At 72.5% G+C, this 56,471-nt stretch carries 49 protein-coding genes and 6 pseudogenes (1 of these 55 only partly in view); 22 read left to right on the forward strand and 33 right to left on the reverse strand.

The features are described from left to right. Nucleotides 1-564, forward strand: the end of a protein-coding gene (locus tag BN1555_RS31980; RefSeq protein WP_093802649.1) for a family 1 glycosylhydrolase. Its footprint begins 585 nt before the window's first position; the window shows 564 of its 1,149 coding nt (coding positions 586-1,149); its start codon lies beyond the left edge, outside the window; it ends in the stop codon at nt 562-564. Between the two features lie 81 nt (nt 565-645). On the opposite strand, the gene BN1555_RS39255 is transcribed toward BN1555_RS31980, so the two are convergent. From BN1555_RS39255 to BN1555_RS31995, 4 genes are all read right to left on the reverse strand, one after another. Then, on the reverse strand, nt 646-822 hold the full coding sequence (locus BN1555_RS39255) for a hypothetical protein (protein ID WP_176710197.1): 177 nt from the start codon (nt 820-822) through the stop codon (nt 646-648). A 119-nt stretch (nt 823-941) separates the two neighbouring features. After that, on the reverse strand, nt 942-3,047 hold the full coding sequence (locus BN1555_RS31985; RefSeq protein WP_093802650.1) for a xanthine dehydrogenase family protein molybdopterin-binding subunit: 2,106 nt from the start codon (nt 3,045-3,047) through the stop codon (nt 942-944). 17 nt (nt 3,048-3,064) lie between these two features. Beyond that, complete coding sequence (locus BN1555_RS31990; RefSeq protein ID WP_093802652.1) at nt 3,065-4,051, reverse strand: FAD binding domain-containing protein; 987 nt, start codon at nt 4,049-4,051, stop codon at nt 3,065-3,067. Continuing rightward, nucleotides 4,048-4,590, reverse strand: coding sequence for a 2Fe-2S iron-sulfur cluster-binding protein (locus BN1555_RS31995; RefSeq protein ID WP_093802653.1), 543 nt, complete (start codon nt 4,588-4,590; stop codon nt 4,048-4,050). Before BN1555_RS31995 ends, BN1555_RS31990 begins: the two co-directional genes overlap by 4 nt. A 132-nt stretch (nt 4,591-4,722) precedes the next feature. On the opposite strand from BN1555_RS31995, the gene BN1555_RS32000 reads away from it, so the two are divergent. The 6 genes and pseudogenes from BN1555_RS32000 to BN1555_RS40860 form a co-directional block, all read left to right on the forward strand. Beyond that, nucleotides 4,723-5,094: a VOC family protein gene (locus BN1555_RS32000; RefSeq protein WP_093802654.1), complete on the forward strand. Its 372-nt coding sequence runs from the start codon at nt 4,723-4,725 to the stop codon at nt 5,092-5,094. Nucleotides 5,095-5,136: 42 nt separating this feature from the next. Then, on the forward strand, nt 5,137-5,313 hold the full coding sequence (locus BN1555_RS39260) for a hypothetical protein (RefSeq protein ID WP_176710198.1): 177 nt from the start codon (nt 5,137-5,139) through the stop codon (nt 5,311-5,313). Nucleotides 5,314-5,425: 112 nt separating this feature from the next. Beyond that, nucleotides 5,426-5,602, forward strand: a complete 177-nt coding sequence (locus BN1555_RS32005) for a CsbD family protein (protein ID WP_093802655.1) — start codon at nt 5,426-5,428, stop codon at nt 5,600-5,602. A 126-nt stretch (nt 5,603-5,728) separates the two neighbouring features. Next, nucleotides 5,729-6,436, forward strand: a complete 708-nt coding sequence (locus BN1555_RS32010) for an HAD family hydrolase (protein ID WP_093802656.1) — start codon at nt 5,729-5,731, stop codon at nt 6,434-6,436. A gap of 21 nt (nt 6,437-6,457) precedes the next feature. Further along, a complete protein-coding gene (locus BN1555_RS32015) occupies nt 6,458-7,660 on the forward strand; it encodes an FUSC family protein (protein WP_255306289.1) in 1,203 nt (400 codons plus the stop codon). A gap of 265 nt (nt 7,661-7,925) precedes the next feature. Further along, nucleotides 7,926-8,084: pseudogene (locus BN1555_RS40860) on the forward strand (ATP-binding protein); the annotation flags it as partial. Here the strand turns inward: BN1555_RS40860 and BN1555_RS32025 are convergent. From BN1555_RS32025 to BN1555_RS39265, 4 genes are all read right to left on the reverse strand, one after another. Then, nucleotides 8,008-9,066: a SigB/SigF/SigG family RNA polymerase sigma factor gene (locus tag BN1555_RS32025; RefSeq protein WP_093802657.1), complete on the reverse strand. Its 1,059-nt coding sequence runs from the start codon at nt 9,064-9,066 to the stop codon at nt 8,008-8,010. The pseudogene BN1555_RS40860 and the gene BN1555_RS32025 overlap by 77 nt on opposite strands. A gap of 150 nt (nt 9,067-9,216) precedes the next feature. Further along, the gene (locus BN1555_RS32030) at nt 9,217-10,254 is read right to left on the reverse strand and encodes an NAD-dependent epimerase/dehydratase family protein (protein ID WP_093802658.1); all 1,038 of its coding nucleotides are present in this window, start codon (nt 10,252-10,254) and stop codon (nt 9,217-9,219) included. A 136-nt stretch (nt 10,255-10,390) separates the two neighbouring features. Then, nucleotides 10,391-10,732 carry a hypothetical protein gene (locus tag BN1555_RS32035; protein ID WP_093802659.1) on the reverse strand — a complete coding sequence of 114 codons (342 nt, stop codon included), beginning with the start codon at nt 10,730-10,732 and terminating at the stop codon, nt 10,391-10,393. Between the two features lie 165 nt (nt 10,733-10,897). Continuing rightward, nucleotides 10,898-11,878, reverse strand: coding sequence for a DUF6777 domain-containing protein (locus BN1555_RS39265; RefSeq protein WP_176710199.1), 981 nt, complete (start codon nt 11,876-11,878; stop codon nt 10,898-10,900). A gap of 403 nt (nt 11,879-12,281) precedes the next feature. Between BN1555_RS39265 and BN1555_RS32055 the strand changes: the two genes are divergently transcribed. Next, the gene (locus tag BN1555_RS32055) at nt 12,282-13,541 is read left to right on the forward strand and encodes a streptophobe family protein (RefSeq protein WP_093803799.1); all 1,260 of its coding nucleotides are present in this window, start codon (nt 12,282-12,284) and stop codon (nt 13,539-13,541) included. A gap of 280 nt (nt 13,542-13,821) precedes the next feature. Here the strand turns inward: BN1555_RS32055 and BN1555_RS32060 are convergent, their stop codons facing one another. Further along, complete coding sequence (locus BN1555_RS32060) at nt 13,822-14,265, reverse strand: SPW repeat protein (RefSeq protein ID WP_093802663.1); 444 nt, start codon at nt 14,263-14,265, stop codon at nt 13,822-13,824. Between the two features lie 133 nt (nt 14,266-14,398). On the opposite strand from BN1555_RS32060, the gene BN1555_RS32065 reads away from it, so the two are divergent. After that, nucleotides 14,399-15,124, forward strand: coding sequence for a class I SAM-dependent methyltransferase (locus BN1555_RS32065; protein ID WP_093802664.1), 726 nt, complete (start codon nt 14,399-14,401; stop codon nt 15,122-15,124). A gap of 46 nt (nt 15,125-15,170) precedes the next feature. Here the strand turns inward: BN1555_RS32065 and BN1555_RS32070 are convergent, their stop codons facing one another. Beyond that, complete coding sequence (locus BN1555_RS32070; protein WP_093802665.1) at nt 15,171-15,656, reverse strand: lysozyme family protein; 486 nt, start codon at nt 15,654-15,656, stop codon at nt 15,171-15,173. Between the two features lie 494 nt (nt 15,657-16,150). Here BN1555_RS32070 and BN1555_RS32075 point away from each other — a divergent pair, with 494 nt between their 5' ends. From BN1555_RS32075 to BN1555_RS32090, 4 genes are all read left to right on the forward strand, one after another. After that, the gene (locus BN1555_RS32075; protein WP_093802666.1) at nt 16,151-16,378 is read left to right on the forward strand and encodes a type A2 lantipeptide; all 228 of its coding nucleotides are present in this window, start codon (nt 16,151-16,153) and stop codon (nt 16,376-16,378) included. A gap of 202 nt (nt 16,379-16,580) precedes the next feature. Continuing rightward, nucleotides 16,581-17,387: an HlyD family efflux transporter periplasmic adaptor subunit gene (locus tag BN1555_RS32080; protein WP_093802667.1), complete on the forward strand. Its 807-nt coding sequence runs from the start codon at nt 16,581-16,583 to the stop codon at nt 17,385-17,387. Then, a complete protein-coding gene (locus tag BN1555_RS32085) occupies nt 17,384-19,663 on the forward strand; it encodes an NHLP family bacteriocin export ABC transporter peptidase/permease/ATPase subunit (protein WP_093802668.1) in 2,280 nt (759 codons plus the stop codon). Before BN1555_RS32080 ends, BN1555_RS32085 begins: the two co-directional genes overlap by 4 nt. Nucleotide 19,664: 1 nt before the next feature. After that, on the forward strand, nt 19,665-22,520 hold the full coding sequence (locus tag BN1555_RS32090; RefSeq protein ID WP_093802669.1) for an NHLP bacteriocin export ABC transporter permease/ATPase subunit: 2,856 nt from the start codon (nt 19,665-19,667) through the stop codon (nt 22,518-22,520). Nucleotides 22,521-22,601: 81 nt separating this feature from the next. Here BN1555_RS32090 and BN1555_RS32095 read toward each other — a convergent pair whose 3' ends face one another. The 3 genes from BN1555_RS32095 to BN1555_RS32105 form a co-directional block, all read right to left on the reverse strand. After that, complete coding sequence (locus BN1555_RS32095) at nt 22,602-23,297, reverse strand: type 1 glutamine amidotransferase domain-containing protein (protein WP_093803800.1); 696 nt, start codon at nt 23,295-23,297, stop codon at nt 22,602-22,604. Between the two features lie 15 nt (nt 23,298-23,312). Continuing rightward, a complete protein-coding gene (locus tag BN1555_RS32100; protein ID WP_093802670.1) occupies nt 23,313-23,636 on the reverse strand; it encodes a putative quinol monooxygenase in 324 nt (107 codons plus the stop codon). A gap of 299 nt (nt 23,637-23,935) precedes the next feature. After that, on the reverse strand, nt 23,936-24,310 hold the full coding sequence (locus BN1555_RS32105; RefSeq protein ID WP_218058218.1) for a cupin domain-containing protein: 375 nt from the start codon (nt 24,308-24,310) through the stop codon (nt 23,936-23,938). Nucleotides 24,311-25,026: 716 nt separating this feature from the next. Here BN1555_RS32105 and BN1555_RS32110 point away from each other — a divergent pair. From BN1555_RS32110 to BN1555_RS40865, 3 genes are all read left to right on the forward strand, one after another. Continuing rightward, nucleotides 25,027-26,469, forward strand: coding sequence for an MFS transporter (locus BN1555_RS32110; RefSeq protein WP_093802672.1), 1,443 nt, complete (start codon nt 25,027-25,029; stop codon nt 26,467-26,469). Nucleotides 26,470-26,648: 179 nt separating this feature from the next. Next, nucleotides 26,649-28,196 carry an MFS transporter gene (locus BN1555_RS32115; protein WP_093802673.1) on the forward strand — a complete coding sequence of 516 codons (1,548 nt, stop codon included), beginning with the start codon at nt 26,649-26,651 and terminating at the stop codon, nt 28,194-28,196. Between the two features lie 146 nt (nt 28,197-28,342). After that, nucleotides 28,343-29,101, forward strand: coding sequence for an amidohydrolase family protein (locus tag BN1555_RS40865; RefSeq protein ID WP_255306290.1), 759 nt, complete (start codon nt 28,343-28,345; stop codon nt 29,099-29,101). Here BN1555_RS40865 and BN1555_RS32130 read toward each other — a convergent pair. Then, nucleotides 29,096-30,187: a magnesium and cobalt transport protein CorA gene (locus tag BN1555_RS32130; protein WP_176710200.1), complete on the reverse strand. Its 1,092-nt coding sequence runs from the start codon at nt 30,185-30,187 to the stop codon at nt 29,096-29,098. The genes BN1555_RS40865 and BN1555_RS32130 overlap by 6 nt on opposite strands. A gap of 375 nt (nt 30,188-30,562) precedes the next feature. Between BN1555_RS32130 and BN1555_RS32135 the strand changes: the two genes are divergently transcribed. Next, nucleotides 30,563-32,059, forward strand: a complete 1,497-nt coding sequence (locus BN1555_RS32135; RefSeq protein WP_093802674.1) for a UDP-N-acetylmuramoyl-L-alanyl-D-glutamate--2,6-diaminopimelate ligase — start codon at nt 30,563-30,565, stop codon at nt 32,057-32,059. A gap of 33 nt (nt 32,060-32,092) precedes the next feature. Here BN1555_RS32135 and BN1555_RS32140 read toward each other — a convergent pair whose 3' ends face one another. Continuing rightward, on the reverse strand, nt 32,093-33,052 hold the full coding sequence (locus BN1555_RS32140) for a glycoside hydrolase family 16 protein (protein ID WP_176710201.1): 960 nt from the start codon (nt 33,050-33,052) through the stop codon (nt 32,093-32,095). Between the two features lie 135 nt (nt 33,053-33,187). On the opposite strand from BN1555_RS32140, the gene BN1555_RS32145 reads away from it, so the two are divergent. Then, nucleotides 33,188-34,162 carry a DUF4331 family protein gene (locus BN1555_RS32145; protein WP_093802675.1) on the forward strand — a complete coding sequence of 325 codons (975 nt, stop codon included), beginning with the start codon at nt 33,188-33,190 and terminating at the stop codon, nt 34,160-34,162. 27 nt (nt 34,163-34,189) lie between these two features. Here the strand turns inward: BN1555_RS32145 and BN1555_RS39270 are convergent, their stop codons facing one another. The 4 genes and pseudogenes from BN1555_RS39270 to BN1555_RS41725 all read right to left on the reverse strand — a co-directional run. Further along, complete coding sequence (locus BN1555_RS39270) at nt 34,190-34,498, reverse strand: hypothetical protein (RefSeq protein WP_255306469.1); 309 nt, start codon at nt 34,496-34,498, stop codon at nt 34,190-34,192. Further along, nucleotides 34,392-36,392, reverse strand: coding sequence for a bifunctional sugar phosphate isomerase/epimerase/4-hydroxyphenylpyruvate dioxygenase family protein (locus BN1555_RS32150; RefSeq protein WP_093802676.1), 2,001 nt, complete (start codon nt 36,390-36,392; stop codon nt 34,392-34,394). Before BN1555_RS32150 ends, BN1555_RS39270 begins: the two co-directional genes overlap by 107 nt. 61 nt (nt 36,393-36,453) lie before the next feature. Next, a pseudogene (locus BN1555_RS40870) lies at nt 36,454-36,664 on the reverse strand (shikimate dehydrogenase); the annotation flags it as partial. 45 nt (nt 36,665-36,709) lie between these two features. Next, nucleotides 36,710-36,940: pseudogene (locus BN1555_RS41725) on the reverse strand (type II 3-dehydroquinate dehydratase); the annotation flags it as partial. 181 nt (nt 36,941-37,121) lie between these two features. On the opposite strand from BN1555_RS41725, the pseudogene BN1555_RS32160 reads away from it, so the two are divergent. Next, nucleotides 37,122-40,611, forward strand: a pseudogene (locus BN1555_RS32160) (phosphodiester glycosidase family protein). Nucleotides 40,612-40,690: 79 nt separating this feature from the next. Here the strand turns inward: BN1555_RS32160 and BN1555_RS32165 are convergent. The 3 genes and pseudogenes from BN1555_RS32165 to dhaK all read right to left on the reverse strand — a co-directional run bounded on the left by BN1555_RS32165 (nt 40,691) and on the right by dhaK (nt 42,784). Continuing rightward, the gene (locus BN1555_RS32165) at nt 40,691-41,119 is read right to left on the reverse strand and encodes a PTS-dependent dihydroxyacetone kinase phosphotransferase subunit DhaM (protein WP_093802677.1); all 429 of its coding nucleotides are present in this window, start codon (nt 41,117-41,119) and stop codon (nt 40,691-40,693) included. 19 nt (nt 41,120-41,138) lie between these two features. Next, nucleotides 41,139-41,734 (reverse strand): annotated as a pseudogene (gene dhaL, locus BN1555_RS32170) (dihydroxyacetone kinase subunit DhaL); the annotation flags it as partial. A gap of 57 nt (nt 41,735-41,791) precedes the next feature. Continuing rightward, on the reverse strand, nt 41,792-42,784 hold the full coding sequence (gene dhaK, locus BN1555_RS32175) for a dihydroxyacetone kinase subunit DhaK (protein WP_093802678.1): 993 nt from the start codon (nt 42,782-42,784) through the stop codon (nt 41,792-41,794). 165 nt (nt 42,785-42,949) lie between these two features. Between dhaK and BN1555_RS32180 the strand changes: the two are divergent. Beyond that, nucleotides 42,950-43,617: pseudogene (locus tag BN1555_RS32180) on the forward strand (HAD-IA family hydrolase). 462 nt (nt 43,618-44,079) lie between these two features. On the opposite strand, the gene BN1555_RS32185 reads toward BN1555_RS32180, so the two are convergent. The 11 genes from BN1555_RS32185 to BN1555_RS32235 form a co-directional block, all read right to left on the reverse strand. Beyond that, the gene (locus BN1555_RS32185; protein ID WP_093802680.1) at nt 44,080-45,084 is read right to left on the reverse strand and encodes an aromatic ring-hydroxylating oxygenase subunit alpha; all 1,005 of its coding nucleotides are present in this window, start codon (nt 45,082-45,084) and stop codon (nt 44,080-44,082) included. Between the two features lie 2 nt (nt 45,085-45,086). Then, nucleotides 45,087-45,311, reverse strand: a complete 225-nt coding sequence (locus tag BN1555_RS32190; protein ID WP_093802682.1) for a recombinase-like helix-turn-helix domain-containing protein — start codon at nt 45,309-45,311, stop codon at nt 45,087-45,089. A gap of 45 nt (nt 45,312-45,356) precedes the next feature. Next, complete coding sequence (locus BN1555_RS32195; protein WP_093802683.1) at nt 45,357-46,292, reverse strand: PDR/VanB family oxidoreductase; 936 nt, start codon at nt 46,290-46,292, stop codon at nt 45,357-45,359. A gap of 74 nt (nt 46,293-46,366) precedes the next feature. Continuing rightward, the gene (locus BN1555_RS32200) at nt 46,367-47,992 is read right to left on the reverse strand and encodes a thiamine pyrophosphate-binding protein (RefSeq protein ID WP_093802685.1); all 1,626 of its coding nucleotides are present in this window, start codon (nt 47,990-47,992) and stop codon (nt 46,367-46,369) included. A 9-nt stretch (nt 47,993-48,001) separates the two neighbouring features. Then, the gene (locus BN1555_RS32205; protein WP_093802687.1) at nt 48,002-48,790 is read right to left on the reverse strand and encodes an SDR family oxidoreductase; all 789 of its coding nucleotides are present in this window, start codon (nt 48,788-48,790) and stop codon (nt 48,002-48,004) included. Nucleotides 48,791-48,809: 19 nt separating this feature from the next. Beyond that, nucleotides 48,810-49,580, reverse strand: a complete 771-nt coding sequence (locus BN1555_RS32210) for an SDR family oxidoreductase (RefSeq protein WP_093802689.1) — start codon at nt 49,578-49,580, stop codon at nt 48,810-48,812. Then, nucleotides 49,573-50,094, reverse strand: coding sequence for a cupin domain-containing protein (locus tag BN1555_RS32215; RefSeq protein WP_093802690.1), 522 nt, complete (start codon nt 50,092-50,094; stop codon nt 49,573-49,575). Before BN1555_RS32215 ends, BN1555_RS32210 begins: the two co-directional genes overlap by 8 nt. Nucleotides 50,095-50,201: 107 nt before the next feature. Then, nucleotides 50,202-50,990, reverse strand: coding sequence for an alpha/beta fold hydrolase (locus BN1555_RS32220; protein WP_093802691.1), 789 nt, complete (start codon nt 50,988-50,990; stop codon nt 50,202-50,204). Beyond that, entirely contained in the window at nt 50,987-51,784 is a 798-nt protein-coding gene (locus BN1555_RS32225) for an aspartate dehydrogenase domain-containing protein (RefSeq protein WP_093802693.1), read from the reverse strand. Before BN1555_RS32225 ends, BN1555_RS32220 begins: the two co-directional genes overlap by 4 nt. After that, entirely contained in the window at nt 51,781-52,755 is a 975-nt protein-coding gene (locus BN1555_RS32230) for a VOC family protein (protein WP_093802694.1), read from the reverse strand. Before BN1555_RS32230 ends, BN1555_RS32225 begins: the two co-directional genes overlap by 4 nt. 30 nt (nt 52,756-52,785) lie before the next feature. Continuing rightward, nucleotides 52,786-54,270, reverse strand: a complete 1,485-nt coding sequence (locus BN1555_RS32235) for an aldehyde dehydrogenase family protein (protein WP_093802695.1) — start codon at nt 54,268-54,270, stop codon at nt 52,786-52,788. A gap of 287 nt (nt 54,271-54,557) precedes the next feature. Here BN1555_RS32235 and BN1555_RS32240 point away from each other — a divergent pair, with 287 nt between their 5' ends. Both BN1555_RS32240 and BN1555_RS32245 read left to right on the forward strand, forming a co-directional pair. Then, nucleotides 54,558-55,097, forward strand: coding sequence for a MarR family winged helix-turn-helix transcriptional regulator (locus BN1555_RS32240; RefSeq protein ID WP_093803803.1), 540 nt, complete (start codon nt 54,558-54,560; stop codon nt 55,095-55,097). Nucleotides 55,098-55,364: 267 nt separating this feature from the next. Beyond that, the gene (locus BN1555_RS32245) at nt 55,365-56,135 is read left to right on the forward strand and encodes an NPP1 family protein (RefSeq protein WP_093802696.1); all 771 of its coding nucleotides are present in this window, start codon (nt 55,365-55,367) and stop codon (nt 56,133-56,135) included. Nucleotides 56,136-56,471 lie beyond the last annotated feature (336 nt).

A 56,471-nucleotide genomic window follows, 5' to 3' on the forward strand; every position in this document is an offset into this window, starting at 1 on the left:
ACCGAGGTGTACGGCGTGGACCTCCCCGAGCGCGCCGGCGACCTCGCCACCATCGCGCAGCCACTGGACTGGCTGGGGCTGAACCACTACTTCCCGGCCGTGGTGACCGACGACCCGCACGGCCCCTACCCCTTCGCGCGCCGGATCCGCCGGCCCGGCGTACCGCGCACGGGCATGGACTGGGAGATCGACGCGGGCGGCATCGAGACCCTGCTGATGCGCCTCACCGAGGAGTACGGCGCACGCCGGGTCCGCGTGACCGAGAACGGCTCCGCCCACCCCGACGCGGTCCTCGCCGACGGCACGATCGACGAATGTGAGCGCGCCCAGTACCTCCGGGAACACCTGGCGGCCTGTGCCCGCGCCGCGCAGCGGGGCGCGCCGCTGGCCGGCTACTACGCCTGGTCGCTGCTGGACAACTTCGAGTGGGCGTACGGCTACGACAAGCGCTTCGGCCTCGTCCACGTCGACTACGGGACCCAGCGCCGCACCATCAAGGGCAGCGGTCGCCATTACGCCGGCATCATCCGCGGCCACCGCACGCGCGGCGCCCGCGCGGCCTGACGGACCGGGAACCGCCCGGGGCGGGGCCGCGGCCCCGCCCCGGGCGGTCGTGAACCGGCCCGTTCCCTGTCAGCTTCCCTGTCAGCGCCGAACGCCCCGGGCGGACCACCCGGAGCCCACACCGGCCACGTGCAGGGCGAGGAGGGCGAGCCCGAGGAGCATGAGACTCGTCGGACCGAAGACCGCGGCTGTCGACGCCTCGGTCGCGTGAATGATGAAGGCGATGACGAACACCACCGCCGCCGCGAATGCCAGCATGTTCTTCTCCCACCACTGGACGGCGAACCACGCGTCATCCCGGTGGCTGCGCCGCTACCCGCCGTATTCCCTGCCGCAGACCGGTCATTCCTTGCCGGCGCCGCGCCGCCGGCCGGCGGTCACCTCACCGGGTTCACATACGGCAGCACCTTGTCCGGCGTCAGGGGCAACTCCCGCAGCCGTGTCCCCACGGCGTGGTGGACGGCGTTGGCGACGGCCGCCGCCGTGCCGACCACACCGATCTCGCCGATGCCCTTGCCGCCCGTCGGGTTGAGGTGCGGATCGTCCTCGTCGATCCAGTGCGCCTCGATCGCCGGCACGTCCGCGCAGGCGGGCACGTGGTAGGAGGCCAGGTCCTTCTCCGTGTACTCCCCGAAGGCGGCGTCCATGGTGCTTCCCTCCGTCAGCGCCATGCCCAGGCCCATGGTCATGCCGCCGATGAACTGGGAGCGCGCGGTACGGGGATTGAGGATGCGGCCGGCGGCGTAGACGCCCAGGAGGCGGCGTACGCGGATCTCTCCCGTCACGGTGTCGACCTGCACCTCGGCGAAGTGGGCGCCGAACGCGTGCTGCGCGTACGGCGATTCCCTCCCCACTTCCTCCCCGGTGTCCGCGGCGGCGCTCACGCCCTCGGCCGGCAGCCCGCCGGAGTGATCGCCGAGGCGCTCGGCCAGGGCCGTGCAGGCCTTGTGCACGGACCAGCCCCACGACGCGGTGCCCGACGAGCCTCCCGCGAGCGGCGCCGCCGGCAGATCGGTGCTGCCGATGTCGACGCGCACCGATTCCAGGGGCGCGGCCAGCACGTCGGCGGCGATCTGCGCGAGCACGGTGCGGGCCCCGGTGCCGATGTCGGTGGCGTTGACCCGGATCAGGTACGTGCCGTCGGGGGCGGCGTGCGCGGTGGCGGAGGACGGACTGACCATGACGGGGTAGGTGCTGGCGGCCACCCCGGTGCCCAGCAGCAGGTCCCCTTCGCGGCGGACGCCCGTACGCGGATCGCGCCGCTCCCAGCCGAAGCGCCGGGCCCCCTCCCGCAGGCACTCGGTCAGATGCCGGCTGCTGAAGGGCCTGCCGCTGTCGGGTTCGGTGCCCGGTTCGTTGCGCAGCCGCAGTTCCACCGGGTCCATCCCGGCGGCGACGGCGAGTTCGTCCATCGCCGACTCCAGGGCGTACATCCCGGACGCCTCGCCCGGAGCGCGCATCCACGAGGGGGTCGGCACGTCCAGTTCGGCGACCCGGTGGCCGGTGCGGCTGTGGGGCGAGGTGTACATGGTGCGGGCCGGGACAGCCGCCTGCTCCACGAACTCGTTGACCGTGGAGGTGTGCGTGATCACCTCGTGGGCGAGCGCGGTGATCACGCCGTCGGGGCCGGCGCCCAGCCGGACGCGCTGCACGGTCGGCGCGCGATGGCCGACGACCGCGGCGAGCTGGCGGCGGGGGAGTGCCAGCTTGACGGGGCGCCCGGTGTGGAGCGCGGCCATGGCGGCCAGCACCGGCTGGGGGCGGGGGGTGCCCTTGGAGCCGAACCCGCCGCCGACGTGCTCGGAAACGACCGTGACCCGGCTCCTGTCCTGTCCGAAGATCCGGGCGAGAACGTCCTGGACCGCTCTGGAGCCCTGGGCCGAGTCGTACACGGTCAGATGCCCGTCGTCCCACCAGGCGGTGGCCGCGTGCGGTTCCATGGGATGGTTGTGCAGCGCGGTCATGGTGTAGGTGGCGTCGATCCGCACCGCCGCGGCGGCGAACGCCGTGTCGAAGTCGCCGCGTTCCCGGACGGCCGGGTGGCCGCCGTTCGCCTGCTCCGGTGTGTAGAGGCCCGGGTGGTGGGCGGTCAGCCGTACGTCGTGCTCCTCGCGTGCGTACTCGATCCGCAGCGCGTCGGCGGCGGCCCCGGCGTTCTCCAGGGTGTCGGCGACCACCAGGGCGACGTACCAGCCGCGGTGCGGGACGCGGGCGTTTTGCAGGAGCGCGAGTGTGGGGTCGTCCGGTTCTTCGAGGCGGGGCGCGTTCTCGTGGGTGAGGACGGCGAGCACTCCGGGCAGGGCCAGTGCCTCGTCGGCGTGCACGGCGGTGACCCGGCCGCGGGCGACGGTGGCGGGCACCGGCCAGGCGTAGGCGCACCCGGGCGGGGTGTGCTCGGCCGCGTAGCGGGCGGCGCCGGTGACCTTGTCGCGGGCCTCCCGGCGGACGGCGGGGGTGCCCAGGGGGGACGGTGCGTGCGTCATGACGGGTTCTCACGTCCTCAGGTACGGGAAGCGAGCTCGGCCAGCACGCTGATGGTGAGGTTGCGGGCGAGCGGCACTTTGAAGCCGTTGTCGCGCAGCGGCTCGGCCGCGGCGAGTTCGGCGTCGGCCGCCCGGGCGTAGGTGTCCTCGGTGGCGGGCGCTCCCCGCAGCACCTCTTCGGCCGCGCGGGCCCGCCAGGGCCGGTGCGCGAGTCCGCCGAAGGCCAGGGCGGCGTCGCGGACGATGCCGCCCTCGACCCGCAGTACGGCGGCGACGGAGGCGAGGGCGAAGGCGTAGGAGGCGCGGTCACGGGCCTTGCGGTAGCCGCAGCGGGCCCCGGCCAGGCCCGGCGGCAGGGTCACGCCGGTGATCAGTTCGCCCGTACGGAGGACGGTGTCCTGATCGGGGCGGTCGCCCGGCAGGCGGTGGAGGTCCACGACGGCCAGGGCGCGTACGCCCTGCGGGCCGCGCAGGTGGACGGTGGCGTCGAGGGCGGCCAGCGCGACCGCCATGTCCGAGGGGTGCGTGGCGATGCAGTGCTCGGAGTGGCCGAGGACCGCGAGGTCGCGGTGGAGCCCTTCGCGGGCCGAGCACCCGGTGCCCGGAGCGCGCTTGTTACAGGGGGTCGAGGTGTCCTGGAAGTACGGGCAGCGGGTGCGCTGGAGCAGGTTTCCGCCGGTGGTCGCGGCGTTGCGCAGCTGTCCCGAGGCACCGGAGAGCAGGGCCTGCGACAGGACGGGGTAGCGCGTACGCACGGTGGGATGGGCGGCCAGGTCGCTGTTGCGTACGGTCGCGCCGATGTGCAGGGAGCCGTCGGGCGTCTCGTCGATCCCGTCCAGTGGCAGACGGCTGATGTCGATGAGGAGTTCCGGGGTCGCGACCCCGAGTTTCATCAGGTCGACGAGGTTCGTGCCGCCGCCGAGGTACTGCGCCTCGGGATGGGCGGCGAAGGCCTCGACCGCGTCGTCGGCGGTCTCGGCGCGGAAGTACGCGAACGGCCTCACGGCGCCACCTCCCCGATCGCTTCCACGATGTTCGGGTAGGCGCCGCAGCGGCAGATGTTGCCGCTCATGCGTTCCCGGATCTCGTGCGGGGTGAGGGCGGCGGGGCCGTCCGGAGCGTGCCCGGGCGGTGTGACGTACGAGGGGGCGCCCTCGGCGGCCTCGGCCAGGACCCCGACGGCCGAACAGATCTGGCCCGGGGTGCAGTAACCGCACTGCAGGGCGTCCCGCGCGACGAACGCCTCCTGGACCGGATGGAGCCGGTCGCCGTCGGCGAGACCTTCCACGGTGGTGATGTGCGCGCCGTTGTGGGCGGCGGCGAGCAGCAGGCAGCTGTTGGCGCGCCGGCCGTCGACGAGCACGGTGCACGCACCGCACTGGCCGTGGTCGCACCCTTTCTTCGCCCCGGTGAGGTCCAGGTGCTCGCGGAGGGCGTCCAGGACGGTGGTCCTGTGGTCGAGCGACAGGGTGTGCGGGGTCCCGTTGACGTGAAGGGTGAGGACAGAGCTGTGCGCGTTCTCCTGCTGGCTGGTGGGCTCCACTCCGTCGCGCCTCTCAGGTCCGAAGGTGTCACTTCTCCCCTTCCTATCAAAATATGAGGATGTGCGCGGTTCGGTTCGCTCGGCCCAGGACGGGTACCGGGGTGGGACGCGAACCCGAGGAAGGAGGTCGGTATGGCCGTTGCGAAGTTCTCTCTCGTGGCCGTGGACTGCCCCGATCCCGAGGCGCTCGCAGGCTTCTACGCCGCGGTGCTCGGTGGTGACGTGAAGCAGAACGACGAGGACTGGTACGACCTGCGCCTGCCCGGCGGAATGCGTATCGCCTTCCAGCGCGCGCCGGGTTTCCGGCCGCCGGACTGGCCGCGGGCCGACGACAACTCGCAGCAGATGCACCTCGACTTCGACGTACCGGACATCGAGGCGGCGCAGGAGCAGGTGCTCGCTCTCGGCGCGACCCCGCTCGACCTGGACGACGACGGCGGGCGACGGGGCTTTCGGGTGTACGCCGATCCGGCGGGCCACCCGTTCTGCCTCTGCCGCGAGTGAGGCATCCGGCGGCCGCGACGCCGCCCGACGTGAGGAGGATCCATGAGTGACCGGCGGACGCAGGACCAGGAAGAGGCAGGTACGCCCGTGCCGAGAGACCTGCCCGACCAGCAGGCGCAGGACAGTGAGGACCCGCTGGACGAAGTCGGAGACGGCGCGCGGGAGGAACGCACCCCCGACGCCGGTCAGGACTCCGCCCCGGACGAGCCGACGAGCTGAACGGGCGGGCGTACCCGAACATTCCGGGACGTCTCGGATTGCAGGTACGGGGTGACCGGCGCAAGGTGGGAGCCAGTTCGGTCACCTCTGATCTCTGTGGAAGGACACTGTCGTGAGCAAGGCGAAGGCGAAGGCGAAGCAGCTCAAGGGCAAGATGAAGGAAACCGCCGGCAGGACCGCCGACGACCGGCGGATGGAAGCGGAAGGCCGCGGCGAGCAGGTGAGGGGCAAGGCCCAGGAAACGGTCGAGAAGACCGGCGACCGGGTCAAGAGGTCGACCCAGAAGTAGTCCCGGTGCCGGAAACGGGCCGCGCGGTCTCGGCCGCGCGGCCCGTCGGTCTGCTCCGGGAAGTGCCGAGAAGCGCCGAGAAGTGCCGAGAAATTCCGGGAAGTACCGAGAAGGAGGAACGGCGACATGGAGTGCGCGGCCGTCTTCGACGTCGACGGGACGCTCGTCGACACCAACCATCTGCATGTGACGTCCTGGTGGGAGGCGTTCCGCCAGGCCGGGCACGACGTCGTGATGCACGACATCCACCGGGCCGTCGGCCTGGCGGGCCACGACCTCATCGCCCATCTGCTCGGAGACGGACGTGACACGAGCCAGGACGACGCGATCAGCGCCGCCCACAAGACGCTGTACGCGACGTACGCCGAGCGTCTGCCCGCCCTGCCGCAGGCCGGCCGGCTGCTGCGGACCCTCGCCGGGCAGGGCTGGAGCGTCATCCTCGCCACGTCGGCGAGCGGCGCGGAACTCGACGCCCTGCGCCGTGCCATCGACGCCGACGACGCCATCACCGCCACCGCGAGCGCCGACGACGTCGACGCGGGCAAGCCGGCACCCGACCCGGTCGAGCAGGCCCTGGAACTGGCCGGGGTACCGGCGGACCGTGCGGTGTTCGTCGGCGACACGGTGTGGGACATGGAGGCCGCCACCCGGGCGGGCGTGCTCGCTGTGGCGCTGCGGTGCGGGGGCATCCCGCAGGCGGACCTCGAGGACGCCGGTGCCGCGGCCGTCTACCAGGACCCCGCGGACCTGCTGGCCCGCCTCGGCGACAGTCCTGTCGCCCGGCTGAAGGAGGGGTTCGGTGACGCCCGCCCGGGAACGCGTGCCGTGACGTAGACGCGGATTCCGGAGGTGGCAGTGGCAGAGAGTGATCACCGATCGCACACCGGTGGTGTCGCGCTCGGCCATACGTGGCGATGGCTGTCCCGGGAGGCATCGGCGATCTGGCGTTCGGCCCGCCGGGCCCGGGCGGGCCCCGGCCCGGAGCGCGACGTGGTCACCCAGTCACTCAAGGCCGCGGGCGCCGCGGTCCTGGCCTGGGCGCTGACCGGCTGGTGGTGGAACGCGCCGATGGCCCTGATGGCGCCGTGGACGGCGGTCGTACTGGTGCAGAGCACCGTCTACCGTTCCCTGCGCTCCGGGGTGCAGCAGCTCGTCGTGATCGCCCTGGGCACCGTACTGGCGGCGGGAGCCGCCAACCTGACGGGGGACACCATGACCGCCATGGTCCTGGTGCTGCCGGTCGCCGTACTGCTCGGCAACTACGGGCGCTTCGGCGAGCAGGGCCTGTACGCGCCGACGACCGCGGTGTTCGTACTGGCCTACGGGTCCTACTCGGGCCTCGACATCCTGCACCGGCTCTTCGAGTCGGCCGTCGGCGCGGTCATCGGCATCGCGGTGAACGCGCTGATCCTTCCCCCCGTACACCTGCGCAGCGTCCGGGACTCCCTGGGCAGGCTGCCTTCGGAGAGTTCCGAGCTGCTGCACACCGTCGCCGACGGCCTGCGGGAGGGGTACGGCCGCCAGGAGGCCGAATCCTGGCACGACCGCGCCCGCCGCGTGACCGCGATCCTGACGGACCTGCACGACGCCCGCCTGTGGAACCGCGAGAGCTACCGCCTCAACCCGGCCGGCCGTCTGCGGCGCACCGGCCCGGCCCTGCCCCCGCCCGAGTGGGACTATGCCTGGGAACGGATCGCCGACCCGCTGGTGGCGCTCACGCGCAGCCTCGTCAGTACGGTCAGCGACGAGCCCATGCTGAGGCCGCCGCCCGGTTCCGTCCTGACGCACCTGTCGGATCTCCTGCGGGCGGCGGGCGACGTGTGCGCGGCCGACCGGGACGTGCTCGAGGGGCGGGGCCGGGCCGCGAAGGAGGAACGCGCGCTCGCGCTCGAGTCGGCCTGGGCCGCGCACGGGCGGCTGAAGCAGCAGCTGCTCGACCAGGACAGCGAGACGGCCACGTCGGTCGGGGGCCTTGTCGCGGAGTCCCAGCAATTGCTTTACGAGCTCGCTCCGCTGGAGCGGAACGAGCGCGCACAAGGCGGCCGGGACAGAGGGTAAAACGGCGCGTTCCGGGCACCCGATGGCCAAAGCCCTCAACCCGAGCCTTCAACCGAAACCACGAGACCAGGGGGTGCGTCGTGGTAATGAGTGACGTCCTCCAGTCGCGGGGCAGACCCGTCGGCTGACCCTGTGCGGCGCCGAGGACATCGTGGGTCGCTGTCGCGACTTCAGCCGGGAGGCCCTGACCGACTGGCAGTGGATTCCCGCCGGGGACGAAGAGGAGCAGGCGGTCGTCGACGACGTCCTTCTGCTCGTGTCCGAGGTGGTCACCAACGCCTGCCTGCACGCCGGCGGGCCCAGGGAGTTCGTACTGCACTGCACGGCCGACCGGCTGCGCATCGAGGTCACCGACGGCAGCCCCGTCCATCCGAGGCCCCGGCCGCCGGGTGTGGCCGCGCCCGGCGGGCACGGTCTGGTCGTGCTGCGGCGCCTCGCCCGGAGCTGGGGCTCTCTTCCGCGGGGAAGCGGCAAGACGGTGTGGGCGGAGGTGGTGGCGCCGGGTGGTGCCCGGCGACCGGGACCTTAGCGGGCCGCCCGTCGTCCTCCGCGAGGAGAGCCTCGCGCAGGGTGCTCAGGATGCGCGTCAGCAGCCGGGACACCTGCATCTGGGAGATGCCCATCCGCTCGCCGATCTCCCGCTGTGTCAGTTCCTCGACGAACCGCATGGTGAGGATCGTCCGGTCCCGCTCGGCGAGGGTGGCCACCAGTGGTTTCAGGGCCACCATGCACTCGACGGTGTCGTACGCCCGGACTTCCTCGCCCAGGCAGCACTGCGCGAAACCCGTGGGCGCCTCGTCGTCGAACGCAGCGTCGAGGGAACGGGCGTTGTAGCCGTTCGCCGCCCGACGGCCTTCCTGCACCTGCTCCCGGCTCACGCCCAGGTGATCGGCGAGCTCGGCGGCTGTGGGCTCGCGGCCCAGGTCCTGCTCCAGGGTGTCGCAGGCCCGTGCGATGTCGATGCGGAGCTCCTGCAGCCGGCGCGGCACCCGCACGTCCCAGCTGTTGTCCCGGAAGAAACGCTTGATCTCGCCCTCGATCGTCGGCAGCGCGAAAGAGGGGAACTCCACCTCGCGCCCGACGTCGAAACGGTTGATGGCCTTGATCAGACCGATGGTGCCCACCTGGACGACGTCTTCCATGGGCTGGTTCCGGTTGCGAAACCGCGACGCGGCGTACTTCACCAGGCTGAGGTTGATCTCGACCAGAGTGTTGCGGACGTACGCGTACTCCGGTGTCCCCTCCTTCAGCGACGCCAGTCGCCCGAACAGGGAGTCGGACAGGGTGCGCGCGTCCGGTGTGCAGAGGGTGCGCAGATCCGGAATGTCGGGGAAGTCGGCCAGTCCCGGCGGACGGGACCCGGGCGCGGCGGGGGCGGTGTCACGAGTGCGCAGGCGGCTGGACATGAGGCTCCTTCGACGCGCTGGGGGAACCGTCGTGCGAGCTTCCTGATCGATATCTTACCCAAGCGCGCCTTTTGGTGCTTTATTGCACGAATCGCCAGTGCCAGTGCCAGTTGCCGGCACCGGCACCGGCGGCGGTACCGCTGACGGGGGCTAGCTCGCCTTGCGGCCCGCGAGCGGCGCTGTCCGCTCGCCGCTTCCCTTGCGCACGCCGTCCAGGAACTCCCGGATCGCGTCGGTGGACGGCCGCGTCGGCTGCCAGTCGAGTTCCCGGTGCGCCCGGGAAGCGTCGAGCACGGGCAGCCGCAGCACCGCGTCGAACAGGTGCGGTGACGCCGGGACGAGGTGTGCGCTCCAGGCCGCCGCGAGCGCGGTGCGCACCACGCGCACGGGCACCCGCACCACGCGCGCCCCCAGCAGTTCGCCCAGTACCCGCGCGTCGACGACCGGGTCGGCGGCCAGATTGAACGCTCCGTCCACCTCGCGCACCACGGCCTGCCGGTACGCCTGCGCGGCGTCGTCGGTGTGCAGTGCCTGGAGGACGAGCCCTTCCAGATCGGGGACCCAGGGGAGCAGTTCGGGCCGTACCAGGGAGCCGGGGAGGAAGCGGCCCGCGAAGATGCGCCGCTGTTCGCTCGCCGACGCCTCCTTGAACAGGAACGCGGGACGCATGCGCACGACGCGGACGTGCGGGTGCTCGTGCTCGAAGGTGTCCAGCACTCGTTCGAGGTAGGACTTCTCGCGGCAGTACGCGGCGTCCGGCCAGCCGTGGGTCGGCCAGGACTCGTCGACCCCCGGGGCCTCCTTCGGGCCGGGCGCGTACGCGCCGACCGACGAGGCGTGCACGAGCGCGGGCACGCCCGCGGTCACCACCGCGTCGAACACCCTGAGCGAGCCGAGGACGTTGGTCCGCCAGGTGAGCACCGGGTCGTGGGTGGGCTGGAAGCGCCAGGCGAGATGGACGACGGCGTCGGCGCCGGCGAAGTACCCGACGAGCTGGTCACCGGCCCCTTCCTGCCCCAGGTCCACAGCGGCCCATTCCGTCCGGGGGACCGTCAGGTCGGGAACCCTGCGGGCGAGGCCCAGGACGGAGGCGACCTGCGGATCCCCCGCGAGTGCCCGCACCACACTGGTGCCGACGTTGCCGGTGGCGCCCGTGACGACCACCCGTAGCCCTGTTCTCACACTCATGAGGCACTCCGTTACTTCACTCGTCGTGTTGCTTCGGGACCGGGCGGACGTCCTTCGGGTCCCCAGAACGGAACGGGTGAAACGGGCACCGCGCGGCTGGGCACGGCGTCATCGGACGGGTGTCGCCGCACGCGTGTCACCGGACGAGGAAGGCGACCGCGGCGCACGCCCCGCTCGCCGCGCCGGAGACCAGGACGGCCGCTGCCACGCAACGCGCCCTGAGCCGGCGGTAGCGCTCGGTGTACTCGCCGCGCAGCGCGGTGGCCCGGTCCGAGATCCGCACCAGCATGGCCCGGGAAGCGGCCAGCCGCTCGGCCGTGTAGACGCGTTCGACGTCCTCGCGCTGCGCGGTGGTCAGCCACGGCAGCTGCTCGGTGAAGAGGCCCGCCTGGCGGCGCGCTTCCGCGACCTCGGCGCTCCACAGGAGGTAGCCCTCCAACTGGGCCAGACCGCGGTCGCTGTCCCCCTCGGGGTCCATGCTCCCCTCCTTCCTTCTTATTCCCGGACGGCGTGCTGGTCCCTGCGGTCTCCCGGCGGCACCGGCACCGGAGTTCCGGTCTGCGGCGGCTCGCGTACGCCTGTCCGGCAGCAAACCAGTGGCCCGGCACACGGTGCGAGCCAGGAGGCTGGTACGCCGTCAAATTCACCCGGTAGGCCCCTTGGAGACCGGCGGGCCGGAATCCGCCGAGGGCGGCCCCGGCGCCGGCGGGTCCGGGGACTGGGGACCCGGGGAGTCCGGAGCGGGCTCCGACGGGGGATCCGGCGCGTGGGACCCGGGCTCCGGCGGTACGGACGGCGGTGCGTCGGACGGCGGCGACGGCGATGCGCCCGGTGGCGGCGAGGACGTGGGCGTCCCCGTGGCCGGCGGCGGAATCTCCTCGTCGTCGTCGCCGGTGTCGCCCGCTTCACGGCGGAACCAGCCCTCGCTTCCCGGGTCGAACATGACGAACGCATCCACCGGCCGGGCCGCGGGCTTCACCGTCACCACGTTCGTGGGCCGGAACCCGGGCCACGGGGTCCCCGTCCGCCTGACGGTGCCCTGCAGGGTGTCCGGCGGGAGCAGCGGGTTGCCGCACGCGCAGCGCACCCGCGGTACGCCGCGGTCGTCGACGAGGACGGCCGTGCCGGCCTGCAGTACGGCCTGGTACCTGGTGGGAGCGCCGCTGCGGTAGCCGTGGCTGGTGACCCGGGTGTCCATCCGCAGCCGTACGGGCGTCAGCGACCGCAGATGATCCGGTACGCCGGTGGGCTCGATCTCCAGGACGGTGGCGAACGCCTTGTTCTTGCTCTGTTCGGCCATGAGCGTGGTGATCTGCTTCTCCACGTCGCAGCTGGAGACCTTCCGGGTCCCGCCGTACAGGCCGGGGCCCGATCCCTCCATGACGGGGACGGCGTGGGACCGGGCCACCGACGTGCTCGGCCCCACGTCCGGTGGTGTGGCCGACGACGTCGCCCCGGGGTCCTCGCGTGCCGCCGACTCGGTGTACGGGTCCGGCCCGGACGAGCCCGCGGTCTCCAGGAAGATCTCGCCGCCCGTGGCCGGCCCGCCGTCCGGACGGGTGAGGGCGACGGTCACCACCACCGCGGTCACCAGGACGGCGGCGACGGCCGAGACCCGGGGCACGGACCGCCACCAGGGACGCCCGGGCTCACCGGGTCCGCCCGTACCGCCGGGTCCGCCCGTACCGCCGCCGCCCGGAGGGCCGGACGGGGGACCCGGAGGGGTGCCGGGCGATGGCGCCGGGCCCGGCCCGGAACGGCCCGGGAGCGGGCCGGGGGGAGGTCCTGCGGGGCGGCCCGAGGGCGGCGGTTGAGCACTCACGGGCTGCTCTTCCCAACGTAGGGATCAATCCCGGTTCAAAATTTTTCTCTCGCTTTGTGCGCTTATTGTGTGCCTCGCCTCCGTACGGCCCGCAAGCTGACGCGGTCGGCCCTGTCCGGCGGCGGACCGCCGGACCCGTGGATAGCGTGGCGGCGTGAGCCAGCAGGAGTTCAGCGACCGAAGCCGTGCGCCGCGCGCCGCGCGCATCTGGCGTGACGCCTTCGTGACGGTGTTCGCCGGCCTGGCGGCCATGGCCGTCACGGCGGCTCTCGGGCTGTGGGCCGCAGGGGCGGCCGATCTGCCCGGGGGTGCTTTCCCGAGCGTCGTCGCGGCCGTCGTGGTGATGGCGGTCGGCGGCTCCGTCGGGATGTCCGGAGGCGCGGGCGCGATCGCCGAGACGAGGGCGGACCTGTCGGTGCTGCCCCTTTCGGTGACCCTCGCCGGGGCGCTGGTGATCGCCGTCGGCTTCCTGCGGCCGCTGCGGCACCGGGCCGTCGTCGGTGTCCGTGAACTCGCCGGGCGGGCCGCCTGCCTGGCGGCCCTGTGGGTGCCGGCGCTCGTCGTCCTCTCGCTCTTCGCGCGGCACACGTTCCGCGTCCCGCTGGAGGACCCGACGGGCGGCCTCTTCGACGACCTGCTGGAAGAGGCATCACCCGAGGTCGGGTTCCGGACCGACCTTCCCGTCACCCTCCTCCTCGGACTGCTGTGGCTGGCGGGCCTCCTCGCCGTGGCCCTCCTCGTGTCCCGCAGGGCGCCGCTCCCCGCCCGCCTGGTGCGGTTCCAGGAACCGGTGCGCCCGGCGGCCTTCGCCATGGTGGCGCTGCTGCTTTCCTGCGTCGTACTGGGGCTGGTCGTCGCACTCGTCGTCGCGGTGACGCGCGATCACCCCGCCGAGACGTTCGCCGTGATCCTGCTCGGGCTGCCGAACCTCGCCTGGATGGCCTTCACGGTGGGGCTCGGCGCGTCCTGGGAGGGGAAGGTGGACGGTCCCTTCGGACTGCGGATGCCGCAGATGCTGGACAAGGTGCTCCGTACGCCGGACATCTCGACCGTCAACCTCCGCACGCTCACCGAGCAGGACGGACGGGCCTGGTGGCTGCTGGTCGCCGCCGTGGTCCTGGTGGTGGCCGCCGCGTTCCTCATGGCGGTCCGCTCGCCCGCCCGGATGCGGCTCTGGCAGCACGCCGTCCACATGGCCGTCGCGCTCACCCTCACCGTGCTGGCGGTCTGCCTGACCGCCGGGATCTCCGCCCATTACGGTCTGTCGCTGCTGGGAATCGGAGATTTCCTCTCGGAGATCAGCGGCGGCCTCGGCCTCGGCCTCGACGGAGAGGTCTCGCTGCGGCCGCGGCTGTGGACGGCGCTCGGTCTTGCCGTGCTCTGGGGGCTGGTGGCGGGTTTCCTCGGCGGTCTGCTCGCCGCACGGGTGCACCGGCGGGGCGAGGTGCGGCCGTCGGCCTCCTGAGGTCCGCCGGCGGCCGGCGGGCGGGCCCGCGGGCCCGGAGAAGACCGGCAGTGCCCAGCGGGACGGTGGAGGCGGTGCGGGACCGTCGCCGGGTCCGACGAGGTGTGTTTTGCCTACGGGTACGGGTGTTCGCCCGACCGGGCGCCGGGCACGTACGCCCGGCAGGCCGTGCTTTCGTCCGGCCGGACGGCCGTCCGGCCCCCTCTGGTCCCCGGCCGTGCACGGCCGGGGACCAGAGGGGGCCTGCGGAGTTGTCAGCCCGTCGTGCCGGCCTCGGGGCTCAGTGGCCGCGGGCGCGGCCGCGACCGGTCGAGCTGCGGTTCATGGCCGCCATGGCCAGGCCGAGCAGCAGTGCCAGGCAGCCGACGATCACGTTGCTGACGACGCTGCGTGTGGTGTCGACGTTGCCTGCCACGACCCATGGGGAGACGATGGTCCATACGCCGATGGCGCAGGCGGCCCAGGCCATGGCGTGAGTCCGCTCGTACGCCGAGCCGAACCCGCCCAGGCACAGGGCGTAGGCGATACCGGCGATCAGGTTGCACACGGCCAGTGTGGTGAGGCCGTTGAACCCGGCTATCCACGGCGAGGCGGCGAGGTACAGACCCGTGAGCAGGGCCAGTGTCTCTATCGCCTGGGCGCGGGGAGTGCTGGTCACGCGCTCGAACCGGGAGCGCATTTCGGCCAGGTCGGGGTGTTGCTCGATGCTGGTGTGAGTGGTCATGACAGGCTGCCTCCCGTAGAAGCCTTATCTGCCCTTTAGGTCATATATAACGCTCAATAGACCGTTTTGGTCAACGGATCCGAGGGGCAGGAATCACGCCGGTGCCCCGGCCGCCACGGCTACCCTGGCGTCCGTGTTCACCTCCCAGGGGCCCACCTTCCGCGAGCTGACCGTGCAGGCCCTCTCCTCCGTCGAACGCGGCTACGACCTCCTGGCCCCGAAGTTCGACCGCACTCCCTTCCGCACCCCCGACCGGTTCCTGGAGGCCGTCGCCGGCGCCCTGGGCGCGCTCGGCCCGTTCGACGCGGGTCTCGACGTCTGCTGCGGCACCGGCGCGGGCGTCCGCGTGCTGCGGCCGCTGTGCCGCGAGCGGGTCACCGGAACCGACTTCAGCACCGGGATGCTGGCCGCCGCCGGGGCGGCGTTCGGCGACGGGGGGACGCCCGCGGTCGACTGGGTGCGGGCCGACGCCCGCGCCCTGCCGTTCAGCCGGGAATTCGATCTGGCGGTGAGCTTCGGGGCGTTCGGCCACTTCCTGCCCGCCGAGCGGCCCGCGCTGTTCGCCGGGGTCCACCGGGCACTGCGGCCCGGCGGACTCTTCGCCTTTCCCGTCGGCGCGCCCCAGCCCGTCCGTTCGCCGCTGTACTGGGCGCTGCTCGGCTTCGACTCCGTGATGCGCGTACGCAACGCCCTGTGGCGGCCGCGGTTCGTCATGTACTACCGGACCTTCCCGCTGGGGAGCGTGCGGGAGGACCTGGCCGGGGCCGGGTTCACGGTCCGGCTCCAGCCCCTGGAGGAGTTCGGCCGCCGCGCCGACGGGAGCCCCAACTGGCGGCTGGTGGTGGCCCGCAAGGAGTGAGGGGGTGGTGGGGGGACGGCCGCGAGGGCCGGCCGGGGAGGCCGGTTCAGTAACCCTTGGGCGGCCGGCCGGGATCCGCCCGCTGGACCTGTTCGGCGAAGTTGGACCGGGACCGGTCGACGCCGTACCTCGCGCGCACGTAGTTGACGGTGGCGCACATGCAGGCCACCACGTCGTAGGGGGTCGTCGCGGCGCCCTCCTGGTGGTATGCCGCGAAGGCCGGCGGGATGCACTGGGTGGCGCCGCGTGAGCAGTTCTGCGGGTGCCCGTCGGCCATGACCGGGCCGTGCGCGTTGGAGTCGGTGGTGTTCACCCGCCAGCGCGGGTGATTGCAGGCGGACTCGCGCAGCGCGATCGTGACCAGGGCGGGCACGCCGTACTCCGGGTCCGTGCCGGTCGGTTCGCAGGCCCGCCGGGCGTACGCGCGCATGGCGGATTCGCCGGAGTCGTCGTCGGGATCCTGGTAGGTGACCTCGGACAGGGGCAGCCCGCCCGCGCCCGTCTGCGCGCTGTCGCTGCCGACCGTTTCCATATGCGCCCCCTCCTGCCGCCGTTCGCGGCGGACGCCGACTCTTGCACCGTTTTTTACCCATGTCGCCGATGACCTGGACGACCCGCTTCCGGCGGGAAGTCGCTTACTTTCCTCACGTGCGCCGGAGTGGCGTTGCGTAATGACCTTGTCACACCAGCGAATCTGCACATCGAATGCGCAGTGGGCACACGGTCTCCCAATGGCTTCACCTGTTCTGACCTGCGGGTACGCCCCTCTGGGGGGAATGTCCAATTAAGTGTCGCGCAAGTTCCCGGGGGTCGGGATTTGCGTCGGGCGATTCCGTGAAGGAGATGTCACCAAGTGATGAACGGGCGTGCACCTCGCGGTAATTGTGCGCACGGATGTGCCCGGTTCGGCAATCGCTCGATTGGCTGCCCGTCATGCATACGTGCTTTGATCCTCCGCACCAAGACCTGCTCGTCAGAGCCGGTCGCGGTAATTTCGAAATATTCACGCGAAGGGAAACCCGCATCATGAACTTCTCCCAGGTTGCGACCCAGGAAATCTCCGACAACGACCTGGACAACGTGTCCGGCGGCCTCCTCGGCACCCCCGTGCTCGCCAACGCCACGGGCCTCGTCGACTCCGTCTTCCCGGTCTCGGCCACCGCGGGCTCGTTCGTCGGCACCGTCGAGGGCGTCACCGGCCTCAACACCGCCCCGGCCGCGGGTATCGCCACCGCCACCATCGCCGGAGTCTGATCCTGCCGTGTGCCGCTGAGCGGCGCGGCCGCGAGCGGTGACCACGGCCCGTCGGCGCCCCCTCCTTGCCGACCGGCCGGGCCGTACGCCCCGGACCCACCCAGGGTCCGGGGCGTACGGCCGCCTTTCCGGGTCCGTACTGCTGTCACCGCGCGAGCGCCCCGAATACCTGACAGACCATTGCAGTCGAGGGAAGAGTGTCGTGCAGTTTCGCCAACAGGCGCTTTCCAAGCTGCAATCGCCCGAAGAAATTGATCTGCCGGTGCGATTCGCCCGCCCCCAGGGCCGGCTTGTTCTGATCGTCACGGTCGTCGTCATGATCGCCGCTTGTGCGTGGGCGGTGAACGGCACCGTCTCCTCCACACTCGGCGCCCCCGGAATCCTCACCCACGCCCAGGGCAGTTACGTCCTGCAGAGCCCCGTCGCCGGTCAGGTCACCGGCGTACTCGCCAAAGAGGGCGAGCGGGTCTCCGCCGACGCCCCGCTGCTGAAGGTCCGTACCGCGCGGGGCGACACCCTCGTGCGCACCATCGCCGCGGGCCGGCTGACGACACTCGTCGCCGCGATCGGCTCCGTGGTCACCACCGGGGCGGACGTGGCGGCAGTGGAACGGGTGGAGAACGCGGACGACCCGCTCATGGCCGTGCTCTACGTACCGGCCGACAGCGGATCCACCGTGCCCGTCGGCGCCTCCGTGGACCTGACCGTCCAGTCGGTCCCGACGCAGCAGTACGGCGTACTGCGCGGCAGGGTGGCCTCGGTCGGCAGGACGGCCCAGAGCCGCCAGCGGATCACCGGCTTCCTCGGCAGCGGCCAGCTGGGCGAGGAGTTCTCGAAGGACGGTCAGCCCGTGTCCGTGCTCGTCCGGCTGGACCGGTCGGCCGCTTCCAGGTCCGGCCACTCCTGGTCGTCCTCGCAGGGGCCGCCGTACGCCGTCGAATCCATGACCCTCGCCACCGGCGCCATCCACCTCGCCGAGCAGCATCCGATCGATTGGCTGCTTCCGTGACCGCACCGAACCCTTCCGCAGCGCCGCCGCAGCAGCAGTTGCCGCCGCCGGGGCGCGGCCGGCACCGCCCGGAGGCGGCGACCGGCGGCCGCCGCCGCGCGCGGCCCGCCCGGGCCGAGAAGCGCAAGGCCGTCCGCACGCCCACCGTCCTCCAGATGGAGGCGGTGGAGTGCGGCGCCGCCGCGCTGGCCATGGTGCTCGCCCACTACGGGCGGCACGTTCCGCTCGAAGAGCTCCGCATCGCGTGCGGGGTCTCGCGCGACGGATCACGCGCCAGCAACCTGCTGAAGGCCGCGCGCGGTTACGGCCTGCAGGCCAAGGGCATGCAGATGGAGTCGGCGGCGCTGGCCGAGGTGGTCCAGGCGCCGGCCATCCTGTTCTGGGAGTTCAACCACTACGTCGTCTACGACGGCACGGGGCGCAGGTTCGGCCGCCGGGGCGTCCACATCAACGACCCCGACAAGGGCCGCCGCTTCGTGGCGGCGGAGGACTTCGACACCAGCTTCACCGGGGTCGCCCTCGTCTTCGAGCCCACCGAGTCCTTCCGCCGCGGCGGCCGCAAACCGGGCGTACTGAGCGCTGTCCCCGCGCGCATGCGCGGGACCACGGGCACCCTGCTGGCCGCGCTCCTCGCCAGCCTGCTGCTCGTCGCCGTCGGCGCGGCGGTGCCCGCGCTGAGCCGTACGTACATCGACATGTTCCTGATCGGCGACCAGACGTCGGTGCTGGGACCGCTCTTCGCGTCGATGGCGTCGATGGTGGCGCTCACCGCCGTACTGACCGGCCTGCAACAGGCGAACCTGCTGCGCGGCCGCATCATCTCCTCCACGCTGAGCAGCGCCCGGTTCCTGCGCCACCTGCTGAGGCTGCCCGTCACCTTCTTCGCACAGCGCAGCCCGGCCGACCTCGTCCAGCGCCTCCAGTCCAACGACGCGGTCGCCGAGACACTGGCGCGCGACCTCGCCGCCGCGGGGGTGGACGGGGTGGTGGTGATCCTCTACGCCTTCCTGATGTGGACGTACGATCCCCAGCTGACGTTCGTCGGCGTGACCGTCGCGCTGCTCAACGTGGTCGCGATGCGGATCGTGATCCGGTTGCGGGCCACGCACACCCAGAAGCTGCGCGCGGACAGCGCCCGGCTGACCAACACCTCGTACACCGGCCTTCAGCTGATCGAGACCATGAAGGCCACCGGCGGCGAGAACGGCTTCTTCCGCCGCTGGGCGGGCCAGCACGCGACCACGCTGGAGGTGCAGCAGCGCCTCGGCGTACCGAGCGCGTACCTGGCCGTCGTCGCACCCACCCTCGCGACCCTCAACAGCGCGCTGATCCTGTGGATCGGCGGCCTGCGGGCCGTGGAGGGGCACATCTCGATCGGGCTGCTCGTCGCCTTCCAGGCGCTGGTGGCGCGCTTCACCGCACCGATCAGCCGGCTCAACGGAGTGGCGGGCCGGATCCAGGACTTCGCCGCCGACGTGGCCCGGCTGAAAGACGTCGAGAGCTTCCCGGTCGACGTGCTGTACTCGCGCCGCGAGCCGGACGAGTCCACCCGCAGGCTCAAGGGCCACGTGACGCTCGAAGACATCACCTTCGGCTACAGCCCGCTGGACACACCGCTGCTCACCGGCTTCTCGCTGGCGGTCGGCCCGGGACAGCAGGTCGCCCTCGTGGGCGGATCGGGCAGCGGCAAGTCGACCGTGTCCCGGCTGATCTCGGGCCTCTACACCCCCTGGGAGGGGACGATCCGGATCGACGGACAGCGTCTGGAGGACATCTCCCGCAGCGCGCTGGCCGCCTCCGTCTCCTTCGTCGACCAGGACGTCTTCCTCTTCGAGGGCACGGTCCGGGACAACGTGGCGCTGTGGGACCCCTCGATACCGGACGAGGCGGTCGTCGCCGCACTCCAGGACGCCGCGCTGTACGACGTCGTCGCGCGGCGCCCCGACGGCATCCACAGCCGGGTCGAGCAGGACGGCCGCAACTTCTCCGGCGGGCAGCGGCAGCGGCTGGAGATCGCCCGTGCGCTGGTCAGACGGCCGAGCATCCTCGTGCTCGACGAGGTGACGAGCGCCCTCGACGCGGAGACCGAGCGCGTCATCATCGACAACCTGCGGCGGCGCGGCTGCGCGTGCGTCGTGATCGCCCACCGGCTGAGCACGGTGCGCGACAGCGACGAGATCGTCGTGCTCGACCACGGCTCGGTCGTCGAACGCGGCCGGCACGAGGACCTGGTCGCAGCCCGGGGAGCGTACGCCGAGCTGGTCAAGGAGCACTGACATGTCGTTCGTACACCCGGCCGCCGTCGAGGGCTTCGCCGAGACCGACGCGGTGACCTACGCGCTCGGCGGCCTCGGTGCGCCCGTCGACTGCACCGGCCTGCGCAGTCTGTCGCTGGAGGGGCCGCAGGTGGTGTGGCTCGTGGTGGGCGGCGCCCTGGACCTGTTCGCGGTCGACGCCGTCCAGCAGGGGCACTGGCACTTCCTCGGCCGCCTCGAAGCGGGGGCGCTGCTGCTCGGCCCGGTCGAAGGCCCCCAGCACACCCTGCTCGGCAGGCCGTCGCAGGACTGCCTGCTGCGCCGCATCCCGCTGCGGGAGCTGTACCGGCCCGAGTACGCCGACGGCTACGCCGGCCCTCACGCCCACGCGGCCTACGAAAGCCCGCTCGACCACGCCTTCGCGCTCGGCATCGGACGCAGCCTGGGCATGCTGTTCGAGGCCCCGCTGGACGGCCGCCCGGGCGTCGAGGCGGGCGTCGCGGACGCCGACGTCCTGTGGATGCCGGCCGCGCCCGGCAGCGTGCAGTACGGCGCCTCCTACAGCGCGGAGGCCGCGGGCGACCTGCTGATCGACACCGCGATGTGGCAGCAGATGGTGAACCAGCAGTACCGCCTGCTGACCGCCGTGGACCACTGGATCGAGGAGCTGGAGCGCACCCACGAGGACCGCACCGCGGCCGGCATCAAGGCGGGCGCGGCCGTCCGCGCGCGGGCGGACCAGGCGCTGGTGGCCTCCATCGGCAGCCCCGACCGCTCCGACCGCTCCGGCCGGGGTACGACGGGCGCGGACCGCGCCGCCGACGACGCGACGTTCGCCGTCTGCCGCCGGGTCGCCGACGCCGCCGGGATCACGCTCTCGGAGCCCCCGAAGGGCGGCGCGGCCGACGACCGCGTGACCCCCGTCGAGCGCATCGCGCTGGCCTCCCGCGTCCGTACCCGCGCCGTCCGGCTGGACGGGATCTGGTGGCGGACGGACTCCGGCCCGCTGGTGGGCCACCGGGCCAGGTCCGGTGGCCCCGTCGCGCTGCTGTGGCGCCGCGGCCGGTACGAGGCGGTGAACCCGGCCTCGGGCGTGCGGACGCGTATCGGCAAGGACAACGCGGACGACTTCGAGCCGCGCGCGGTCATGTTCTACCGCCCGCTGCCCGAGCGGCCCATGTCCCTGTGGCGCCTGCTCTGCTTCAGCCTCCGCGACACCCGCCCGGACCTGCGGAACCTGATTCTCAGCGGGCTGGTGACGGTCGGCCTCGGCGGTCTGGTGCCGATCGCGACCGGGCAGGTGCTCGGCGTGTACGTACCGAACGCCGAGAGCGGCCTCATCGTTCAGGTCTCCCTGGCCGTCATGATCACCAGCATCGTCAGCGCGTCCTTCATGCTGCTCCAGAACCTCACCCTCCTCCGGATGGAGGGCCGCATCGAGGCCACCCTCCAGCCCGCGGTCTGGGACCGGCTGCTGCGGCTGCCGACGAGGTTCTTCGCCGCCCGGTCCACCGGAGAACTGGCCAGTGCGGCCATGGGCATCAGCTCCATCCGCAGGGTGCTGTCCGGGCTCGGCCCGGTGGCCGTGCAGGCGAGCACGGTCGGCGCGATGAACATCGCTCTGCTGTTCTGGTTCAGCGTGCCGCTGGCCCTGGCGGCGATCGCGATGCTCGTCGTCATCGGCGCCGTGTTCCTCGGCATGGGGCTGTGGCAGGTGCGCTGGCAGCGGCGGCTGGTCGAGCTCGGAAACAAGCTCAACAACCAGGCGTTCCAGACTCTGCGGGGACTGCCCAAACTGCGGGTCGCGGCGGCCGAGAACTTCGCGTACGCCGCCTGGGCGCGCGAGTTCGCCCGCACCCGCGAAATGCAGCAGCGCGCGGGCCGCATCAAGAACCTGACCACGGTCCTCGACGCGATCTACCTGCCGCTGTGCTCCCTCATCATGTTCATGTTGCTGGCGGGGCCCGCCCGCGGCAGCATGTCGGCCGGAGCGTTCCTGACCTTCAGCACGGCCGTGACCATGCTGCTGACGTCGGTCACCCAGCTCAGCGGCGCGCTCATCTCGGTCGCCGCCGCACTGCCCATGTTCGAGCAGATCAAGCCGGTCCTGGACGAGGCGCCGGAGGTACGCGGCGCCGGCACGCAGCCCGGCACCCTGTCCGGCTCCGTCGAGGCCAGGAAGCTTTCGTTCCGCTACACCGACGACGGCCCGCTGGCACTCGACGACGTGTCGTTCGAAGTGCGGCCGGGCGAGTTCGTGGCGGTCGTCGGTCCCAGCGGCTGCGGCAAGTCGACCCTGCTGCGGCTGCTCATCGGATTCGACGAGCCGGCCTCGGGCAGCGTGCTCTACGACGGCCAGGACCTGGCGGCGCTCGACCAGGCGGCCGTGCGCCGCCAGTGCGGCGTCGTCCTGCAGAACGCGCAGCCGCTCACCGGCTCGATCCTCGACTGCATCTGCGGCGCCGAGGCCTTCTCCCAGGAGGAGGTGTGGGAGGCCGCCGAGATGGCGGGTCTGGCCGAGGACATCAGGCGCATGCCGATGGGGCTGCACACCATGATCTCCGGCGGCGGCGCGATCTCGGGCGGGCAGCGGCAGCGCCTGATGATCGCTCAGGCACTGGTGCGCCGCCCGCGCGTCCTCTTCTTCGACGAGGCCACCAGCGCGCTGGACAACGAGACCCAGCGCATCGTCATGGAGAGCACGCGCAGGCTGAACGCCGGCCGCCTCGTGATCGCCCACCGGCTGTCCACGGTCATGGACGCCGACCGCGTGATCGTCATGGCGGACGGCAGGATCGTCGAACAGGGGACACCCGCCCGACTGCTGGCCGACGCCGGCGGCCGGCTGCGCGAACTGGTGCGGCGCCAGCTGACGTGACCGGGGCCCGGCCGCAGTGCCTCCCGGCGTACTGGTCCGGCCGCACTGCCTTCAGCGCAGTGCCTCTCAGCGCAGTGCCTCTCAGCGCAGCGCCTTGAGCATCTCCTCCGCCAGCGGACCGGCCGACGCCGGGTTCTGACCGGTGTACAGGTTGCGGTCGACGACCGTGTGCGGCGCCCAGGGCTCGCCCTCCTGGAAGTCGGCGCCGAGCTCCACGAGACGGTCCTGGAGCAGCCACTGCGCCTTGTCCGCGAGGCCCGCCTGGGTCTCCTCGGCGTTGGTGAACCCGGTCAGCCGGTAGCCCGCGAACGGCGAGCCGCCGTCGGCGCCCTCCGTGGCCAGCAGCGCGGCCGGGGCGTGGCACACCACCCCGAGCGGCTTGCCCGAGGCGAGCGCGTCCCGCAGTACCCGGCCGGATTCGGCGCTGACCGCCAGGTCCTCCATCGGGCCGTGGCCGCCGGGGTAGAAGACGGCGTCGTAGTCGGCCGGATCCACTTCCTCCAGCTTCAGCGGCTGCTGCAGCGCGGTGAAGGACGCGAGGGCCCGCACCACCCGGTCGGCGCCCTCGTGGCCGCCGTTGACCGCCGGGTCGAGGCTGGCCCGGTCCACGGTGGGCACGACGCCGCCCGGGGTGGCGACCACGACGTCGTGGCCCGCGCCGGTGAACGCCTCGTAGGGGGCGACGACCTCCTCGGCCCAGAAGCCGGTGGGGTGGTGGGTACCGTCGGCCAGGGTCCAGTGGTCGGCGCTGGTGACGACGAAGAGGATTTTCGACACGTTGCTCTCCAACTGCTAGTCGATCTCGAGTTCACCCATCGCGCTCCACCCGTCCGCACCTTCGACGGTCGTGCTCACGATGTCGGGCGTACGACGCACCAGGGGGCGCATCGTCTCCAACGCGGCCTTGAAGTGGTCGGAGTTGACGTGGGCCGCGGCGGCGTCGTCCCGGAATGCCTCGACCAGCACGTACGTGGTCGGGTCTTCGACGCTGCGCGACCATTCGAACCACAGGTTGCCCGGCTCGTCCCTGGTGGCTCTGGTGAAGGCCTCCACGTGCTGCGGCCACGCCTCGGCGTACTCGGGCTTCACGGGAAACTTGACAACAATGAAGATCATTCGGTCATTCTATGCCGCACCGCTTCACGCTGCGCCAGCCGGCCGGCCAGTCGGTTGCGCGGTGTCCGTGCGGAGGTCTCCGGCCGGCCCTTCCGGGGCGGGCGAGGGACCGGCCGTCGAGGCGGTCCGTGCCGCCCTGACCGCGAGCCGGTGGACCCGACGTGCGGGCGCCGGGCCCGGGGGCGGGCGTCAGAGGACCAGCTCGTGCTTCGCGACGAGTGCCATGGTCGCCTCCATGTCCACCGAGCAGCCGTACGACCCCGCCTCCTCCCGGAGCTCCTCGGGGCTCGGCTCCCCGGTCAGCTGATCGAGCCGTCGGAACAGCTCCTCCAGGCCCCCGGAGAGATGATCTCCAGCAGCCGGGCCGGCGCCTGTCCGGCGTTCCGGAACGTGTGCCACTCGCCCCGCGGCTTGAACACGAGATCGCCGGGTCCGGCCACGACTTCCTCGTCACCGAACCTCGCCCCGACCGACCCTTCGATGACGAAACTGAACTCGTCCTCGAGGGTGTGCTTGTGCACCGGGGCCGCGAGCACCTTCGGGGGCAGGCGATGCTCGACCAGCGCGAAACGGCCGCCCCACTCACGGCTGTCGATCAGGAACCGGTCCCCGCACGCCCGCTCCGGCTGGTAGGGCTCGCCGTTCTCGGGACCCACTATCCGATGCTCGACCACTGCGCGCACCGCCCTCCGGGAGGACTTCGCGGACACCCTGATTCAACGATACGCGCGCAGCCGTACCCCCCGCGGATCACCGGTCCGTCCCCGGCGGACGCGCTGCCGAGGTCGCGGAGGCGTCCGACGGACGGCGTCGCGGCTGTTGCGTCGCCCCTCCGCCGGTCCCGCCGGGGCGAGCCGTCGGAGCCCGGGCGGAACAGGGCGGCGGCGAGGTGCCGGCATCGCGCACGGATCACACGCCGGCCCACGGAGCGGGCCCGCGGGCGGGCCCGGTGCGCCCGTGACCGCGGGCCTCCGGGTGCCCGCGCCTGGGTGTGCTCCCGGGGAAGCCGGAGCGCTCGCCCCGTCCGCGGGCGGCGCCTGCCGCGGTAGGCGCACACACCCCTTCCGCGGGGCCTCGGACCGGCGTGGCGTCTGGCTTGCCGGTGAAAAGCTAAGCCCTTAAGTACCTCCGCGCAAGGGGTTGTGGAAAGTTGAATTCCGGCCCTCCGAACCCTTGAGCGCCGGGGCGGACGCGGTAATACTTCAGCGCTAAGAAGCTAACCCCTTAAAGCTCGACCTCTCCGGTCGGCCGATCCGCACCTCCCCGCCCCCGCGCCCACGACCGTGCCGGTATGCGCGAAACGTGGGCGTACTCTCGCGGCCACGGCCCGTCCGTCGTGTGCCCCACCGCACCACCGCTCCGCCCTTCGCCGGAGCAGGAGGAATTCTGGATGAGCATCGACGCATCGCCGGGCCTCGCGGTCCGCGCCGATATCGCAGCGCGCTTCGAGCGCCTACCGCTGTCCCGCTGGCATGTGCTGGTCCGGGTCGCGATCGGCATGGTCACCTTCTTCGAAGCCTTCGACCAGCTGCTCATCGCGTACACACTTCCCGAGCTGTCCCGGGAATGGGGCCTGACCAGGAGCCAGGGCACCCTCGTCCTCACCGTCGGCTCGATCGGCATGCTGATCGGCGCCCTCTTCTCCGGCCGGATGGCCGACCGGTTCGGCCGGGTCAAGGTGATCGCCGTGTGCATCGGGGTCACCAGTGTCGCCAGCCTCGCGCTGGCCGCGTGCACCGCCCTCGAACCCTTCCTGCTGGTGCGTTTCGTCCAGGGCCTGGCCATCGGCGGCGAGGTGCCGGTCGCGGCCGCCTTCATCGCGGAGATCACCCGGAGCTTCCACCGCGGACGCTTCGTCCTGCTGTACGAGCTGGTGTTCCCGGCCGGCCTGACGGTGGGCGCCCTCGTCGCCGCCTGGGTCGTACCGGCCGCGGGCTGGCGCTGGATGTACGTCATCGCCGCCGTGCCCGGCCTGCTCGCGTTCCTGATCCGGCGGACCGTCCCCGAGTCGCCGCGCTGGCTCGCCGAGAGCGGCCGGCTGGAGGAGGCCGCGGTGGTGATGGCGGACATCGAGGCGAAGGTGGAGCGGGCCACGGGCCGCCCGCTGCCTCCCGTTCCGGCGGCCCCGGCGGTCCCGGCCGCCCCGGAGGCCGGCGACGCCGTGGGCGCGGTCGCGGCGAACGGCTCCCTCGCCACCCCGAAGGAACTGGCCGCGTCCGGCTTCACCGGTCTCTTCACCGGCCGCTATCTGCGGCGTACCCAGGTCATCTGGACCGTCTGGTTCTGCGCGTACTTCGTGCAGTACGGCATCACGTCCTGGCTGCCGACGATCTACAGGAGCGAGTACGGCCTGACCATCGGCGAAGCGCTGCGCTACTCCACCGTCACCTCGGTCGCGGGCCTCGTCGGATGCGCCGTCGCCGCGTTCACGATCGACGTGCTCGGGCGGCGCAGGCTCATCGCGCTGGCGCTCGGTCTCACCGCGCCGCTGCTGATCACCCTGGCGGTACTGGGCGGCGACAGCGCGCCCCAGCTGCTGCTGTGGACCACGCTGGCGGCGACGTTCTTCAACGCCGCCTGCATCAGCCTCTACCTCTACACGCCCGAGCTGTACCCGACGCGGATGCGGGCCATGGGCTGTGCGGCCGGCGGCGCCGTCAACCGCCTCGGCGTCATCCTCGGCCCGGTCGTGGTCGGCGCGGTGTACGCGGGAGGCGCGGACATCTTCAGCGCCTTCGTCCTGCTGGGCTGTGTCGCGCTGGTGGGCGGCCTGGTCGTGGCGCTGTTCGCGGAGGAGACGGCCAACCGCCCGCTGGAGGAGATCTCGCCGTGACGTGACGCATGGCTGAGATCCGAGGCCCGAGGGGCCGAGGGGGGCCGGGGGCGTGGGCGGCTCGGCGGGGTCTTCGGGAATGAATGTGCGCATTGCAGTCTTGTTTGAGACACTAATGTCTCAAGCGAGACCGGACGGTGTCACCATGCGCCTTCCGGCACGACCCGAACAGGACCGCAATGCACCCCGCCCCCGTCCGGCCAGACCCCCGGGCCCAGCTCGACCCCCGGCGCTGGGCCGTCCTCACGATCCTTTCCGGCAGCCTGCTGCTGATCGCGATGGACACCACGATCCTCAACGTCGCCTTCCCCTCCCTCGTCGCCGACCTCCAGCCCGGCTCCGTGCAGCAACTGTGGATCATCGACGTGTACGCGCTGGCGCTCTCCGGTGTGCTGGTCACCGCGGGCGCGCTCGGTGACCGCTGGGGGCGCAAGCGCCTGCTGCTCATCGGCTTCGGGGTCTTCGCGCTCGCCTCGCTGATCGCCGTGTTCGCCACCGAGCCGTGGCAGGTCATCGCGGCCCGCGCGCTGCTCGGGGTCGGCGGCGCGGCCATCATGCCGTCGACCCTTTCGATCCTGCGGCACGTCTTCACCGACGCCCGCGAGCGCGCCTTCGCGTACGCCGTCTGGGCCGCGGTCTTCGGCGGCGGCATGGCACTCGGCCCGGTCGTGGGCGGTCTGCTCGTCGAAAAGAACGGCTGGCAGTCCGCGTTCCTGCTCAACGTGCCGGTCGCGCTGGCCGTCATCGCGTTCGGCCTGTGGCTGCTGCCCGAGTCGCGTCAGCCGCGCGAGGGCCGCTGGGACTGGTGGGGCGTCGGTCAGTCGGTCATCGGCATGCTCGCCCTCGCGGGCGGCATCAAGCAGCTCGGCAAGGGCGGCCCCGCCGACCCACTCGCCTGGACGCTGCTGGCCGTGGCCGGGGTCGCGCTGACCGTGTTCGTACGCCGCCAGCTGAGGCTTCCGCAGCCGCTGCTGCAGGTGCGGCTCTTCGCGAGCCGGTCGTTCAGCATCGCCGCCGCCGCGATCTTCCTCGGGATGATCGCGCTCGGTTCGGCGCTGTTCCTGATCACCCAGTGGTTCCAGTACGGCGAGGGCTACACCCCGCTCCAGGCCGGCATCCGGCTGCTCCCCGCGCCGCTCGGACTGGTCGTCACCTCACTGGTGACGCCCGCCCTGATGCACCGCCTTCCGATCCGTCACATCCTCGGTGGCGGACTGCTGATGATGACGGTCGGCCTCGCGCTGCCCTGGGCCTTCCAGCGGACCGGCACCCTCGGCTACCCGTCCGTCGCCTTCGCGCTGGGCGTGCTCGGCTGCGGCGTCGGCATCGCCACCACGGTCGCCTCGGTGACCCTGATGGCCTCCGCCCCGGCGCGCGACGTCAGCGGCGCCGCCGCCATCGAGGAGACCTGCTACGAACTCGGCGCGGCGATGGGTGTCGCCATCCTCGGCAGCGTGGCGTCCGCCCTGTACCGGGCGCACCTGCCGGCGCTCGGCCTGGACGGCGCGGCGACGGCGGCCGTACGCGACTCCGTGGGCGAGGCCGCGCACCTGGCCGCGCAGACCGGCGGCCCGGCCGGGACCGCACTGCTCGAAAAGGTCTCCGAGGCCTTCACCGCGGGCATGACCCCGACCTTCCTGCTCGCGGCGGCACTGCCGCTCGCGGCGGCGGCCCTGGCCTGGGCGAAGATCCCCAAGGACCTCCGCCCGACCGAGAACGCGCACTGAGCCGGCCGGGCGGCCCCGGCCCCTGCCCGTAGTACTCCGGAGCTACGCGCAAGGGTGGCTCACTGGCGGGACGCCGACCACGAGGCGTGATCCATACATTCCGTACCGGAAGCACGACAGACATCCGGTACGGAAGGACCATTCCCATGGCGTCCCGCCCGCGCAGCAGCCGCCCGCGCCGCGCCCTGCTCACCGCACTCGTCACCGCCGCCACCCGGACCGACATGACCGACGCGGTGGCGGGCGCGGAGGAGCTGCTGCCCGGCTGGTTCCAGCCGGTCTTCCTGGCCCTGGTGCTCCTCGGCTCCGTCACCAACTCGATCATCACGCTCTACTCGTCGAGCCTGAACCTCCAGGTGCTCGGCATCCCCTGGAGCCGGTCGCGGACCATCCTCATCAGCGCCGCCGTCACCGCCTCCGGTTCGCTCCGGGCCCTCTTCTTCGCCGACTTCACCGAGTCGCTGCTGTCCTTCCTCTCCCTCCTGATCATCGTCTTCGCCCCGTGGGGCGGCGTCTTCCTCGCCGACATGCTGCTGCGCCGAGGCCCTACGACGCCGAGGCCCTACGAGGCCGGCGCGGTACTCGCCTTCTCCAGCGACTGGAACGTCGCCGAGATGGACCCGATGGCGGGCATCTGCACCGCCGTGACCCGGCGCCCCCTCGGCGGCGGCGAGCCCTGGATGCCCGGTGAGACGGTCGACGTGGAAACCGCCGTGCACGGCTACACCATGGGTTCGGCGTACGCCAACTTCCTCGAGGACGAACGGGGTTCACTGACCGTGGGCAAGCTCGCCGACTTCGTCGTCCTCTCCCGCGACATCCTGGCCGTCGCACCCGATGACATCCCCGGCACGGTCGCCGAGACCGTCGTCGTGGGCGGCGAAGTGGTGGTCACGGCGTCATAGCCAGCCGTTGCGGCGGAACGCCCGGTGGATCGTGAAGCAGGCGGCGGCCATGACGGCGAGGGCGAGCGGGTAGCCGTACACCCAGCGCAGTTCGGGCATGTGGTCGAAGTTCATGCCGTAGACACCGCAGACCATGGTCGGTACGGCGATGATCGCCGCCCACGAGGTGATCCTGCGCATGTCCTCGTTCTGGACGATCGTCACCTGCGCCAGGTGGGCCTGGAGGATCGAGTCGAGCAGGCCCTCGAAGGCGGCGATCTGCTCGGCGGTCCGGGACAGGTGGCCGGCGACGTCCCGGAAGTACGCCCGGATCTCCGGGCCCACGGCCGGCATGGGCTCGGTGGCCAGCAGGTGCAGCGGGCGGGCCAGCGGCGCCACGGCCCGCTTCAGCTCCAGGAGCTCACGCTTGAGCTGGTAGATCCGGCCCGCGTCGCCGCGCCCCGCCGGCTCGTTGAACACCGCGGTCTCGACCGCGTCGACGTCGTGCTGCACGGCCTCGGCCACCGCGAGGTAGTCGTCCACCACGTGGTCGGCCACCGCGTGCAGCACGGCGGCGGGGCCCATGGCCAGCCGCTCGGGCGCCGACTCCAGTACCTCCCGGAGCGGGCCCAGCGAGCCGCGGCCGCCGTGCCGGACGGTGATGACGAAGTCGGGGCCCGTGAACACCATGAGGTCGCCGGTGTCCACGATCTCGCTGGTGGCGGTGAGTTCGGTGTGCTCGACGTAGTGGACGGTCTTGAAGACGGCGAACAGCACGTCGTCGTACCGTTCGACCTTCGGCCGCTGATGCGCCTGTACGGCGTCCTCGACGGCCAGCGGATGGAGCCCGAACAGCGCGGCGAGACCGGCGAACTCCTCCTCGGACGGCTCGTGCAGCCCGATCCAGACGAACCCCTGGCCGGCCTTGCGGACCCGTCGCAGGGCCTCCTCGGCCGGACAGTCGTCGCCGGGCCGGCGCGCGCCGTCCTCGTAGACCACGCAGTTGACGACCGCACTGCCGAGCGGGGACCGGGTGGGGTGGCTCAGGTCCACGCCCGGGCGGTAGGCACGGCGAACCGCCCGGCTGAGAGTGCGGATCAACGGCATGGGGTGCTCCTTCGGCGAATCGGCGGCCAGTGTGCCACCGGGACCCGGGCCCCCTCCACAGGGGGTGCTGCGGGCCGGTCCCGGGGCCGTACACTCCTGAACATGGATCGCACCTGTGGAGTCGAGGAGTGCCTGAGCAGGGCCCCTCACGCCCTGTGCCGGGCCCTGCACGGCCACGGCTAGCGATTCCCCTCCCCGGCGGATCCCGGGCGCTGCCCGCCGGTTCCTGATCCGGCCTTTTCCACCACTGCTTCCCGCGGTGCGCGCAGCCCTCCCCCTTTTTTCCGTACCCCTCTTTCTCTTTTTCCCTTTCTTGCGGCCCGCTGCTGTCCACCCCTGCGCGGGCCGGCCGCCGTACCCCCCGAGAGGACCCCTGTGAAGTTGAGCGAGTTGCTGGCCGGCCATGACCACGAGGTCCTCGAAGGGGATCCGGAGACGGCGATCACCGCGGGCACCTGTTTCGACGCCCACCGGGCCACGCCGGGCACCCTGTTCGTCGCCGTGCCCGGGCACGACGGCGGCGGCCCCGAGGCGGTCGGTCCCGCACTCGCGCGCGGCGCGGTGGCGGTGCTCGTCGACGGTACGGACCAGGGCTCCGACGCATCGGTGGCCGCTGCCGCGGCCGCTGCCGCCGCGGGGGCCTGCGTCGTACGCGTGCCGGACGTCAGGAAGGCCGCCGCCGCCCTCGCCTCCCGCTACTACAGCGAGCCCGGGCGGGACATGGACATGGTGGCCGTCACCGGCACCAACGGGAAGACCTCTGTCTCGTACATGGTCGAGTCCCTGCTGCGGATCGCCGAGGGCGCCGAAGTGGGGGTCATCGGGACGGGCGGCAGCCGGATCGGGGACGAGGTGATTCCCATGCCGAGGTCGGTGCTGACCACGCCGGAGTCGCCCGACTTCCAGTACCTGCTGGGGCGCATGCGGGACCGCCGGGTGACCACCGTGGTCCTGGAGGCGACCTCGATGGGGCTGCTGACGCACCGGGTGGACGACTCGTTCATCGACGTGGGGATCTTCACCAACCTCACCCAGGACCACCTGGACGACCACGGCACCATGGAGAACTACCGGGATGCCAAACTGCGCCTCTTCCAGGGGCTGTGCCGGCGCGCGGTCGTCAACGTCGACGACGCGGTGGGCGCCGGGATCGTGGCGATGATGCCGGGTGCGGTGACGACGTACGCCCTCGACGCGGAGGCCGACTACCGGGCGACCGGCCTCACCACGGACGGTCACGGCACGCGGTTCACCCTCCATCACGACGGCCGCGCGTACCCGGCGGCGATCCCCGTCCCCGGCCGGTTCTCGGTCGCCAACGCGCTGGCCACCGTCGCGGCCTGCCATGTGCTGGGGCACGATCTGGCGGGTCTGGTCGCCGCGCTGGACCGGATGCCGACGGCCCCCGGCCGCTTCGAACGCTTCGAGACACCGGGCGGCACGTCCGTGATCGTGGACTACGCGCACTCCCCGGACTCGCTGGAGAAGGTCCTGACCACCATCCGCGACTTCGCCAAGGGCCGGGTCGTCACCGTCTTCGGCTGTGGCGGGGACCGCGACACCACCAAGCGCGCCGAGATGGGCGAGATCGCCGGAACCCACTCCGACCTGTGCGTCCTGACCTCGGACAACCCCAGGAACGAGAATCCCGAGGACATCCTGGACCAGATCACCCCCGGTCTCCTGGCGACCGGCACACCGTTCGAACGGTACGCCGACCGCCGCAGCGCCATCGCCCACGCGCTGTCCGTCACCGGGCAGGACGACATCGTGCTGATCGCGGGGAAGGGCAGCGAGCCCTATCAGATCGTCGGAGAGCGGCTGATTCCGTTCAGCGACATGGCCACGGTGCGCGAGCTCACCGGGGCGTAGCCGGACGCGGGCGGCGCGGCACCGCCCGCGGGCTCAGTGGCCCTCCCGCTCGTCCTCGTACGCGGCGCCCTCGCCCTCGTACGTGTAACCGGCGACCCAGGTGATGTCGAGCTGCGCCGACGAGCCGGGCGCGGCGGGCGGTCCGTACAGCGCGCTCTCGTTCTGCAGGATCCAGGACAGCGGCCCGGACGGTACGCCCCGCGTGCTCGACCCGACGAGCACGCCGTCCAGGTAGTAGCGGATCTCGTCCGGCGTCCACTCGACGGACGTCGTGTGCCAGTCCGTCCAGCGGGCTCCGGTGGTGAACATGTCCTGCCGCCCGCCGTCGCACGGGTGGGTGAACGCCGTGATCGTGTCGGTCCAGTTCTGCTCCGGATAGTCGATCTCGCACCCGTCCCCGTACCAGAGGTGCGCCGACTTGTAGCCGGGCGCGTCCTTCACCACCCGGAACCGCTCGCTGAACTTCCCGTACGTCTGCTCCATCAGCTTCTTCGGGACGACCGCGGCGGCATGGACGGGCCCGCCGTCCTCGGGCCGCCACATCCGGATGCTCATCCGGCCGTCGCCGTCGTCGGCGGGGCCGACGCTGACGGTGTCCTCCGGGTGGTAGGCACCGCCGACGGACCGGACGGAGTTCCCGTCGGCGCCGGACGTCGCGGTGTCCTGCCAGCCGCTCGGATACGCCCACCACTCGTCCCGGTAGGTGCCCTCCAGGCCGGCGCAGTACGCGTCCTTCGTGTCCGCGTGGTGGTCGCAGTCGCTGAACGATCCGAGCGGCACCGTGTCCCCGTTGAAGTTCTCGGCGAAGACCTGCCGGAACGGCCCGCAGTCACCGCGCGGCATGCTGTCGCCGACGGTGCGGCAGGCGTCCTGCGAGGACGTGACCGCGTCCGACGCGGGCATCAGCCAGGCGAGCAGGAAGGACACCGAGGCCAGTGCCAGTGCGGCGGGCAGGAGGCGGCGCCGTGGCCGCCGGTGCGTGGGTACGGTCATGGGCCCGGTCCTCCAGACGTGTGTTCTGGACGGTGCGCCCCATACCGTACGGGGGCGGCGCCCCGCCGTACACCGCGCGCACGTATGGCGGGCGCCACCGTGCGCCGGAGGGGCCGGGGGCGGAGGCTGGGAGACATGTCTCATCACCTCAGCGGGCCGGACCTGCGGTCGCCCATGGACGATGCGCGACTGGACCTGACGGACCTGTTCGTGTTCACGGTGCCGGGTGAGCGCACCGTCCTGGTCATGAACGTGCACCCGCTGGCACCGGCCGCGGGCGCGGCGTTCCATCCGGACGCGGTCTACCGCGTCAATGTCGACGTGGACGGCGACGACCTGGCCGATGCGGCGTTCAGCTTCGTCTTCTCCCCGCCCCGCGACGGGCAGCAGACCGCGACCGTGTACTGGGCGACGGGGGCGCTGGCCCGCATCCCCGAACCCGGCGGGCAGCAGATCTTCACCGACGTGCCGGTCTCCTCCGGGGCCGAGCCCCGCGTGGCCGAGGCCGGGCCCTACCTGTTCTTCGCCGGTCTGCGCAGCGATCCGTTCTTCGCCGACCTCGACGGCATCCTCAAGGACTTCCAGTGGACCGGGGTGGACTGGGGGGCCGACAAGAACGTCCTCTCCATCGTGCTGGAGGTCCCGAGCGACGAGCTGTGCCCCGACCCCCTCATCGGGGTGTGGGCACGGGTGAGCCTGTGGCAGGACGACCGGCTCAAGTCCGTCGACCGCGGCGCCCACCCCTCCCTGACGGCGTACTTCAACGCGGACGAGGCGAAGGAGGCGTACAACGAGGGAGAGCCCGTCCACGACTGGGACACGTACCACGACGCGTGGCGGGAGGTGCTCCGGCACACCGGCGGCTACGACGCCCAGGCCGCCGAGGAGGTCCTGCTCACGGTGCTGCCGGACATCCTGCGCTTCGACCGCGACCTCCGCGCCGCCTACCCCAACGGCCGGACGCTGACCGACGACGTCACCTCCGCCCGGCTGGCCATGGTCTCGGGCGGGAGGGTCGCCGGCGACCACATCGGCCCGCACACCGACCTGCTCCTCGACTTCCCCTACCTGGGCGCGCCGCACCCGGACCCGGCGACGGTCCCCGGCTAGGCCCCGGTCCGTGACCGGCCCGGCCGGTCACGCGCCCGGGTGGCGCGCTCCTTCGGCGAGGTACGCCGCGACCGTGCCGCCGAGCACGCGGTGGTGGCGGGCGCGGTGCTTCGCGGCGGTGGGGCCGCGGCCGGAGAGTGCCTCGAAGGTGTGCCGGGCGGCGCTGTGGAGGACACAGAACGCGCTGGTCGTCATGTGTACGTCGATGGCGCCGGCCGAGGTGACGACGTCACCGCCCGCGCGCCCCGCCTCCGGGATCCGGCTGGTCGGGCCGAGCGCGGGCGTACCGAGGTCCGCGAGCGCCGGCGACGTGCGGATGTGCCCCGCCCGGCGGATGTTCTCGGTGCTCACCGGCTGCGGGGCCGGCTGCGGGGCCACGGGGCTCCACCGGCCGACGTGTTGACGCCCCGTCCCATGGCGCGGGCCGGTCGCCGTCCGGAGCGGTGTCGGGCGCGGAGGCGTGCTGGGCGGCGAGCCGCACAGGGGCGTTGGACAGGCCGAAACCGCGGTAGCCGCCGATGCGTTGCACGACCTCGAAGAAGACCCGGCCGACGGTGACGGTGCAGAGGTGCAGGAACTCACCGTCGTCGTCCCTGTCGTACAGCAGCCCGAGCTCGCGCAGTTCCCGGTGGCGCGTCTCGCCCAGGTCGAAGCGGGCCCGCAGGTCGTCGTAGTAGTTGCCGGGGACGGGCAGCAGCACGTCGTCGGGCAGGGCCCGGAGCCGGCGCGCGGTCGCGACGATGTCGTCGTCGGCCAGCGCGATGTGCTGCCCCGGCAGGTCCCGCGTGCCGGCGTGCGCGATGTCGAGCACGAGGCGGACCGTGCCGGTGGCGTCGGACACGGCGCGGCTGCGCGACAGACCGTACGGATCGGCCACTTCGACGCTCTCGTGCGGCCGCAGCCCGAGGACCGAACGGTAGAACAGGGACGCCTCGTCGAACTGGTCCCACGGATGGCTCAGCGCCACGTGGTCGATGCGGCTGATGTGGCCCGCGGGCGGCGTCGCCGGATCGAAGTCCTCGCGCCAGGCCGGCTGCCCGGCGTCGCAGAAGAACAGTTCGGTGCCGTCCGGCGCCGCGACGGCGTCGAGCGGCGCCTCGCCCGGGGCGTGGTGGCGGGGGAGTACGGGCGAGAGCAGGGACTCGGCGCGCGCGACGCAGAGCGCGGGGTCCGGGGACTCCAGGCCGATGGCCACCAGGGAGGTGTCGACGGGGCTGTCGGGATGGGTGCGGTCGAGCAGGATCCTGGCCCGGCCCTGCTCCCACAGCTCGACCGGCTTGGTCGCGTGCTGTCCCGTACGGGCGAATCCCAGCGCATCGAGCAGCCCGCCGAGGCGGTGGTGCTCACGGGTGGTCAGCTCGGCGAAGGCGAAGCCGCCGGGCTGTACGGGGCGGGGGAGGGGCGAGCCGGTGCCGAGCACCTGGGCGACGTCCTCCTCCAGCGCGATCAGGGACCGCATCGCGTCGACGGCCGTCCGCCCGGTGTCCGCCTGCCGGAAGCCGTCGTTGAAGATCTCCAGTGACAGCGGGCCCGCGTAGCCGGTGCGCAGGACGTGGGCGAGCAGCCCGGCGAGGTCGAAACCGCCCTGGCCGGGGAAGCAGCGGTAGTGGCGGCTCCACCGGAGTACGTCCATGGCGGGCAGCGGGGCGTCGGCGAGCTGGAGGAAGAAGATCTTGTCACCGGGGATGGCCTCGATGCCGCCGGGGTCCGAACCGCGCGACAGGATGTGGAAGCTGTCCAGACAGGTGCCCAGGTTCGGATGGCCGGCCATCCGTACGATCCGCCAGGCGTGCGGATACGTGTCGACGTGCCGGCCCCAGGCCAGTGCCTCGTACGCGATCCTGATGCCGTGCCCGGCCGCCCGTTCGGCGAGCAGGCGCAGCTGCTCGGCGGCGAGCGCGTCGTCGTCGACGGCGCCGGGGGAGGCGTTCGAGCAGACCAGCAGTGTGCCGGCGCCGAGCCGCTCCATCACCCGGAACTTGTGCTCGGCCCGCCGCAGATTGTCCGCGAGCCGGTCGGGGGCTACCGCTTCGAAGTCGCGGAAGGGCTGGTAGAGGTCGATCCCCAGCCCCAGTCCTTCGGCTCGCTCGCGGATCCGCTCGGGCGGCAGCGGGCAGCCGAGCAGGTCGTTCTCGAAGATTTCCACGCCGTCGAACCCGGCCCGGGCGACGGCCTCCAGCTTCTCGGTCAGACAGCCGCTGACGGAGACGGTGGCGATGGACTTGCGCATGAGGGGCTCCTTCCTGGGCGGCGACGAGGTCGGCCACGGGGGCGGGCTTCCCGGCCGGGCCGGGCTCGCGTCCGGTGGACAGCCGGAAGGCGTGTGCGGCCTGGAAGACGGCCATGCCGCCACCATCCAGGGTGCGCCACCCCGGGGCGCGCGCCTCGCCCAGCAGTTCCGTGCCGAACGGCCGGTGGACCACACCGGCGACCCGGAGCCCCGGGCGCGGCGGGGAGGCCCGGGTGGCGCGCCATGCCGGTGGGCGTGGCGCGCGCCAGCCCGTGGACCCCGGCGCCGCAGGTCATCGCGTCGGCGACCTCCGCGACGCGGGACCGGCGCCGGTACGGCCCGCGCCGGTGGACGCGGGTGAGGCGCACCCCGACGACGGGCGCGTCCACCGTCGCGAGGGCGTCGCGCGGGGCGGCCGAGGTGTGCGTGTACCCGGCCGCGTCGATGACGGCCGCGGCGGCGGCCGGCGCCGCGCCCGGAGGCCCGCGGGTCCGCCGGCACCACGGGCCAGGCGCTGCCGCCTCGACGGTCACCGGGTGAGCGCACACCGCGCCCGACGGTTCCCCGCGCCTTTCGGCCGGTGATGCGGATCCGATCCCTCGTCACCCCGTCGGTACCGCATGTTCTCCACGAGGTCCCCGTCGACCCCTGGTAGGTCGGTGTACGCGCGGCAATGCTGTGGCGGCAGCGTGCAGTGCCCGTTCAACCGACCACTCCTCAGGAGGATTTATGGGCCTTGGCACATTCGGCAGCCTCGGACGGCCCGTCGTGCTCCTCGCGACGGTGACCGCGCTGACCGCCGGGGCGATCGCCCCCGCGGCCGCCGACACGACCCCCGACACCCGCCCCCGCAACTCCGCGGAAGTCCTCCGGCCCGTCGCGCCGCCTCCCGCGAGCACCCCGGCCGGCAGCCCCAGATCCGTCGTCGACGGCGACGGCATCGAGACCGCCCGCAGCGCCCGCCCCATCGCCCCGGGCGTCCGCCTCAGTTCGTACGACCGCCTCGAATCCGACAAGTGGCTTCGCGTCGACACGCTCTCCGTCGACCTCGACGGCAGCGGCGTACGCGCCGACTACCTCCACTCCGGCAAGGTCTCCGACCGCCGTTCGGTCTCCGAACTCGCCGCCGCGCACGACCCGGGCGCGGGCCGCCGCACCGTCGCCGCCATCAACGCGGACTTCTTCGACATCAACCAGACCGGCGCCCCGCAGGGCCCCGGCATCAAGGACGGCAGGACGGTCCACTCCCCGGCCCCGGGCATCAGCCGGGCCGTCGGCATCGGCCCCGGGAGCGCGGGCCGCGTCCTCCGGCTGTACTTCGAGGGGACCCTCGCCCTGCCCGCCGGGACACACCCCCTGGCGTCGTACAACGCGGCCAACGTGCCGGCCGGGGGAGTGGGGGCGTACACCTCCGGCTGGGGCACGGCCGACCGCGCCCTGACGGTGGACGGCGCGACTCCCGTCGCCGAAGCGGCCGTACGGGACGGAAAGGTCGTCGAGGTGACGGACCGGCCCGGCGCCGGGCCCATCCCCGAGGGCACCACGGTCCTCGTCGGCCGCGAGGCCGGGGCGGCGGCCGTCGAGGCGCTCGAACCGGGCGACCCGGTGGAGATGGAGTACCGGGCGCGCGCCGACAGCGGGCCCGTGCCGCGCACCGCCGTCGGCGGCCGCGAGCTGCTCGTCGTGGACGGCGTACCGCAGGACCACGACGGCCAGGGCAACAACACCGCCGCGCCCCGCACCGCCGTCGGCTTCTCCAAGGACGGCAGCGAGATGCAGGTGATCACCGTCGACGGCCGCCAGGCCGACAGCGGCGGCGTCACCCTCACCGAACTCGCCCTGATGATGCAGCGCGCCGGATCGCACAGCGCGCTGAACCTCGACGGCGGCGGCTCGTCGACCCTGATCGCGCGCGAACCCGGCAGCGACGTGCTCCAGGTGGAGAACAGCCCGTCCGACGGCAGCGAACGCACCGTACCCAACGGCCTCGCCCTCACCGCCCCCGACGGCAGCGGACACCTGCGCGGCTACTGGGTCGAGACGCGTACGCCGGCCGGCGGCGCGCCCACCGCGGACCCCGTCGTGGGCGGCCACCCCGAACGGGTCTTCCCCGGCCTGACGCGCCGGCTCACCGCCGCCGGTTACGACGAGACGTACGGCCCGGCGGACGGAGAACCGCGCTGGCACAGCGCCCGCGCGTCCGTGGGCCAGGTCGACGACGACGGGCTGTTCACGGCGCGCCGCGGCGGCACCGTACAGGTGCGCGCGCGCCGGGGCCCGCCGAAGGCGGCATGCTGCTGACCGTCCTCGACGACCTCGCCCGCATCGAGCCGACCACGCGGCGCGTGGGGCTGGCGGACGCGGAGGCGAGCGGCGCGTTCGGCATCGTCGGGTACGACGCCCACGGCACCAGCGCCCCGGTGGAACCGCGTGACGTGACACTCGACTACGACCGTTCGCTCTTCGAGGTGCGCGACGACGGCCGGGGCGGCTTCACCGTCACGTCGCACACGGGTAGCGGCGCCGCGGGCCGGATCAAGGCCACCGCGGGAGGCGCCGTCACCGAACTGGCCGTCAGCGTCGGCCTGGCCGAGCAGGCGGTGTCCGCGTTCGACGACGCCGCGTCCTGGACCTTCGCCCAGGCCCGCGCGAGCGGCTCGGTCGCGGCGGTCCCCGAAGGCCACACCGGCACCGGGCTGAAGCTCACGTACGACTTCACGCAGTCGACGGCGACCCGCGCCGCCTACGCCAACCCGCCGCAGCCGGTCACCGTGGCCGGCCGGCCCCAGTCCTTCACGATGTGGATCAGGAGTGACGGCAAGGGGGCCTGGCCGACGCTGCACCTCAAGGACGCGGCCGGCTCCGACCAGCTGCTGCGCGGCCCGTTCCTCACCTGGACCGGCTGGCGGCAGGTCACCTTCGCCGTACCGCCGGGGGCGGCGACGCCGCTGAGGGTGCACCGGTTCTACCTGGCCGAGACGGCGGCCGCCAAGCAGTACACGGGTGAGATCCTCGTCGACACGCTGACAGCACAGGTGCCGCCCACGGTCGACCTGCCCGAGCAGCCCGTCCCGGCCGACCCGCTCGTCGACTCCGCGGTCGAAACCCAGGGCCGGGACTGGCAGTTCGCGGTGATGTCCGACGCCCAGTTCGTCGCCCGCGCCCCGGACAGCGCCATCGTGGCGCAGGCGCGCCGTACGCTGCGCGAGATCAAGGCGGCGAAGCCGGACTTCCTGGTCGTCAACGGCGACCTCGTCGACGAGGGCTCACCGGCCGACCTCGCCTTCGCCCGCCGCGTCCTGACGGAGGAACTGGGCGACGCCCTGCCCTGGTACTACGTCCCCGGCAACCACGAGGTGATGGGCGGGAAGATCGACAACTTCGTCGCCGAATTCGGCCCGCCCCACCGGACGTTCGACCACGAAGGCACCCGTTTCGTCACCCTCGACACGTCGAGCCTGAGCCTGCGGGCGGCGGCTTCGCGCAGATCAGGAATCTGCGCGCGCAACTCGAAGCGGCGGCCGAGGACGAGCGGATCAGCTCGGTCGTCCTGGTGGAACACGTCCCGCCGCGCGACCCGACCGTGCAGAAGGCCAGCCAGCTGGGCGACCGCAAGGAGGCGGCGCTGATCGAGGGGTGGCTGTCCGGATTCCGGCGTACGACCGGGAAGGGCGCGAGCCTCATCGGCAGCCACGTGGGGGTCTTCCACGCCGCGCACGTGGACGGGGTCCCGTACCTGGTCAACGGCAACTCCGGCAAGGCGCCGGCGGGGCCGCCGGACGAGGGCGGCTTCACCGGCTGGTCGCTGGTGGGCGTCGACGAGGTCTCACGCGCCGAACAGGCGGCGGCCCGGAAGCGTCCCTGGGCGGGCGGCCCCGACTGGATGTCGGTCCAGACCCGCGCCCACGTGGACGCCCTGGCACTCGACGCGCCCTCCGCACTGGCCCCCGGCCGCAGCGCGGCCGTGGCGGCGGCCGTCACCCAGGGCTCGCGCCGGGTCCCGGTCGCCTTCCCGCTGAGCGCGGACTGGACGGGCTCCCCGGACCTCCACATCGGGCCCGCGAAGGACGCCCGCCCCCGCCACACGGCGGCCTTCGACCCGGCCACGGGAACCCTGACGGCGCTGCGGCCGGGCACGGTCACTCTCGCGGCGACGGTCAACGGCACGACACAGCGAGCCGAAGTCCGCATCGCGGCGTCGGCCGCGCCCAGCGCATGACCTGCGAGACGGAACGGTAGTTTCGCGCGACGGGCGGCGCCCGGGGCAGGGTTCTCCTGCCCCGGGCGCCGCCCGTCCCTCACACCTTGCGGTAGTCGTACGCCTCCCCGGCCGCCGCCTCCACGGCGTCCAGATCCGCGCCCGCGGACGCGGTGACCACCGCGGCCACCGCACCCTCCACGAACGGCGCGTCCACCAGCCGTGTCCCGTCCGGCAGTTCGTCGCCCTCGGCCAGCAGCGCCTTCACGGTGAGCACCGCGCTGCCCAGGTCGACCAGCACGGCGACGCCCGCGCCGCCGTCGACCGACCTGGCCGCCTCCGCGATCAGCTCCGAACTGGTGCCGAGCCCTCCGTCGGGCGTACCGCCCGCGGCCGCCACCGGAGCGGTGTCCTTGCCGCCCGCGAGTCCCTTCGCCAGCTCGGCGACGGACGCCGCGACCGACGCGCTGTGCGAGACGAGCACGATCCCGACCGGCTTCTTCCCACTCGCCCCGTTCTCCCCGCTCACGCGGCCCCTCCGTGGAATCGGCCGTGTCGGCGAGCGCGCCGATCAGCAGCGCCGACGACGTCGCGCCCGGGTCCTGGTGCCCGATGCTCCGTTCCCCCAGATAACTCGCCCTGCCCTTGCGCGCCTGCAGCGGTACGGTCGCGAGCGCCCCCTGGTCCGCCGCCGTCCGCGCCGCGCCGAACGACAGCGACTCGGCGAGCGCGCCGACCGCCGGGATCAGCGCGTCCAGCATCGTCTTGTCCCGGCCTTCGCCCCGCCCAGCTGCGCCACCGCGTCGACGCCCGCGCGCAGCGCCTCGGCGAGCTGCTCGGGCGTCACCTCGGCCTCGTCGCCGAGCGCCTTGCCCGTACGCCGCAACAGCGTCCCGTACAGCGGCCCGGACGCCCCGCCGACGGTCGAGATCAACTGCCTCCCCGCGAGCACCAGTACGGCACCGGGCGCGGCGGGCTGTTCCTTGTCCAGCGCGGCGGCGACGGCCGCGAAGCCGCGTTGCAGATTGCTGCCGTGATCGGCGTCGCCGATGGCCGAGTCCAGTTCGGTGAGGCGGTCGGCCTCGCGGTCCACGGCGACCGCCGCGGCGGACATCCAGCGACGGAAGAATTCGGCGTCGAGCACCAGCACAAGATCTCCTTCTCGCGTTTGTTCGATGGTCACGTGTTCCATGCGTACGTCTCAGCGCCCCCAGCGCAGCGCGGCGGTCTCGACCGGCGCGTCCCACAGGCGCAGCAGTTCCTCGTCCACCTGGCAGAGCGTCACCGAGCAGCCCGCCATGTCCAGCGAGGTGACGTAGTTCCCGACGAGCGTGCGGGCCACGGCGACACCCCGCTCGGCCAGCACGCGCTGCACCTCGGCGTTGAAGCCGTACAGCTCCAGCAGCGGAGTGGCGCCCATCCCGTTGACGAGTACGAGCACGGGCCGCGTCGGCCGCAGGTCCTCCAGCACCGCGTCGACCGCGAAGTCCGCGATCTCGCCCGAGGTCATCATCGGCCGCCGCTCCCGGCCCGGCTCACCGTGAATGCCGATGCCCAACTCGAGTTCACCGGGCGGCAGGTCGAAGGTCGGGGACCCCTTCGCGGGCGTGGTGACGGCGCTGAGAGCGACCCCGAAACTCCGGGAGGACTCGTTGACCTGCCGCGCGACGGCCGCCACCCGGTCCAGCGGTGCGCCCTCCTCGGCGGCGGCGCCCGCGATCTTCTCGACGAAGAGCGTCGCGCCCGTACCGCGCCGGCCCGCCGTGAAGAGGCTGTCGGTCACGGCGACGTCGTCGTCGACGACGACCTTGGCGACCTGGACGCCCTCGTCCTCCGCCAGCTCGGCGGCCATGTCGAAGTTGAGCACGTCGCCGGTGTAGTTCTTGACGACGAACAGCACCCCCTGCCCGCTGTCGACCGCGGCAGCGGCCCGCACCATCTGGTCGGGAACGGGCGACGTGAACACCTCGCCGGGACAGGCGGCGGACAGCATTCCGGGCCCGACGAACCCTCCGTGCAGTGGTTCGTGCCCGCTGCCCCCGCCCGACACGAGGCCCACTTGGTCCGCGACGGGCGCGTCGCTCCGTACGACGACACGGTTCTCCACATCGACCGTGAGCCGGGGGTGCGCGGCGGCCATTCCGCGCAACGCATCCGCGACGACCGTCTCCGCCACGTTGATGAGCATTCTCAACGGTATCTCCGATCAAGATTGTCAGGCAGGCCCTGAGTAACGTCCTTGCAGGTCGGATACTGTTTCGCGCGTTGTCGGTCCTGGTGGTTCACGGCGCCCGGCGGCGGCTTCCGGCGGGGTGCATGTGGTGGCTCCTCTCCACTGCGCGTCTGGCATGCTCATGACGTGATCGGTGAGCTTGTGCGGCCCAGCCCCAGGAAGTACGTCCTGTTCGATGTCGACGGTACGTCGATCGACGCCGTGGTCAACCAGCGCAGGGTCTGGGAAGTACGGGCGGAGCGATACCGGCTGGACGCGGACGAGGTCCATCGGGTGGCGCTGCGGACACGGCCGATGGAGACCTTCGCGCAGGTGGCTCCGGACCAGGATCCAGCGGAGTGCCTGACGGCGCCGCACGAACTGGAGGACGAGGACGTCCGGTCCGGCGTCTATACGGCCTTCGACGGTGCGCCGGAGCTGCTGGACGCCCTGCCGGCGTCGTCGTGGGCGCTGGTGACCTCGAACTACGAGCACCGGGTGCGCGGGCGGTTCGCCCGGACGGGCCTGCCGCTCCCGCGCGTCGTTTTCGACGCCGCCGCGGTGGCGGAGGGGAAGCCGTCGCCCGTGTCCTGCTGCTGGCCGCCGAGCGGCTGGGCGCCGAACCCCGGGACTGCCTGGTCGTCGAGGACGCTCCCTCCGGAGTCGAGGCGGGGCTGCGGGCCGGCATGACGGTGTGGGGGGTCAACGTCGCGGTCGCGGTGGCCGGCGTGCACCGTCACTTCAGGACTCCGCGCGAAGCGGTCCCCGAGATCCTCGCCTTCGCCCGCTCGGAGGCGTCGGCCGCAGCGGGGTGATCACGGTGCGGCCGGTGTGACGACGGCCGGAACACCGCGGCGGCCATGCCGAGGACGCGAACAGAGCGCCGCTGTCACTTCACGGAGGTTCGGGCGGCCGTCCGTTGCGCGATGTGTCCGTAACGATGGCAGTGGCGGTTCCCCGCCGAGCAATGGTGCCCCCAAGCGTCGGCGTCCGCATACACGCTCGGCACCGGCCTCGGCCGGGGCCGGCAGCGCAGCGGAAACAACCTGATGTTCGACACGCCGGGCCGGGGCGGTTCGGTGCGGCAGGAGATCATCCGCGCCGTGGGCGTGACGCGGTGGAGGAACCCCGCGCACACTGGCCCGGGACGGCGTGAGCCGTCCCGGGCCAGTGTGCGCGGGGCGGACCGCAGTGCCTCCCCGCGGACGCGGCGCCGCATCCGTCCGCGCGATTCGGTGGTGCTCGGATCCAGCGCCTCCGGCACCGGTCCCCCGCCCTCACGACCGGGTTTCGGCCGCGGCCCGGTACAGCCGGCGCAGCCGCACCACACCGAGGTCGTGCTGGTAGAGGTTCTCCCGCTGGTCGGCGTCCGCGGGCATGGCCTCCAGCATGACGCGGTCCTGTTCGAGGACGTCCCAGTGCCTCTTCTCGATCAGCGTCTTGTACAGGAAGCGCCAGGAGTCGCGCTGCCAGTCCTGGACCTCGCGGTACCGCCAGAAGAAGACCCCGGTTCTGTGCGCGTCCACCGGGCAGACCATCCCGACGATGCCGAACGGGCCGCCGGGGCCCGCGGAGGGCGGGTACGGGATGGACAGGTCCACCCAGTCCACACCGGTGCGGCACAGTTCCACCCAGTCGAAGTTGACGCCCCGCTGGTCGGTCTTCTCGAAGAAGTAGCCGCGGTCGGTCTCGCGGATGCGGAACTTGGCCGTGGTGTCGCCGTCGGACATCGTGTGCGACTCGTGGTGCAGGAAGGCCCCGTGCATCGGGTCGAGGAGGTTCTCCACCGCGTACCGCCACGGCACGTTCCACTCCGCGTAGCACAGGAACGCGTCCGTCTGCGGGTCGGTGAGCGGCTCGGGCAGGGTCAGCGGCACCGGCTCGGGGTGCTCCTCGTCGCCGAAGTACGCGAGCACCGCGCCCGCGACCTCCCGCACCGGCAGTGAGGTCACCAGCTTCTTGCCCTCCAGGTTGCAGCCCGGCAGTCCCGGCACGGACGAGACCGTGCCGTCCGTCTCCACCTCGACGCCGTGGTACCAGCAGGCGACACGGTCGCCCAGGTGCTTGCCGAGGGAAAGCGGCGCGCCGCGGTGCGGGCACCGGTCGGCCAGCATCGAGAGGGTGCCGTCGGAGCGGCGGAAGAGGAGCCACTGCTCGCCGAGCGCGGTGACCTTGCGCATGGCGCCGGGGGCGACGAAGTGCGAGGGGACGACGGCGTGCCACTGGTTGCGCAGGCCGTTGGCGTAGATGTGGTCCGCGGATGCGGTGGTCGACAGCGTCATGGTCAGGCTCCCAGTCGGTGCATCTCGGCGCGGAAGGACTGCTCGGTCCACGGCCGCCCGTCGGGGGCGTGGACCCGGCGGGCGTTCAGCCCGCGTACGACGTCGGCCAGTTCGTGGCCTTCGTCCGTGTAGACCTCCTCGAGCGTGGCGGCCAGTTTGCAGGCGTACGGGCTCGGCTCGTGCGTACGGCTCTGGTGGACTTCCAGGTACGGCCAGGTGTCGGTCACGGCGTCTCCAGGACGGGAGGGAGGAAGGGGGAGGGGGAGGAGGGGTCACAGGTCGAGGACGAGCCGGGCGGACGTGCACCGCGAGACGCAGATCATCATCGTGGCGTTCGCGGTGTGTTCGGCCTCGCTGAGCAGGAAGTCGCGGTGGTCCGGGGCGCCGTCGAGCACCCGGGTCTCGCAGGAGCCGCAGATGCCGTCCCGGCACGAGCTCCGCACGTCCAGCCCGGCGGCCTCCGCGGCCTCGAGTATCGATGTGCCGGCGCCGACGTCGAGCGTCACCCCGGAGGCACGGCACTCGACCTCGAACCCCGCGTCGTCTCCCGCACGCTCCACCACCGGGGCCGCGAAGCGCTCCAGCCGCAGCCGCTGAGCCGGGCAGCGCTGTTCGACGGCGGTCAGCAGCGGTTCGGGGCCGCAGGCGTACACCAGGGTGCCCCCGGGCAGCTCGGCAAGAGCGGCGTCCAGGTCGATGTGACCGTGCTCGTCCTGCGGTACGACGACGACGTCGCCGTCCAGCGCCGCGAGTTCGCCGGTGAACGCCATCGAACCGCGGGTGCGGCCGCCGTACACCAGCCGCCATGCGGCGCCGCGGCGGGACGCCTCCCTGGCCATGGCCAGCAGCGGCGTGATACCGATGCCGCCTGCGACGAAGACGTAGCCCTCGGCGTCCTCCAGGGCGAAGTGGTTGCGCGGCTCCGAGACGGTGACCTGCTGGCCGGGGCGGAGCACGGTGTGCACATGGCGGGAACCACCGCGCGAGGCGGGCTCGTTCAGCACGCCGATCCGGTAGACGCCGGCGGTCTGCGGGTCGCCGCACAGGCTGTACTGCCGGGTGTGGCCGCCCACCTGGACATCGAGATGGGCTCCCGGCGTCCACGCCGGCAGCGGCTTGCCGTCCGGATGGACCAGCTCGACGGAGAGGACACCTTCCGCCTCCCATGTCATGCGGTGGACGACCAGCCGCAGGGAGTTCTCACTCATGACCTGCTGCCTCCTGACTGTCTTACGGGAAGGGCTTACGGGAAGGGCTTACGGGGACGTCCTGAGGGAAGGACCTACTGGCCGGGGATCCGCACGGGCGGGGTGAACGGGTTCTTCATCGGGCCGAGTGCCGCGAGGTCGACCTCGACGAGGGTCGGCCCGGCGGAGCCGACCGCCTGGCCGATGACGGGCGCCGCGTGTTCCTCCGCGGAGATCCGCAGGTACGGCAGTCCGCAGGAGCGTGCCAGCAACTCGAAGTCCGGGGTGACCAGGTCCACGCCGGAGCGGCGCCCGCTGTAGCGGTCCTGCATGTTGCGCAGCACCCCGTAGCCGCCGTCGTTGAAGACGATCAGCGTGAGGCGGGGCCGTTCCTGGGCGACGGTGAGGAGTTCGCCGAGGTGTACGGCGAGACCGCCGTCGCCGGCGAGCACGACGGTGGGCGCGTCCGGCCGGGCGAGCGCCGCGCCGATGCCCATGCCGAGCCCCTGTCCGATGCCGCCGCCGCGGGGGAAGACGTTGTCCCGGGGGTCGTACATCTCCAGCAGGCGGTTGCCCCAGCTGCTGGAGGGGATGGTGACGTCCCGTGCGACGACCGCCTCACGGGGGAGCGCGGCCCGGATCGCGTCGCAGATCGCGGCCTGCGGGCCGATGCCGTCGTGCAGGTCTGCCCGTACCTCGGTACGCACGGCCGCGACGCGCTCGCTCCAGCCGGTCCCGGCGGGCCGTGCGTGCGGCAGCAGAGCGGCCAGGGTGGCCGACGCGTCACCGTGCAGGGCGTGCTGGACCGGGTACACGCGGCCGAGCGCGGCGGCGTCGATGTCGATCTGGAGGTGCGCCGCCGGGAGCCGCAGTGTGTAGTCGGCGGTCTCGTTGGAGCGGAAGTGCGTGCCGACCGTGACCAGCAGGTCCGCGTCGTCGAGCAGGGCGCGCACGGCCGCGGTGGTGGCGAAGTTGCCGATGACCTGTTCGTGGTCCTCGGGTACCGCACCACGGCCGGAGTTGGACGTGATCAGTCCCGCCCCGGTCGCCGCGAGGAGGGCGGCGAGCTCCGTACGCGCCGTCGCGACGCCTCCGCCGGCCCAGACCAGCGGACGGCGGGCGGAGGCCAGGAGGGCGCCCGCGGACGCCAGTTCGCCCTCCGCGGGGGTGGGGACGGCGGACGCGGGGAGCTCGGCGGGCTCGTCGGTCTGCGCCGCGTACTGGAGGTCGATCGGCCACTCGACGCTCGCCGGGCCGCCCGGCGCCGCCAGCGCGGTGCGGGCCGCCTCGCGCAGGATGCGGCCCGCCTGCTCCGCGTCCGGCACGCTCGTGGCGTACGCCGAGACGGCGGTCAACATGCCGAGCTGGTCCTTCGTCTCGTGGATGAAGCCCCGGCCGCTGCCCAGGAACTCACTCTCCACCTGCCCGGTGACGTGCAGTACCGAGCTGCCCGCGCTGAGGGACTCGATCAGTGATCCGGCGGCGTTGCCCGCGCCGGTGCCGGTCGAGGTGAGCGCGCAGCCGAGGGCGCCGCGGGCACGCCCGTAGGCGTCGGCGGCGTTCACGGCGGACGCCTCGTGCCGCACGGGGACGAAGCGCAGTTCCCGGTCGACGGCCTCGACGAGCGGCAGGTTGTGCACACTGACGATGCCGAAGACGGTGTCGATGCCGAGTTCCCGCAGGACGGCGACGAGGAGATCGCCTCCGTTGTCGTAACGCATGGTGTCTCCTCAGAGGATGGAGCGGCCGATTCCGCCGCAGACGTCGATGCTGGTGCCGGTGATGTACGAGGCGCGGGGCGAGAGCAGCGCGACGACCGCGTACGCGACCTCGTCCGCCCGGCCGAGGCGGCCCAGGGCGACTCCCCGGTCGGCGGCCAGTTCCGCCTGCCAGTCCTCGTACGTCATGCCGGACTCCGCGGCGGCGTGGCGGCGGGTCCACTGGCCGGTGTCGACGAGACCCAGGCAGACGGAGTTGACCCGGATGCCGTCGGCGGCCAGTTCGGCCGACAGGGACTTGGAGAGGTTGAGGATGCCGGCGCGGGCGGCGCTGGTGGTGATCAGGCGGGTCTCGGGCTGTTTGGCGAGAACCGCGTTGATGTTGACGATGCTCGCCGCGTCCGATGCGGCGAGGTACGGGCGGGCGGCGTGCAGCGGGTTCAGCACCCCGGCGAACTTCAGCTCCAGCTCGTCGCGCCAGTCCTCGGCGGTCGAGTCGTCGAGCCCCTTCATCCGGGACTGTCCCGCGTTGTTGACCAGTCCGTCGATGACGCCGAACTCCCTGGCCGTACGCCGGACGAAGCCGTCCACGGCATCGGCGTCCCGTACGTCGCACACCCCGGTCAGCAGCCGGTCGCGCCCGGCGCCGAGCCGGCCGGCGACCTTGGCCAGCCGGCCGGCGTCGCGGCCGCAGGTGGCGACGCGGGCGCCCTCGTCGAGCAGGGCGCGGACCGTGGCCAGGCCGACGCCCGAGCTGCCGCCGGTGACCACGATGGTGCGGTCGGCTAGGCCCAGATCCATAACTCGGTATCTCCTGTGGTCAGTTCATGGTGAAGCCGCCGTTGACGGCGATCACCTGTCCGGTCAGATAGCGGGACTCATCGCCGAGCAGGAACGAGATGATCCCGGTGAGGTCGTCGGGCTGCTGCGGCCGTGAGATGGCCCGGTTCGCGCGGTAGAGGCCGTGCCGCTCGGCGGGCACGGTCTCGGTCGCCTCGCACTCGGTCAGCCCGGGGGCGACCGCGTTCACGGTGATCCCCCTGTCGCCCAGCTCACGGGCCATCGCCCGGGTCAGGGCGATGACCGCACCCTTGGAGGCGATGTAGTGGGCGAGGCGCTCGGAGCCGTACAGAGCGGCGTCCGAAGCGATGTTGACGATCCGGCCGGGCGCGGCGAAGAGCGGGTACAGCGCCTTCGACACCAGCCAGGGGCTGCGGGCGTTGACCGTCATCAACCGGTCCCACACCTCGATGTCGATGTCCTGGAACTCCTTGCCGCCCACGCCGTTGGCCAGCGCCGCGTTGTTGACGAGGCCGTACAGCGGGCCCAGGTCCCGTACGGCGGCGGCCAGCGCGTCCACCGACGCGGGGTCGGCGACGTCGCAGCGCACGAAGTGGGCGTCGACGCCCTCGGCGCGCAGTTCCGCGACGGCGCGCCCACCCCGTTCCGGCTCCAGCTCGGCGACGACGACCCGGAAGCCGTCGGCGCCGATCCGCCGGGCCGTGGCCAGTCCCAGGCCACGGCCCGCCCCGGTGACGACGACGGTGCGTGCGCCGGCCGGGGGACCGCCGGCGACGGACTCGTCAGCCACGGGTGACGCCGTGCATCGGCGAGTACTCGGGGTACGTCGGCACCTGCGGCTTCTGCGTGCCGATGACGACGCAGAACAGGGCGTCGGTGTCCCCCTCGTTCTTCAGCGAACGGGTCACGCCGGCCGGGACGACGATCATGTCGCGGTAGCCGAGGGTGCGGTACTCGACCTCGTCGGGGCCGCGGTGGATGCCGACCTTGACCTCGCCCTCCAGGACGAAGAAGGCCTCTTCCACGTCGTGGTGGGTGTGGGCCGGGCCCTCGGCGCCGGGCGGCAGCAGCATGTTGGAGAAGGTGAATCCGCCGGACGGGATGATGCGGCTGTCGCCCTCGTGGTTGCCGGTGGCACCCGAGCCGACGTAACGGATCTGGCCGCGGCGGAACTGCGGGCCGGCCTTCTCCTGGAACGACAGGGTGTCGAAGTCCGCCACCCGGGAGTCCTTGGTGGCGATGAGGGAGTCGGTGTACGCGGCGAGGTCGCTGCCGTTGTCGTACGCGGTGGTGGTCAGAGGCATGGTGACTACTCCTGGTTGCTGGGGTTGCTGGGGTTGCTGGGGTTGCTGGGGTTGCTGGGGTTGCTGGGGTCACTGGGGTTGTTGGGGTTGCTGGGGATCTCCCGGGCCTACTCGGGGATACGCGCGGTGATGCGGAGGTGGGAGAGCACCCAGGCGTTGAAGCGGCCCGGCTGCTCCTGGTTGGCCAGGTGGCCGGCGTCCTTGACGATCACGTAGGCGGTCTTGGGGACGGCCCCGGCGATGGCCTGGCTCGCCTCGGGGCCGGTGACCGTGTCCTGGTCGCCGCAGAGCACGAGCGTGGGCGCGGCCACGGAGGGCAGTTCGGCGCGCAGATCGGCCGCGGCCATGGATGCGGCGGCGTACGCGTACCCCGGCAGCCGTACCGAGGCCGCCATGGTGTCCACGACCCGCCGCACCAGCTCGTCCGGCGCGCCGGACGACACCAGGCGCGGCCCGCGTGCCTCGGCGAAGGCGCGCGGCCCCATCTCGGCCAGCTCGGCGGCCCGCGCCCGCATCCCGTCGGCCTTGCTCCCGTCCGTGCCCGAACCCGGGCTGGAGTCGGCGACGACCAGGGAGGCGACGAGGCCGGGGTGGCGGGTGGCCAGCCGCAGCGCGATCACGCCGCCCCAGGAGACGCCGAGGACATGGGCGCTCGCGCCGCGCTTCCGGATGACGGCGGCCGCCGCGTCCGCGAAGTCGTCGAGCGTCAGGGCGGATCCGGGGTCGGGGGACTCGCCGTAGCCGGGGGCGTCCCAGGCCACGACCCGCACGTGCGAGGAGAGCCCGGCGAGCTGCGGGGCGAAGGCCGCCGAGGACGACCCGATACCGTGCAGGCACAGCAGCAGCGGCCCCTGGTCGCCGGCCTCCTCGACGTGCACGTCGGCGGGCGTGCTCACAGGATCTGCCCCGTCCGTCCGGCGAGCGCGGCGAGGCTGCGCAGTACCGCGTACGGCACGACCTGGCTCGTCGCCGGATTGCCGGGGTCGGGACGGTGCGCGACCTCGAAGCGGTACGCGCCGTGCGGACCGGACGCCTCGACGACGTGCCGGGTCCGGTGCGCCGAGGGATCGGCGACGACCCGGACCCGTACGGCGTCCAGGTCGCCGACGGCCAGCGCCACCGACGCGGCCACGTTCGTCGACTTGGGGAACTTGACCGGCACATCGCGGGCGGTTCCCGACATCACTTCGACGGGCCCGGTCGCCGTCCGCATCCGGTGTAGCAACTCCGCGTCCATCCACGGCTGTTCCAGTGTCGCGGGGAGCTTGGTGGTGGTCAGGCCGACCTCGTCCAGCGGGCCCATGGAGCGCGCCGCCTGGAGCAGGTCGAGTCCGCCGACCGCGCCACCGGTGAAGTACACCCGGCCCGGCCCGGCGGCTAGCAGTCCCTTGGCGAGCTCGTCGTCGGTCAGCGCCCCGGTGGAGGCGATGAGCAGATCGGTGCCGGAGACCAGCACCTGCTCGCCGTACTGACGTACGACGCCCTGGCCCGCGGCCTCCACGATCAGGTCGCAGCGCTCCAGCGCCTCCTCGAAGGTGACCTGCTGCACGGGAGCGGCTTCGCCCAGCGGACGGTTGTCGACGACGCACACCAACTCGGCGCTGCCCACCCGCCCCTCGGCGAGCGCCGTGCCGACGACCCGGCCGATCGCTCCCCAGCCGATGAGGCCCACCCTGCGTACGGTGCTCATGCGGCGCTCTCCTCAGTGGCGGTGGCGGTGTCTGCGGCCGCGGGTGCGTCGACGGGGGCGAGCGGGCCGGGGTCCGGCGTGCCCGCCATGTGGCAGCGGATCTCCGACGACGGCGGTCCGGCCGTTCCCCACAGGTCCGACAGCTCGGGGACCCGCCGCCACACCCGGGCGATCCAGGCGTCCTCGACGATCTGGGCGACCTCGGAGGTGTACTCGCAGACCAGCCCGGACGGGTCGGTGAAGTAGGAGAAGGTGTTGTTGCCGGGGCCGTGCCGCCCGGGCCCCCACTTCGGCGTGATGCCGTGGTGGCGCAGCCGGCCGAGGCCCCGCATGAAGTGGTCGACCGACGGCATCTCGTACGCCACGTGGTTGAGCGACGTCCACTCGGCCTGGTTGAAGGCGATGCAGTGGTGGTCGGCGTTGCAGCGCAGGAACGCCATCTGGTGCTCGGACCAGTCCGAGACGCGCAGTCCGAGGACGTCGCAGTAGAAGGCGACGGCGGCGTCGATGTCGGTGGTGTTCAGCACGGCGTGCGTGACGCCGACGGGCACCGCGTCGTCCCGGCCCCGCGGGACGACCGCATCGACCTGCGCGCTGATCTCGACGAGGCGCTGTTCGGGGTCGGTGAACCGCAGTCCGTAGCCGCCGCCCGCCTGTTCCAGCGGACCGGGCCCGGAGACGGGGACGATGCCGCGGGCCTCCAGGCGCCGGGCGGCCTCGTCGACCTCGGCGGGGGTGGCGACGGCGAACGCGAGCCTGCCGAGGCCGACGCGGTCCCGCGCGGTCAGGTGCAGGACGTGGTGCTCGTCGCCCGTACCGCGCAGCCATCGGTCGCCGGCGTCCGACTCGACGGTCGTCAGGCCCCAGACCTCCTCGTAGAAGTCGGCGGCCTCGGCGAAGGCGGGGGTGTGCAGTTCGACGTAGCGCAGCGAGCGGAGCCGGGCTATCGGGCCGGGCGGGGGTCGGTGCATGAATCTCTCCAGACAGGCAGGCGTGCCGGGTCAGTTGGCCCAGGGGAGGGGGGTGCCGGAGGTGCCCCAGTACAGGGACTTCTGGCGCTGGTACGAGCGGATCGCGTCGCGGCCCTTCTCCGTGCCCAGGCCGCTGTCCTTCCAGCCGGTGAACGGGGTGGAGACGCTGAACTGCTTGTACGTGTTGATCCAGACGGTGCCCGCCTCGATGCGCCGGGCGAGCCGCCACGCGGCACGCGCGTCGCGGGTCCAGATGCCGCAGGCCAACCCGTAGACGGAGTCGTTGGCCTGGCGGACCAGGTCGTCCTCGTCCTCGTAGGGGAGGGCCACGAGGACCGGGCCGAAGATCTCCTCCTGACACGTGCGGGAGGTGTTCGGCAGCCCGTCGAGGACGGTCGGGAGGTAGTACGCGCCGTCCCGGTGGCGCTCGCCCTCGGGCGCGGAGCCGCCGCACAGCACCCGTGCGCCCTCGGAACGGGCGAGGTCGACGTAGGCGGCGACGGCGTCGCGGTGGCGGTGGTGGACGAGCGGGCCGACCTGGGTACCCGGTTCGGTTCCGGGTCCCACGCGCAGTGTGCGTACGCGTTCGACGAGTTCGCCGATGAAGGAGTCGTAGATCTCACGGGCCACGAACAGCCGGGAACCGGCGATGCAGGACTGGCCGCTGGACGAGAAGATCCCGAACAGCACGCCCGCCAGGGCCTGTTCGACGTCGGCGTCGGCGCGCACGATCGTCGGGGACTTGCCGCCCAGCTCCAGTGAGGCGGGGATCAGCTTCTTCGCCGCGAGGGCGGCTATCGACCGCCCCGTCCCGGTGCCGCCGGTGAATCCGACGCGGGCGACGAGGGGGTGGCGCACGATGGCGTCGCCGACCACCCGGCCGCTGCCCGGCAGCACCGACAGCAGCGCGGTGGGCAGCCCGGCCTCGTCGAGCGCCTGGGTGATCAGCCGGCCGAGCGCCAGGGAGACGAGCGGTGTCCACGCGGCCGGCTTGAGGAGAACCGCGTTCCCGGCGGCGAGGGCGGGGGCGATCTTCTGCGCGTCGCTGGCGACCGGGGAGTTCCAGGGGTTGATCGCGCCGACGACACCGATCGGTTCGTGGACGCTCATCGTGAGGTAGGCACCGCGGGACGGGGTGACGGTGTCCTCGGCGGTCTCCAGGGCGGCCGCCATGTAGCGGAAGGTGCCGGCCGCGCTGAGGGCGAGCGCCCTGGTCTCGGTGAGGGTCTTCCCGGTGTCGGCGGTCTGCAGCGCCGAGAGTTCGCCGGCGGCCCGTTCGGTGAGCTCGGCGATGCGGTGCAGGAGCCGGGCGCGCTCGTGGGGGAACAGGTCGCGCCAGGCCGGGTCGGCCATGGCCTGCGCGGCGGCCTCGGCCGCTTCGTCGACCTCGTCGGCGGACGCGCAGCTGACGGTGGCGAGGACGCGGCCGGTCGCGGGGTCGACGGTGTCGACCGGCTCACCGGCGCCGCGCCGCCACCGGCCCGCGATCAGTATGTCGGTGGGGAAGTGGGGCACGGCGGGACCTCCGGACGAGGCGGCGGGAAGGGCGGGAGCTCCGGCGCGGACAAGCCCGGGCCGAGGGCCCGCCGCTTCGGTGTCCGCTGTTCTCGAAGTGCTAGGAATCTAAGGGCTTAAATATCTCCGGCGCAAGACCCTGAGGTGAAATCGTTGCCGAACCCCCTTGGGCTTTACGCCTTCAGACGCGGACGCCCCCGCCCGTCCCCGTCCCTCAGCGGTAAGATTCTCAGAGCCGTGAGAAGTGGGACGGGTGGTGCCGGCGGGAGCCGTACGAGGGGATGACGATGTCTGGAGCAAGGCCGGCGGACCGGGACGCCGTGGCGAAGGTGATCGAGGACTGGGCGCGTGAACGGCCGGACCTGGACACCAGCCCCCTCGAAGTCCTGGCCCGCCTCCACCGCTCCTTCCTGCGCTACAGCGCCAAGCTCACCACGTCGATCGAGCACCACGGACTGTCCGTGGCTGGTTTCGACGTGCTGACCGCGCTGCGGCGGGCGGGCGAGCCGTACCGGCTGACGGCGGGGCAGCTCGCCGATTCGGGTCTGGTGTCGTCGGCGGGGGTGACGCTGCGGATCGACCGGCTGGAGAAGGACGGCCTGATCGTCCGGGAAAGGGACGCCGACGACCGCAGAGTCGTCTACTCGCGCCTCACCGACAAGGGCCTCGCGACGGTGGACACCGTCTTCGCGGAGCACCTCGAAAACGAGAGCCGGATGCTCGGCGGCGTCTCGCCGGCCGAGCGCCGCCAGCTCGCGCGGTTGCTGCGCAAACTGGAGAGCTCCATCGTCGCGTCCGACGGCGGGGCGACCGGCTCGGCGGGGTGAAACCGGCCCCGGCCTCGGGCCCGCGGAAGACGTGTGGTCGCGCGCGCTGAAGCGAAGGACCGGTGGAAGGGCCCGGCTCCGCGGAGCCGGGCCCTTCTCGTGCGGCCTGACGCGGCGCCGCGGTCCAAGTCGCCCGTACCAGGCGTTGGCTGACTCTTCATCACTGCGACACCCCTCGACACTCGGTGCGCAACGCGGTTCGGTAAGCCTGTGATGAGCATGCCAACCTGGTCGCGCGGTCGACGCCGCGGCCGTCAGGAGGACGCAGTGAAGACGGGTTCGCGGATGCGCAAGGCTCCGATCGTCCTGGCCGGCGCCCTGGCGCTGGTCGTCGCCTTTCCGGGTGTCGCTCTCGCCGCCCCGCCCCCGGCGCTGCCCGCCAACGCCGACGGACTGGAGCAGATGTTCCAGCCCGCCTACGACTACGACACGGACGGTTGCTACCCGACCCCCGCGATAGGCCCCGACGGAACGGTGAACGGCGGCCTCAACCCGTCCGGCGCCCTCAACGGCCAGTGCCGCGACTCCTGGGACCTCGACAACACCAACGGATACGCACGGTCCACGTGCAACAACGGCTGGTGCGCGATCATGTACGGGCTCTACTTCGAGAAGGACCAGGCCGTGGCGGGCAGCGGTCTCGGCGGGCACCGTCACGACTGGGAGCACGTCGTGGTGTGGGTGCAGAACAACCAGGCCCAGTACGTCTCCACCTCGGCTCACGGCGGCTTCGGCGTCTACGGCCGCGACCGGATCCGGTGGGACGGGACACACCCCAAGATCGTCTACCACAAGGACGGCGTGAGCACGCACTGCTTCCGCCCCGCGAACTCCGGCGACGAACCCCCGGAGAACCACTACCGCGGGTGGCAGTTCCCCAGGCTGGTCGGCTGGAACGGCTACCCCGCCGGTGTCCGCGACAAGCTGAGCCAGGCCAATTTCGGCAGCGCCGTGTTCGGCCTCAAGGACGGCAGCTTCAGCTCTCATCTGGAGAAGGCCAAGCCGTCCGGCATCCCCTTCGACCCCAGCGCCGCCTGAGCCGCCGGCCACTCGGCCCCCGGCCCCGGGTGACCGGCCGACGGCCCCGGGGCGGCGCGCCTCGATCGGCCGGGCGGCGCCGGAACCCATGACGAGCCGCTTGGTGGTCTCCGCGCCGCACCGGCGGACCCGGTGCTCCGCACGGCCGCACGGCGGCGCGGACCCCGGACGGTGGGTCCGGCCTCCTCCCGCGGCTCGCGAGCGATCGTCCCTTCCGGGCTCCACCGTCCTCGGGCCCGCCGCCGGTCTGGCTCCAGATGCCGGGGTGGCAGATGCCGGCACGTTGTCCCTGAGGCGTCCCTGAGGCGCCCCTGAGGCGGGGAAGGGGACGTCCGG

It is taken from the genome of Streptomyces sp. Wb2n-11 (assembly GCF_001049855.1).
GTDB lineage: Bacteria > Actinomycetota > Actinomycetes > Streptomycetales > Streptomycetaceae > Streptomyces > Streptomyces altiplanensis.

What these genes read in the sequence shown, in the direction of transcription:
- BN1555_RS39255 (WP_176710197.1), bottom strand. Translation starts at nt 822, where the DNA reads ATGCTGGCATTCGCGGCGGCGGTGGTGTTCGTCATCGCCTTCATCATT.
- BN1555_RS31985 (WP_093802650.1), bottom strand. Translation starts at nt 3,047, where the DNA reads ATGACGCACGCACCGTCCCCCCTGGGCACCCCCGCCGTCCGCCGGGAG.
- BN1555_RS32000 (WP_093802654.1), top strand. Translation starts at nt 4,723, where the DNA reads ATGGCCGTTGCGAAGTTCTCTCTCGTGGCCGTGGACTGCCCCGATCCC.
- BN1555_RS39260 (WP_176710198.1), top strand. Translation starts at nt 5,137, where the DNA reads ATGAGTGACCGGCGGACGCAGGACCAGGAAGAGGCAGGTACGCCCGTG.
- BN1555_RS32010 (WP_093802656.1), top strand. Translation starts at nt 5,729, where the DNA reads ATGGAGTGCGCGGCCGTCTTCGACGTCGACGGGACGCTCGTCGACACC.
- BN1555_RS32025 (WP_093802657.1), bottom strand. Translation starts at nt 9,066, where the DNA reads ATGTCCAGCCGCCTGCGCACTCGTGACACCGCCCCCGCCGCGCCCGGG.
- BN1555_RS32030 (WP_093802658.1), bottom strand. Translation starts at nt 10,254, where the DNA reads ATGAGTGTGAGAACAGGGCTACGGGTGGTCGTCACGGGCGCCACCGGC.
- BN1555_RS32035 (WP_093802659.1), bottom strand. Translation starts at nt 10,732, where the DNA reads ATGGACCCCGAGGGGGACAGCGACCGCGGTCTGGCCCAGTTGGAGGGC.
- BN1555_RS32060 (WP_093802663.1), bottom strand. Translation starts at nt 14,265, where the DNA reads ATGACCACTCACACCAGCATCGAGCAACACCCCGACCTGGCCGAAATG.
- BN1555_RS32070 (WP_093802665.1), bottom strand. Translation starts at nt 15,656, where the DNA reads ATGGAAACGGTCGGCAGCGACAGCGCGCAGACGGGCGCGGGCGGGCTG.
- BN1555_RS32075 (WP_093802666.1), top strand. Translation starts at nt 16,151, where the DNA reads ATGAACTTCTCCCAGGTTGCGACCCAGGAAATCTCCGACAACGACCTG.
- BN1555_RS32090 (WP_093802669.1), top strand. Translation starts at nt 19,665, where the DNA reads ATGTCGTTCGTACACCCGGCCGCCGTCGAGGGCTTCGCCGAGACCGAC.
- BN1555_RS32100 (WP_093802670.1), bottom strand. Translation starts at nt 23,636, where the DNA reads ATGATCTTCATTGTTGTCAAGTTTCCCGTGAAGCCCGAGTACGCCGAG.
- BN1555_RS32110 (WP_093802672.1), top strand. Translation starts at nt 25,027, where the DNA reads ATGAGCATCGACGCATCGCCGGGCCTCGCGGTCCGCGCCGATATCGCA.
- BN1555_RS32115 (WP_093802673.1), top strand. Translation starts at nt 26,649, where the DNA reads ATGCACCCCGCCCCCGTCCGGCCAGACCCCCGGGCCCAGCTCGACCCC.
- BN1555_RS40865 (WP_255306290.1), top strand. Translation starts at nt 28,343, where the DNA reads ATGGCGTCCCGCCCGCGCAGCAGCCGCCCGCGCCGCGCCCTGCTCACC.
- BN1555_RS32130 (WP_176710200.1), bottom strand. Translation starts at nt 30,187, where the DNA reads ATGCCGTTGATCCGCACTCTCAGCCGGGCGGTTCGCCGTGCCTACCGC.
- BN1555_RS32140 (WP_176710201.1), bottom strand. Translation starts at nt 33,052, where the DNA reads ATGACCGTACCCACGCACCGGCGGCCACGGCGCCGCCTCCTGCCCGCC.
- BN1555_RS32145 (WP_093802675.1), top strand. Translation starts at nt 33,188, where the DNA reads ATGTCTCATCACCTCAGCGGGCCGGACCTGCGGTCGCCCATGGACGAT.
- BN1555_RS32150 (WP_093802676.1), bottom strand. Translation starts at nt 36,392, where the DNA reads ATGCGCAAGTCCATCGCCACCGTCTCCGTCAGCGGCTGTCTGACCGAG.
- BN1555_RS32185 (WP_093802680.1), bottom strand. Translation starts at nt 45,084, where the DNA reads ATGACGCTGTCGACCACCGCATCCGCGGACCACATCTACGCCAACGGC.
- BN1555_RS32195 (WP_093802683.1), bottom strand. Translation starts at nt 46,292, where the DNA reads ATGAGTGAGAACTCCCTGCGGCTGGTCGTCCACCGCATGACATGGGAG.
- BN1555_RS32200 (WP_093802685.1), bottom strand. Translation starts at nt 47,992, where the DNA reads ATGCGTTACGACAACGGAGGCGATCTCCTCGTCGCCGTCCTGCGGGAA.
- BN1555_RS32205 (WP_093802687.1), bottom strand. Translation starts at nt 48,790, where the DNA reads ATGGATCTGGGCCTAGCCGACCGCACCATCGTGGTCACCGGCGGCAGC.
- BN1555_RS32215 (WP_093802690.1), bottom strand. Translation starts at nt 50,094, where the DNA reads ATGCCTCTGACCACCACCGCGTACGACAACGGCAGCGACCTCGCCGCG.
- BN1555_RS32225 (WP_093802693.1), bottom strand. Translation starts at nt 51,784, where the DNA reads ATGAGCACCGTACGCAGGGTGGGCCTCATCGGCTGGGGAGCGATCGGC.
- BN1555_RS32230 (WP_093802694.1), bottom strand. Translation starts at nt 52,755, where the DNA reads ATGCACCGACCCCCGCCCGGCCCGATAGCCCGGCTCCGCTCGCTGCGC.
- BN1555_RS32240 (WP_093803803.1), top strand. Translation starts at nt 54,558, where the DNA reads ATGTCTGGAGCAAGGCCGGCGGACCGGGACGCCGTGGCGAAGGTGATC.